Raw genomic sequence first — 55,858 nt, 5'->3', positions numbered from 1 at the left:
ATCGACACCCTGGAGCCGGCGAAGTGCGGCCCGCTCAGGGAGCGGGAGCAGCGGGCGAGCGCGGCGGTGGTCGGGGTCTCGGACGTCGGCTTCCTCGACCACGCGGACGGCGTCATCGAGTACGGTCCGGCACTGCGCCGGGACATCGCCGCCGCCATCCGCCGGCACCGGCCCGAGCTGGTGATCACCCTGAACCACCGGGACACCTGGGGCGGCACCTTCTGGAACACCCCGGACCACGTGGCCGTCGGGCGCGCGACGCTGGACGCCGCGGGTGACGCCGGCAACCGCTGGATCTTCCCGGAGCTGACCGAGCAGGGCCTCGAACCCTGGAACGGCGTCCGCTGGGTGGCGGTCGCCGGCTCCGGCAACCCCACGCACGCGGTGGACGCCACCGACGGACTGGAGCGGGCGGTGCGCTCCCTGCTGGAACACCGCACGTACATCGAGGCCCTGACCGACGAGGATCCTCAGACGTACGCCCGCGGACTGCTGACGGGGTTCGCCGAGGAGGCGGGGAAGCGGTTCGGGAACCGTCCCGCGGTCGCCTTCGAGCTGTTCCCCCGGTGACCCCGGTGACCCCGGTGGACGACGAGGAACGGCTGGCGCGGAGCTTCGAGGAGCACCGAGGCCACCTCGAGGCGGTCGCCTACCGCATGCTCGGTTCACTGGCCGAAGCGGAGGACGCGGTCCAGGAGGCCTGGCTGAGACTGGGCCGCACGGACACCGCAGGCATCGACAACCTCGGCGGCTGGCTGACCACCGTGACCGGCCGGATCTGCCTGGACATGCTGCGTTCGCGCACCGCGCGCCGCGAGCAGCCGATGGACGAGACGTTCGTCCCGGACCCGGTGATCCGGTCCGTCTCCCAGGTGGACCCGGAGCAGGAGGCGCTGCGCGCCGACTCGGTGGGCGTGGCGCTGCTGGTCGTCCTGGAGACGCTGGAGCCCGACGAGCGGCTGGCGTTCGTCCTGCACGACATGTTCGCCGTGCCGTTCGACGACATCGCCCCGGTCGTGGAGCGCGGCGCGGCCGCGACCCGGCAGCTCGCCAGCCGGGCCCGTCGCCGCGTGCGCGACACCACCCCTCCGTCCGAGCCCGACCTCGGCCGGCAGAAGCAGGTCCTCGACGCCTTCATGGCCGCCGCGCGCGGCGGTGACTTCGAGGCGCTGGTCGCCGTCCTCCACCCGGACGTGGTGCTGCGGGCCGACGCGGGCGCGCTGGTCCGCGGCGTGGCCGGCTCCAAGACGCTCCGTGGCGCGAAGCCGGTGGCCGAGTCGGCGATGATGTTCGCCCGCTACACCGCGGCGTCCCGCATGGTCCTGGTCAACGACGCCCTGGGCCTGCTCAGCGTGGTGGACGGCCGCGTCCGGTCGGTCATGTCCGTCACCATCACCGGCCACCGCATCACCGGCATGTACATCCTGGCCGACCCGGCCCGCCTCGCACACCTGGAGGCACCGGCCGACGAGAACTGACCCCCGCCGCCCACCCCCGTCGTCCGCGACCAGCCGTCCGCCGCCCCCAGGGCGGCACGGGCGGGCGCGACTGCACCCCGAGCACCGGGCCGCGCAACCCACCCCCGCCCCGCGCCGACGCGCCTCAGCAGGACTGGGGCCCCGCCTGTACAGCCGGCGTACACGAATGCCCCGCGCCCCGACGCTCCGGCCGCAGCCGCAACCCCTCCGGCATCAAGGTCAGCCGCTCGGTCACGCGCAACCGGTACCCCGGATCGGCCCGCAGCTCGTACCGCCGCAGCAGCAACCCCAGCACCAGCGTCGCCTCGTGCAGCGCGAACTGCCGCCCGATGCACGCCCGCGCCCCCGTCCCGAACGGCTTGAACGTGTGCGGAGGCCGAGACCGCACCGCCCCCGCGTCGAAGCGGTCCGGATCGAACCGCTCGGCGTCCGCGCCCCACACCTCGGGGTCCCGGTGCAGCATCGGGGTCAGCACCAGCGTCCACGCGCCGCGCCGCATCGGATGCTCCCCGGCCAGCACCGTGTCCGCACGCGCCTCCCGGGCGAAGGCCGGCGCCGTCGGCCACAGCCGCAGTGACTCGTCCAGCACCCGGCGCACGTACCGCAGCCTGGCGACCTGCTCGTAGCCGGGCGCCGCCGTGTCGCCCCAGACACGGTCCACCTCCGCGCGGGCCCGCGCCGCGACCTCGGGCTCACGGGACAGGTAGTGCAGGGCGAACGACAGCGCACCCGAGGTGGTCTCGTGACCGGCGACCAGGAAGGTGATGACCTGCCGGCGGACGTTCTCCGCCGACAACCGCTCCCCGGTCTCCGGATGCGCCGTCTCCAGCATCCGGTCCAGCAGGTCCCCGTCCCCACCGCCGTCCGCGCGCCGGACCCGCACCACCTCGTCGACGATGCGGTTGAGCCGGTCGATGTCGGCCGCGTTGCGCCGGCTCGCGCGGCGCAGCAGCAGCGGGGCCAGCGGCGCGGGCACGCTGTTGAGGCGCTGGGCGTAGGTCAGGGTGCCGACCATCGACGTGACGAACGGGTGCGGCCGGGCCCGCTCGAAGGACTCGAAGTCGTGCCCGAACCCGGTCCGCGCGATCGTCTCCAGCGTCAGCCTGGTCATGTCCCCGGGCACGTCCACCGCCCGGCCTCCGGCCGCCGCGCGGTCCCAGTGCTCCGTCAGCCGCTCCGCCACGGCCAGCATCATCGGGTGGTAGCCGGCCATGGCCTCACGGCTGAACCCGGGGGCCAGCACATCGTGTGCCAACTGCCAGTTGGGCTCGTGGTTGTACGCGGTGAACAGACCGTCGCCGGCCACCGGCCGCAGATTGGCGACACCCAGCCCGACGTGCTTGGCGAACCGCGACTCGTCGGCCAGGTCGGCCACCAGCCCCGCGCCCCACGTGAACACGAACTCCTTGCCGAAGGCGTTCCGCCGGAAGATCGGCCCCAGCCGGCGGGCGTACTTCAGCGAGTCCTGCAGCGGCGTGCGCCTGCTCGCCCCGACCACGTCGCCGGCCAGCGGCAGGCGGTACGGCGGGTGCGGAATGCGGTGCAGTGCGGGCCAGCCCTGCTCCGCGCTGCGGAAACCCTTGGGCAGTCCGGTCCGTGCCGTCGTCTCCGCCATGACGCGATCTCCTTCGACCCGGCGCGCGAGTGCGACGTGTTGTACGCGAGTTCAATAACGCGCCTCAGTCTGGTCCGGTTGTTGAACGGGCGTCAAGTACAGTGCGGGAATGGCCGTCAACCAGGGCGGGCGCACGCGCCGCCGGCTCAGCACCGAGGAGCGCAGGGAGCAGCTTCTGGCGGTCGGGGCGCGGCTGTTCTCCGAGAGCCCCTACGACGACGTGTGGATCGAGCAGGTCGCCGAGATCGCCGGGGTCTCGCGGGGACTGCTCTACCACTACTTCCCGGCCAAGCGGGACTTCTTCGCGGCGGTGGTGGAGCGCGAGAGCGAGCGGATGCTCCGGATGACGGCGGCGGTCCCCGGTGTCCCGGTGCGCGAACAGCTCACCGCGGGCCTCGACGCGTACCTGGAGTACGTCGAGGCCCACGCGCACGGATACCGCGCCTTCCACCGCGCCGACGCGGCGGGGGACCAGGCGGTGCGCCGCGTCTACCAGCGGGCGCTGGCCGCGCAGGAGCAGCAGATCCTGGACGCGCTCGCGGCGGACCCCGAGTTCGGCCCGGTGCTCGAGGCGCGGGCGGACACCCGGCTCGCGGTGCGCGGCTGGCTGGCCTTCACCACCGCGGTCTGTCTGGAGTGGCTGCGCGGCTCGGAGCCGGGGCGCGAGCAGGTGCGCGACCTGTGCGCACGCGCCCTGCTCGGCGTGCTCGCGCGCTGAGAGGATCCCGTGAAGATCACGCCGCCTGGTTGGCGCGCACCCCGATCTCCGATAAGTTAGGCAAGGCTTACCTAAGAGGAGGTTGGGATGGGTGTCGACACGCACGGCTGGACGGCCGCGCCCGGTGCGGCGGAGCGGGCCCGCTCGGTGCTCGCCGCGGCCTGGTCCTGCGCGGTGACCGCGGAGGGCACCCGGGAGGAGTTCGTGGGCGCGCACACGGTGACCGACGACGGCCGGGTCCTGCTGGACGTCCCCGAGGACAGCGTCCTGCTCGCCGCCGCGGTCTGCGCGCCCCGCGGGGAGCCGTCCGCCGTGCTGGAGTTCGCCGACGTCGCCCCCGTCCCCGTACGCAACCGGATCCGTGCCCGGCTGTGGCTGGCCGGCTGGTTCTCCGTCGAGGACGGCCGGCTCGCCTTCCGGCCCACCCGGGTGGTTCTCCGGCAGCCGTCCGGCGCGGTGGTCGTCGGCCTCGACGACTTCGCCACCGCGGCACCCGACCCGCTCGCCGCCGCCGAAGCGCGGCTGCTCACCCACCTCGCCGACTGCCATGCCGACGCCGTCGAACGGCTGACCCGCCTGGTCGACCACGCGGGCCTGCACGGCGCGGTCCGCGTCCAGCCGCTCGCCGTCGACCGGCACGGGCTGACCCTGCGCATCGAACGCGTCCGCGCGTGCGGCGACGTACGGCTGCCGTTCCACGCGCCCGCCGACGACGTCGCCGAACTCACCGAACGCATGCACGCACTGCTGTCCCAGGCCAGTGCCGCCTCCTGTCCCCGTGCGTCGCCGCGCCGGCCCACGGACGGCGGCCGGTGAGGCCGGCCCCGGCGTCCACCACCCGTCGCGCGGCACGCGGCCGGCTCACCGGTCACCGTCCTGAACCGGAGCGCCGCCGAGCGGTCTCACCCGAGGGGACGAGGGAGCCCGCCAGGGCTCGTGGCCGTCGTCGAGCCGCTCGCCGACCGGCGTCACCTCCTGGAGCGGCCCGGCCGCGGCCGGGCCCTCGGCGTGTGCGCGAGGCCGGGTACGTCACCGGGAACGACGGGAGGCACCACCGCGGTTCCACCGGAGCCGCTCCGGCACGGCCAGCCGTTCCCTCACCCGGGTGAGCCGGGGCAGCCGCTCGCGCTGTTCCTGCGAGTGCCGGTCCAGTTCCTCGAACAGCCGGCGTGTGCGGTGCTCGGTGTCCATCTCGTCGAGCATGCGGTTGACCTCGGTCAGCACGGCCCCCAGCAACTGCCACTGGCTCGCGTCGCGCCGGGCCTCCTCGAAGAGCAGCCGGGCCAGCTTGTCTCGGGTGGCCGACGCCTGCCGCAGCTGGGAGGCGAGCCGCTCCTCCGCCGACTCGGCGTCCGCGCTGACGCTCGTGGTCACCAGGACCGCGAAACTGACCACGGCGTCCGCGATCTCGGACAGCAACTGCTCGAAGACGGCTCCCGTCCCGGGTGCGAACAGCCGCTCGGGCTCGCGTTGCTTCGTCAGGTCGGTCAGCGTGCGGGCCAGCACCCGCAGGACCACGGTACAGATCTCCAGCGTGTCCAGGCCCGTGCGCAGCACGATCCGGTGCAGCAGGCCCTCACGCACCCGCGGATTGAGCCGCAGGCTGTCCTCCGCCTGCCTGAGGTCGGCGTCCACCTCGGAGATGTCGTGGTCCAGGCGGCGGGCCTCGTGCAGCCGGGCCGCCGCGCGCGCCGGGGGAGGGCGCCCCGCGGCCTCCTCACCGATCCGCAGCATGAGCTGCCGCACGCGCCGGGCCAGCTCCTCGATCGACTCGCCGGCCTCCTCCACCCACACCGGCGGGGCCAGCAGCAGGTTGAAGCCCATCCCGACGACCGCTCCGATCAGTGTTTCCACGATCCGGGCCCAGGCGGTGTCCCCGTGGGTGGTCACCCCCAGCACCAGCATCGCGCTGATCGCCACCTCGGGGACGAACTCGTCCACCCGTACCAGATGGCCGATGACCAGCGACGACAGGATGAGCAGGCCCAGGCTCCACCAGGTCAGCCCCACCAGCAGACTGAAGAGGATCGCCACGACGACCCCGGTCACCACGGAGTTCACCCGGCGCATCCCCGTGGTCAGCGTCGAGTACAGGGTGACCTGGACGACGAGGAGGGCGGTCAGCGGCGCGGTGAGCGGGGCGGCCTCCGGACTCAGCCGCAGCGCGATGACGTAGGCGACCGTAGCGGCGGCCGCCGAACGCACCGTCTGCACGGTCACCGGGTCCCGGCGCCGTTTGACGAAGCGAACGGCCGGCGCGGTCATCTCACGTACCACTTGCATCCTCGGACGGTTCCCCCTCCCCGGACGCGTCGAACGTGATCAGGAGTGACGGCAGTCACCCGGCCGAACAAGCGGGCGGGGCTACAGCTTGTCGAGGAAGGCGAACAGATGGCCCCGCGTGCGGTCGATCTGCTGCTCCAGGGTGAGGCTCTCCTCGAAGCGGGCCCCCGTCTCCGGGAGCTTGATGCCGCGCAGGTAGAGCGAACAGGCGAGGTCGGTGCACATGTAGGCGCCGACCGAATTGCCCTCGCGGCCGGCCGTGCCCGCCTTGCGCGCGGTCATCAGCGAGACACCGCCGCGCGGATGGGTCGTCAGGCACAGGGAGCACATGCTGCGGTGCAGGAACCCGCGCCGAGCGGGCTGGAACCGCATGGCCACCCCGACGAGACGGTCCTGGCGCTCGGTGACGAGATAGCTGCGGTCGGGTGCGCCCGGATCCCGCCAGCCCAGGAAGTCGAGGTCGTCCCACGGGCGTTCGTCCAGGTCCCGGGGCACGGCCAGCCGCTTGGCCTCACCCTTGGAGCAGTTGATGAACGACGTACGGATGTCCTGCTCGGTGAGCGCTCTCATGGGTCGTCTCCTGGCGTGTTCTGCGTGCGTTCCATGCATGCCGTTTCGAAACCTAGGGGGTCTAGGTTTCCGGCCCAGGGTAGGGAACGGGCGATCCGGGGGCCAGCGAATTTCCCGGCGAACCTGGCCCCGCCGGGTCCGTACGCTGTACCGCAGACGCCGAGGGGGAGGGGTGGACACGATGGGGGACGCCTGGGAGCGGGGCCGCCGGGTGCTCGCGGGAGCGGGCCTGCCGCCCGACGCACTGGCCCGCGTGCGGACGCTCACCGGGGGCACGTACAACACCGTCGAGGAACTCCTCCTCACCGACGGCAGCCGCTACGTGCTGAAGATCCCGCCCGCGCCCGCCGCCCCGGGCCTCCGGTACGAGAGGCGCCTGCTCGTCGCCGAGGCCGCGTTCTGCGCCGGAGCCGCCGAGGCCGGCGTGCCCGCGCCGCACGCCGTGTCCGTCGGCGAGGACGCCTTGCCGCCGCACCTGCTGATGACCGCCTGCCCGGGTTCGCCCTGGACGGAAGTGGCGCCGGCCGGTGCGGAACGGGCGGAACTGCGCCGTGAACTCGGCCGCCAGGTGGCCCGGCTGCACCGGGTGACCGGGCCGGGCCACGGCTATCCGTCCGGCGCCCTCGGACCGCTCGCCCCCGACTGGCCCACCGCGTTCACCGCGATGACCGACGCCGTGCTCGCCGACGCCCGTGACCACGGCGCCCCGCTGCCCCGCCCGGCCGACGAGGTGGCGGCGGTGATCCGCGGCGCGGCCGCAGCGCTGGACGAGGTCACCGTGCCGGTGCTCGTCCACTTCGATCTGTGGCCGGGCAACATCCTGGTGGAGCGCCCGGCGGCGGGACAGGCCCGGATCGGCGGCCTCATCGACGGGGAGCGCATGTTCTGGGGCGACCCGCTCGCCGACTTCGTCTCCCTGGCGCTGCTCGGCGACATCCGGGAGGACGAGGCGTTCCTCGCCGGTTACCGGGAGGCCGGGGGACACGTCGCGTTCGACGCGGCGGCCCGCGTGCGCCTCGCCCTCTACCGCGCGTACCTCTATCTGATCATGATCACGGAGACGATTCCGCGGGCGGCCGGGGAGGACCACGTGCGCTGGGTGATGGACACGGTCGCCCCCGAACTGACGGCCGCGCTGGGCGACATCGAGGAGCTCTGTTAGTTCACCACATTAAATAAGGGGGCGGGAAAGTCGCGCCGAGTCGCTCCCCGGCGGTATGTTGCAGGTCGGGCAGGGTCTCGGAAGGAGCCACATGGCGGGGCGGAACGGGCGCACGGTACGCGACCTCAGGCGGGCCAACCGCTCGGCCGTGCTGCAACGGCTGTACTTCGACGGCCCGCTGAGCCGCTTCGAGCTCGGCCCCGCGACGGGCCTCAGCTCCGGATCCGTGAGCAACGTCGTCGCCGACCTGGTCGCCGACGGCCTAGTGGAGGAAGCCGGCAGCGTCGACTCCGACGGCGGCCGTCCGCGCACCCTGCTGCGGGTCGCACCGGCCAGCGGCCACATGATCGGCGTCGACGTGGGGGAGACCCGGGTCCGCGTCGAACTGTTCGACCTGACCCTCACCGAGCTCGCCCGCGCGGAGCGCCCGCTGGAGCAGCAGCGCTACGACGTCGAGGTCATCGTCGACCACATCCGCTCCGGCATCGACGAGGTGCTCGCCGCCACCGGCCTCGCTCCCGAACGGCTCCTCGGCGTGGGCACGGGCGTCCCCGGCATCGTCGAGCGCACCCCCGACCGGGGTGCCGTCGTGCACGGGCAGACCATCGGCTGGGACGCGATCCCCCTCGAGTCCCTGCTCCGCTCCGGCTCCCCGCTGCCCGGGACCGTGCCGTACCTCATCGACAACGGCGCCAAGACCCTCGGCCAGGCCGAGATGTGGTTCGGCGCCGGACGCGGCGCCCGCAACGCCCTCGTGGTCCTCTTCGGCTCCGGTGTCGGCGCCTGCCTGGTCACCCCCGAGGCGGAACACGGCCGGGCGGTGGAGTGGGGGCATCTGACCGTACGGGTCCGGGGCCGCCGCTGCCGCTGCGGTGCGCTGGGCTGTCTGGAGGCGTACGCGGGCGCCGAGTCGCTGCTCGCCCGGTGGCACGAGGAGGGCGGCCGGGTGCCGCAGGGCACGGACGAGGAGACGGCACTGACGGCCATGCTCGCCGCCGCCTACCCGGCCGACGGCACCGCGCCCGACCCGGTCGCGCTCGCCGTGCTGGAGGAGACCGCCGAGTATCTGGGCGCGGGCCTGTCGGACCTGATCAACCTCTTCCAGCCGGAGCGCATCCTGATGGGCGGCTGGGCCGGCCTCCAGCTCGGCTCCCGCTTCCTTCCGGCCGTGCGCAAGCACGCCTTGTCGTACGCGCTGCGCCACCCGGCCGAGAAGGTGACGATCGAACTGGGCCGTCTCGGCCCCGACGCGGTCACGGTCGGCGCCGCGATCCTGCCGCTCGCCGACTTCTTCGCCCGCGGCGGCCGCCGCCCCGACCCTGACCCCGAATCCCCGCCGCCCGCCTGGCGCACCGCGCTCCGCGACCGCGCCCCGCGCTGACCCGCCCGCCGGGTCAGGCGGAGGGCTCGTCGGGGACGGGTTGTTCCGGGTTGCCGGACGCCGAGTGCGGGGCGCCCTGCCGGCCCGTGCCGGCCTCGTCCGGGTCCGGGACGTCGGACTCCGACCCACCGGACTGAGGACCCTCCGCTTCGTCGGCCTTCTTCTCGCTCTCCCGTTCCGCGGCGGCGGGCGCCACCTCCCAGGGGTCCTCACCGGGGCCGGCCTGCTGGTCGGGCAGGTCGCGGGGGACACCGGCGCCGTTCTCACCGGGTCCTTCGAGGCGATGGTCGGTCACAAGCCCTCTCCCTTCATCCGTGCGCGAGCCCTCGCGGGTACCTCCGCGCGGGCCCGCGAAACCCGGGGTCACCCCACCTTGCGGCCCCGCATCGGTTCCGTCTCCTCCCCCGCGCCCTGCTGCATGCCCAGCAGGAACTCCTCCAGCACCTGCGTGGCGGTGCGCACCGGCCGCCAGCCGAGTTCCACGCGCGCCCGCGTGCAGTCCATCAGGGGCAGCCGCAGCACGGCGTCGAACAGATGCGGCGAGGCCGGCAGCAGCCGCAGACCCCAGGCGGCGGCGACCGCCGAGCGGGCCGCGGTGCGCGGCAGCCGTACCCGGCGGGTCCCCAGCATCTCCCCGAGCAGGTCCGCGTCGACCGGCGGCTCGGCGGCGAGGTTGAAGGCGCCCCGGGCCTCGGCGGAGAGCACGGCCAGCCGGTAGGCGTGGGCCGCGTCGTCGGTGTGCAGCGCCTGCACCCGCAGTCCCGGGACGTCCGGGAGGAAGGGCAGCAGCTCGGGCCGCACCAGCGGCCCCGGCAGCAAGCGCCCGCCGAAGATGCGGCGCTGCTCGCTCCCCGACTCCCGCTTGAAGAGGAACGCGGGCCGCATCCGTACCACCCGTGTGTCCGGGTGATCCCGCTCGAACGTGTCCAGGGCCCGCTCCAGGTACGCCTTCTCCCGGCAGTACGCGGCGTCAGGCCAGCCGTGCGTCGGCCACGACTCGTCCACCGCGTGGTCCTTCGGCCCCGGCGAGTACGCCCCGACCGACGAGGCGTGCACCAGCGCGGGCACCCCCGCCTCGGCCGCCGCGTCGAACACCCGCATGCTGCCGAGCACATTGGTGCGCCAGGTGGTCGCCGGATCGTGCGTGGGCTGGAACGCCCAGGCGAGATGGACCACCGCGTCGGCGCCGGCGAACTCCTCGGCCAGGTCGAACCGGTCCGAGGCCACGTCCACCGCCGACCACTCGGTCTTCGGCGGCGACCACGCGGGGATCCGCCGGGCCAGGCCCCGTACGGACCCGACTTCCGGCTCCTGAGAGAGGACCCGCACCAGGCTGGTCCCGACGTTGCCGGTGGCGCCCGTGACGACGACCCTCATGCCCGTTGCACTGCTCACCTTCGGCTCCTCTTCGCCGTACGCTCCGCGGAGCGGCCGAGTACCCCTCAGGGCAAGGCGTGCACGCGTCAGGGAAGGCCGTGCACGCGCGTGAGGCGGACCGGCGGCTCGGGCCGCGCGGGGACGGGTGCAAGGAAAAGCCCCGACCGCGACGGGGGAATCACGGTCGGGGCGGACAGAGGGCGGGCGGGGACGGCGGTCGCCTCTCGGCGAAAGGCTCCACAGGGCTTCAGCCGAACGATCGTCCCTGTGGGCGAAAGGTGAGGCCCGGGGACACTGTCCCGTCCACACCCGCGATCGGTTCAACGGCCAACCACCCCCGGGTGTTCCGCGTCCGGCCGCCCACGGCCGTGAGGTGCGTCACCGGGCCGGCTTCCCCCCGTCGAGATCGGCCCAGAGATTCTCCGCCTGGAGGACCAGCGCACCGAGGACGGCCGTCGGAGCCGGGCCCTGCCCCGCCTGCTCCCGCAGCCCTTCCTGCAGCCTCTCGTGCAGCTCCCGCATCGCCGACTCCGTCCGCTCGTCCAGGAGGGTGTTCGCCTGCGCGCCGCCGCCCACGAGCCGGTCGGCCTCCGCCCGGCACCTGTCACCGATCAGCTCCAGCAACCGCGCGTATCGGCGCAGCACCGCGGCGTCCGGCGCGGCGGGCGTCCGCCGCTCGTCCGCGGCCACCGCCAGCGTGCGGGTCAGCGCCGTGACGTGCCCGGTGACGCGGCCGAACCGCTCGTCCTCCTCCTCCGGCGGCAGGGCCTCGGCCGGCACCCGGTGCAGGGCGCGCAGGGGCCCCGAGGTCAGCCGCAGGCTCTCCCTGCTCCAGCCGCGCGCCGAGCGCAGCGCCTCCAGACGGTCCTGGAGCCGCGCGGAGGCCCCGACCCAGCCGACGGCCGTCTCCCCGTCCCACTCTCCGTCGTGCAGGTCCCGGGCCACGGTGTGCAGCACGTCACCCGTCTCCCGGGCGAGGGCGGCCAGGTTCTCCCGTACGTCCCGCAGATGGATCGGGGGCAGGACGAGCGCGTTGACGGCGACGCCGACGACCGCGCCGAGCGCGGCCTGCCCCAGGCGGTGTCCCACGGCGGCCGCGCTCACCGTTCCCGTGGCGATGGTGAACACCGCCGTGGTGGCGGCGTAGATGCCCTGGTCGCCGAAGCGCGGCCAGTTCGACAGCAGCATCAGCACCGGCAGGGACAGGGCGAGGGCACCCGTGGTGTCGTCGGTGACCGCCTGCGCCCCCGACGCCACCAGGGCCCCCACGCAGATCGCGGCGAACTGCCGTGTCCCCTGGAGCAGCGAGCTGTACACGGTGGCCTGCACCAGGACGAGCGCCACCCACGGCGCCATCAGGGCCATGGGGTCGCCGAGCCAGACCTGCGCCAGCAGCCACGCCAGAACGGCCGCCGCGGCGGCCTTCAACGACTGGATGAGCAGATCCCGCTCCCGGCCGGGCCCCCGCCACGCGGCCCGCGCCGCCCGCCCCACGGACCGCGCGTCCCACCGCACGGCGTTGCGTACCCGCGCCACCGGGGCCGTCTGCCCGGCGGCGTCACCCTGCCCTGTCCGTTCCCGCACGTGTGCCATGCCCCGCGGGTATCCCGCAGGACCGGGACCTCATGCCAGCGGGCTGTCCGGCAGCGCCGCCAGGAGGCCGGCCGGGTCGTCGTAGACCGCGTCCGCGCCCGCCTCCACCAGGTCGGTGCGCGGGATGCCACCGCACAGCACCCCCACGCAGCGCACCCCCGCGCGGCTGCCCGCCCGCATGTCCCACACCGTGTCACCGACGAAAACGGCCCGCTCGGCCGGCACTCCGGCCAGTTCGAGGGCGTGCTCGACGGGCTCGGCCGCGGGCTTGCCCTCCGCGACGTCGTCGGCGCTCGCCGTGGCGGCGATCGCCTCGTCGGCGTCGAGCGCCCGGCGCAGCGCGCTCAGTTCTCCACCGCCCGCCGAGGTCGCCAGCACCACGGTCCAGCCGTCCCGGTGCAGCCGCTTCAGCAGCCGGCCGGCGTCCGGCAGCGCAGGCAGCCGGTCGAAGTACTGTCCGTACAGCGCCTTGTGCGCGGCACTCAGCTCCTCATCACGGCCGGTGTCGCGGTCCTCGCCCAGCAGATGCGCGACCAGAGCGGAGGAGGGCAGGCCCACCGCCCGGTGGACGGCGTGCATCGGCACCCGGTGACCCGCCTGCCGGAAGGCCTCCCACCAGGCCGTCACGTGCAGATGGTTGGTGTCGACCAGAGTGCCGTCGACATCGAACACGGCCGCCCGTTCCATGTGCGGTCCCTTCCTTCCTCGCGGGCCGGTACGGGTACCACCTCAGCCGCCCGCCACTCCGGAGGGCACCTTCCGCTCCCGGGTCCACGCCAGCAGCTCGTCCAGGCACCAGGTGGTGACCACCCGCCCGGGCGGCACCCCGCACTCCTGCGCCCTGGTGCACCCGAGGATCTGCCAGTCCAGCTGGCCCGGCGCGTGCGCGTCGGTGTCGACCGAGAAGAGCACACCCGCCGCCACCGCCCGGCGCAGCAGCCGGCGCGGCGGGTCGAGCCGCTCGGGCCTGCTGTTGATCTCCAGGGCGGTGCCGGTCTCCGCGCACGCCGCGAACACCTCGTCCGCGTCGAACCGCGACTCCGGCCGGCCGCGCCCGGTCAGCAGTCGCCCGGTGCAGTGCCCGAGGACGTCGGAGCGCGGGTCGCGCACCGCGGCCACCATGCGGCGGGTCATCGACCGGGCGTCCATCCGCAGCTTGGAGTGCACGGACACCACCACGACGTCCAGCCGCTCGAGGAGCTCCGGCTCCTGGTCGAGCGAGCCGTCCTCGAGGATGTCGCACTCGATGCCGGTCAGCAGCCGGAACGGCGCCCAGGTGTCGTTCAGCTCCGCGATCACGTCCAGTTGCGCGCGCAGCCGGTCGGCCGACAGCCCGCGCGCCACGGTCAGCCGCGGCGAGTGGTCGGTGAGGGCGGCCCACTCGTGCCCGAGCCCCGCGGCGGTGCGGCCCATCTCCTCGATCGGGCTGCCGCCGTCCGACCAGTCGGAGTGCAGATGGCAGTCCCCGCGCAGCAGCGCGCGCAGCTCCCGCCCCTCCCGGTCGGCGGGCTCCCCGGCGGCCTCGTCCTCCAGCCTGCGCAGATAGCCGGGGACGTCCCCGGCCAGCGCCTCCCGCGCCACCTGAGCGGTCTTCGGCCCGACCCCCTTGAGCCCCTCGAGCGTTCCCGCCGCCGCCCGCTCGCGCACCCCGTCCGCGCCGAGCTCCGACAGCGTCCGCGCCGCGGTGCGGAAGGCACGGACGCGGTACGTCGGTGCCAGGGACCGCTCCAGCAGAAAGGCGATCCTGTCCAACGCCTCGACGGGGTCCATCGCCACCTCCTCGCTCCAGGGTTCCCCAGGGCGCGTACGGCCGCACGGCGGAAGCAGGGGTTGGTTCCGTGCAGGCGGGGGTACTGCGATGCGGCGCACCCCCTCTGTCGACCAGGAGGCCTCCATGTCACTCCCCACCGCCCCGAGCACCGGGGCCGCCGTGATCACCGGCGCCGACTCCGGCATCGGCCGGGCCACCGCCGTACGCCTGGCCGCCGCGGGCATGGACGTGGGCATCACCTGGCACAGTGACCGCGAGGGCGCGGAGGAGACCGCCGAGGAGGTCCGGGCGCACGGGCGGCGGGCCGAGGTCGCGCCCATGGACCTCACCCGGCTGCCCGGGGCGGCGGACGCCGTCGACGAACTGTGCGGCCGGCTGGGCCGCGTCGACGTGCTGGTCAACAACGCCGGTACCGGCACGATGACGCCCTTCCTCGACCTGGACCTGTCCACGGTGCGCGAAGTGCTCGACGTGGATCTGGTCGGCCCGTTCCTGTGCGGGCAGAAGGCGGCGCGGCACATGATCCGGCAGGGCGACGGGGGCCGCATCGTCAACGTGACGTCCGTGCACGAGCACCAGCCCCGGGTGGGGGCCGCGCCGTACTGCGCCGCCAAGGGCGGTCTCGGGCTGCTCACCCAGGTGATGGCGCTGGAACTCGCCGAGCACGGCATCACCGTCAACGCGGTCGCTCCGGGCGAGATCGCCACTCCCATGACCGGTCAGGAGGACATCGACCCGCACACCGAGAGCCGTCCGGGCATCCCTCTCGGACGGCCGGGAGACGCGCGTGAGGTCGCCGCGGTCATCGCCTTCCTCGCCGGACCCGACGCCTCGTACGTCACCGGTGCCTCCTGGAGCGTGGACGGCGGAATGCTCCGTATGGGTCCGCAGGCCGGGTCGCACCTGACGGGCGACGACTGGCGCAGGCCCTGAACGACTCAGCGCCCGGACGCCGCGTTCGCACCGTTTGCGCTCTACCCTCGAGGCATGACCGAAAGCGCGAGCCCGTACATGTCGCACCCGCGGATCATGGTGCTCGGGGTACAGCCCGGGACTCCGCCGTTCCGCATCGTGGAGATCGACGGACAGGTGGTCGGCGAGGCGAAGTCCGTCACCGACGTGCTGCACGCCGCCGCCGCGTTCGGGATCACGGTCCACGACCTGGACGACCCGGACGTGGTCCGCTGGGTGGGCGGGGACAAGTTCACCTGGACCCTGCGCCAGGCCCCCCGCGCCCGCCAGAAGCAGGAGGAGCGGCCCTAGTCCGGCGCTCCCCCGTCTCCCGCGTTCCCCCGAGTGGCCAGGTGGTCGGGGGTTTCCCGGCTGCCCCTCGGACGGGCGACGGGAAACCCGTCGACCCCGGTGGTCCCGCGGGCCACAGGGACGTGCCGGGACGCCGGCTGCGGACGATGCTCACCGGGCACCGCGAGAGCGTGTTCTCGGTGGCGTTCGCCCCGGACGGGCGGACCGTGGCGTCGGCGGGCTCCGACGGCACCGTCCGCCCGTGAGCTCAGGCCTTCGCCTTCCGTGCGTGCACGGCCCGGCTGAGACGCCGGCCGATGAGCAGATAGCCGATCAGCGCCCCGCTGGTGTTCAGGATGACGTCGTCGATGTCGAAGGCGCGTCCGGTCACCAGGGCGCCCTGGGCGGACTCCACCAGCAGCATCACGACGGCCGTCAGCACCAGCACCCGAAGGAACCCGCGGGTGCGTGGCGCGACGACCGGCGCGAGCACGCCGAACGGCACGCCGAGCAGGATGTTGCCGCCGATCTGCCGCACGGCGTCGCGCAGCGCGGGCTGGTCGAGATAGGCCTGCAGGGAGCGCCCCGGACGCAGGTTCGTGTGGGTCAGTGCCTCCGAGGCGGGGGACGGCTGCAGGGTGAGCCGGGCCAGGACCACCGCGAAGACGACCATGAAGACGATGGCGCACAGCAGCACCAGCAGCCGCAGGGGCAGGGGGAGCGGACGTGGGGCGGCGCGGTCCATCGGGATGTCCTCCAGTCGTCAACTTCCGTGTGGGATACAGCGCTTACCCGTGGAGAGAGGGGTCAGTCACCGTAGGTGACCCGCACTTCCTTGAACCCCAGCGAGCGCAGCAGGCCTTCGAGCATCTCGGTGGTGTTGGACTCGGCCCGCGCGGTGAGACCGCTCTCCTTCGCCGCGTCGCCGATGTGCCGCACCGCGAGCTTCTGCACGGCCTGTTCGCTGTTGGGGTTGTCGGAGAAGAGGTCGCCCAGCCGGTCGAGCAGCCCGCGTTGCTTGGAGACGGCGTAGGAGCGCTCCGGATCCAGCGCCGGGGTGCCCAGGCGCGCGTGGGGCAGCCGCAGCGTGGCGGACGTGCGGTCGTCGTCGACCCGTACGTCGCCCTTGTCCAGCGCGCCGAGGTCGACATAGGCGTCCACGGTGCCGGCGCCCACGTACAGCGTCCGGCTGCCGCGGACCGCGTCGGGCAGGAACTTCGCGTCCTTCTCCAGGTCCACCACCACCTGGAAGTTGCCCGAGGCGGCCTCGTAGCGGCTGATGTCCTGGATGGACTCCAGGAGTGCGGGTCCGGAGCGGTCCCGGGTCTCCGTACCGAACAGGTCCTTCAGCCCGGGCAGCACGCTCAGCCGGAGCCCGGCGAACAGCACGGCCAGCAGCAGCACCACCGAGCCGACCACCTTCACCCACCCGGGTACGCGGCCGGTCGGTCCCTTCGCGGGAGTCGTCATGGCGACGGCCCTCCTTCCTTCCGTGCGAATGCCCCCCAGTTCCAAGAGCAGACAGGGAAGTTGACGAATGGAGGACCGCATCGGAAGCACTTCGGGGCGCACGGCGGGCGTCCGGTCACCGGGCCGCCGGCGGCAGCGGGCCGCTCAGACCGTGCCGGGGGCGGACTCGGGCTGTTCGAGGGCCGCGTCCAGGGTCGGCCACGGGGGCAGCAGCCGGGACAGGCCGGTGACGCGGAGCATCCGCAGCGTCAGGGCGTGGGTGCAGACGAGACGCAGGCTGCCGGGCCCGTCCGTGGTCCGGTGCCGGGCCCGGTACAGCAGGCGCAGCCCGGAGCAGTCGAAGAACTCGACACGGGTCAGGTCGATCACGACCCGCGCGTCCGGTTCGGCGGTCGCCATGTCCAGATGCGGGACGATCTCCGCGGCCGCGGCGATGTCGATCTCACCGCGGAACTCCAGCACCGTGTGTCCCCGGTCCTGGCGGACGCGCAGATGCCGGGTGAGCGGTGCAGGTTCGTACCGCACGACGCCATCGCCTCCAGCCTGCTCCGTGCAACGGGGAGAGGAGCGGTCCCAACACCGTTCCCCGCCCTGCAAGTTACCTTCGATCGAATGAATTTGAGCATGTTCGATTGACATATGTCTTCGAATTGCGACCGAGTTCTTTCGGGTGTCCTCGGCGCCCCTTCGGCGCCGCGGGACCGACTGAAACCGGCGAGCGGGGACAGGTGTCACCTACAGGGCGGGGCGGAGATGCCCCGCGCCGGACCCCGCGGAGGAGACATGACACTGGTGACGACGGGTGTGGTGGTGCTGGACTGTGCCGAGCCCGAGAAACTCGCCGAGTTCTACAAGGAGTTGCTGGCCGCCGAGGAGGCCGACGCCAACGCCAACCGGGTGGAGATCCGGGCCGCCGACGGCTTCCGCCTGGCCCTGCGCCGCGATGTCAACGCCACCGCGCCCAGCTGGCCCCGGCCGGAGAACTCACTCCAGGCGCACCTGGAGTTCGTGGTGGACGACCTCGACGAGGTGGAACGCCGGATCGTGAGCCTCGGGGGCCGCCCGCTCGACACGGGCGACCCCGCGGGGCCCGCCGAGGAGCGCGGTTACGCCGACCCGGCGGGCCATTCCTTCACCGTCCGCCGGGGCACCCCGACGGCGCCCAAACAGGGCTGACCGGCTGTCAGTCGCGGCCGCCCTTGTCCGGGACCGGCCAGGTGCCCGTGGAGCGTTCGATCGCCTTGGCGCCCGCACGGTCCACGGCACTGCGCACCACCGCGAAGATGGCGCCCTGGATGGCCGCGGCCAGCAGGATCTCGCCCCAGCCGCGGTCCCGGTCCAAAGCGTCCGGTGCGTTGTCCTCGTGCCGGACGATCTTCCAGGTCTTCTGGAAGGCCATCCCCGCCACGGTGCCGCTCGTCCAGCCCAGCGCGAAACCGATGGGCTTGTACGCGAGGGGCAGCTTCTTGCTCTTCTTCGCCACGTGGATCTCCTAGGTCGGCTCTGTCGTTTCGTCGGTCGATGGTTCGTGGGGCCGGGCGGCCGGGGACGTCAGGGGCGGCCCCGTGCCGGGACCTGTTCGCCGTCCCGCACCGGCCCCGGCGGGGTGCCGTCCCCGAACGGCCTGCCGCCCAGCTCCTCGCGGTGATGCGGCGCCGTCCAGCCGGACAGGTCGGGGCCGAGCGGCACGATCCCGGACGGGTTGATGCCGGTGTGCACCTGGTAGTAGTGCCGTTTGATGTGGTCGAAGTCCACGGTGTCGCCGAAGCCGGGCGTCTGGTACAGGTCACGGACGTACGCCCACAGCACCCGGTTCTCAGCCAGTTTCCACCGGTTGCACTTGAAGTGGCCGTGGTACACCGCGTCGAACCGCACCAGAGTGGTGAACAGCCGGATGTCCGCCTCGGTGATGGTGTCACCGACCAGGTACCGCTGCCCCGCCAGCCGCCCGGCCAGCAGCTCGAGGCGCCGGAACAGGGCCGTGCACGCCTCCTCGTACTCCTTCTGCCCGGTCGCGAAGCCCGCCCGGTAGACGCCGTTGTTGACGTCCCGGAAGACGTCGTCCATCACCGCGTCGATCTCGTCGCGCAGCGCCTTCGGGTAGAGGTCGGGCGCCCCCTCGCGGTGCAGTGCGGTCCACTCGGTGGCGAGATCGAGGGTGATCTGCTGGTAGTCGTTGGTGACCAGCTTCCCGTCGGCCGTGTCCACGATCGCCGGCACGCTCACCCCGCCGGGGTAGTCCGTCTCGCGCCGGTCGTACGCCTCGCTCAGGTACCGGATGCCGAGGACCGGGTCGCGGCCGTCCGGATCCAGGGTGAAGCGCCAGCTCCGGTCGTCCTGGACGGGGTCCGTCACGGCCAGGGACAGCGCGACCTCCAGGCCGAGCAGCCGCCGGGACACCAGGGCCCGGCTCGCCCACGGGCAGGCCCGGCTCACCACGAGCCGGTAGCGCCCGGCCGCCACCGGCCGGCCGTCCCTGCCGTCCGCGGTGATCCGGTCCGCGAAATGGGCCTTCGACCTCTTGAACGCCTTCCTGCCGTACGCACTGTTGCCGCCGCCCCCGTCGTCGCGGCCCATGATGTCCTCCTTGTCGCCGTCGGGACGTCCCTGACCGCGTTCCCCGTTTTCCGCCGACGGCACGGTATGGCCTGGGCCGACCGGGGCAATCGGCCGAGGGTGACTACTCGATCGGATCGCAGAACCCGGATCACCGTGCTGGTGGCGCTCGCAGCCAATCTGGTGATCGCCGCCGCCAAGGCGATCGGAGGGCTCGCCGCAACGTCGCCGGCGCTGCTGTCGGAAGCGGCGCACTCGGTCGCCGACAGCCTGAACGAGGTGTTCCTGCTGGCCGCGCTGCGGCGCAGCCGGCGCCCGGCCGACCGCCGTCACCCGTTCGGCTACGGCAAGGAGCGCTTCTTCTGGTCGCTGCTCGCGGCCGTCGGAATCTTCGTCATGGGCGGCTGCTTCTCCTTCTACCAGGGCGTCGAGGCGCTCAGGAACGAGAGCGAGGAGCATCTGAGCGGCTATGTCGCCGGACTGGTCGTGCTCGGTGTCGCCCTGCTCGCCGAAGGCGGCTCGCTGCTGCGGGCCCTGTACCAGGTGCGCAGGCAGGGCGGCGGACTGAACGACCCCGCGCTGCGCACGGTGATCGCCGAGGACGGCACCGCGGTGGTCGGCGTCACCCTGGCCATGGCCGGCATGGCGCTGCACATGATCACCGGGCAGGTGGTGTGGGAGGCGTCCGCGTCGCTCGCCATCGGGGTGCTGCTGGTCTACGTCGCCTACCGGCTCGGGCGCGACGCCCGTGACCAGCTGATCGGCGAGGCCGCCGACCCGGAGGCGAGCGGGCGCATCAGGGAACTGCTGCGGGCACAGCCCGAGATCGACAGCGTGGAGGCTCTCCTCACCATGAAGACCGGCCTGGACACCATGCTGGTGGCCGCCCGCGTCGATCTGATGCCGGGACTGGACAGCGAGCAGGTGGAGGAGGTCGCCGTGCGCATCAAGCGGTCCATCGCCCACACGTTCCCCGAGGCGGACCAGATCTTCCTCGACGTCACCGAGCGGGGCTCCCCGGAGGCGCGGGAGGCATGGGAGAGCCCCGCCGCGACGGGGGAACGCGGCGGGGCCTGAGGCACGACTGCCCGGCGGCCGGCGCTTCATGCGCACCGGGACGGAGAGACCCGTCCCGGCCCGCCGGACCCGCACCCGTCAGTCCCGCTCGTGCCGTTCCAGCACGAAGACGGGGATCTCACGGTCCGTCTTCTTCTGGTAGTCGGCGTACGGCGGATAGGCCGCGACGGCGCGCTTCCACCAGTCGGCCTTCTCCTCCCCGGTGACCTCACGGGCCGTCATGTCCCACTTCTGAGGCCCGTCCTGGACCTCGACATGCGGATCGGCCTTGAGGTTGTGGTACCAGACCGGGTGCCTGGGCGCGCCGCCCAGCGAGGCCACGGCCGCGTAGCGCCCCTCGTGCTCGACCCGCATCACCGGTGTCTTGCGCAGTTTGCCGCTCTTCGCGCCCCGGCTGGTCAGCAGGATGACGGGCATCCCCGTGTTCTGCAGCGTCGTCCCGCGCGTGCCGCCGGAGCTCTCGTACAGCTCCACCTGTTCGCGCACCCACTTCGTCGGGCTGGGTTCGTACTCGCCTTGGAGAGGCATGGCATCCGTCCCATCGTTCTGTCGTACTGCGGCCGAGTCGATCATCCGGACGACACCGCCGCACGCGGAGTTCAGCCGAACCGGGCCCGGGCGTCAGCCGGCGGCCACCGCCATCCGCAGCGCGAGCGCCGTCATCACCGCGCTCGCCACCAGTGCGGTCGCCAGACGGCCCCGGCGGCCGGTCAGGGCCCGGCCGCCGCCCCCGGCCAGCAGCACCTGCCGGCTCGCTGAGGCCGCGAAGGCCGCCGCCACGAACACGGCCCGCTCCGGGAACCCGGCCGCGTCCCCGCTCCGGGAGCCGGGCACGAGCGCCGCGAAGTAGATCACGGTCGTGGGGTTGAGCAGGGTGATGCCCAGCAGCGCCGGACAGGCCCGGGCGGGGCCGGCGGCGCGGCCCCGGTGCGGGTGGCGAGCCGGTGGCCCCGGTACTGCCGCACGGCGGTGGCCGCCGCCCCAGGCCGCCGGCGCCGGCAGCACCAGCACACAGACCCGGCGCAGCGGTCCGAGCGCCGGCCGCAGGACCGCCGCGAGGGCAGAGCCGCCCAGCGTGGCGGCGAGGGCGTACACCCGTCGGCCGTGGCGATGCCCAGGGCCGCGCAGACCCCGGTGCGCGGGGAGGTACGGGCGGTGAGGGAGACGAGGTACGCGCCGACGGCACCCACTTGGGACGGCGATTCCGTAGCCGGCGAGCAGCCCCGCGAGAAGCGCCGCCGTCACGGGCGCGGCGGTGTCGGCCCCTCCCACGGGCCGGACTGCCGCTGTCGGCCCGCGGCACGTGCGGTGGCGGGCGGCGGCAGCGGGAGTGAACGGGAGCTCATGGCAGGGTTCTGGAGTTCCTCCCCGGGGAGGGGCAATCGGTCTTCCCGGCGGTGACTAGGGTTTCCGGATGACCGAGAAGCCCTTCCTCTACGTCGTGGTCTGCGCCGCGGGTGTCGCCGCGGACGTCAGCAAGCTGATCACCTGCGCGCAGGAGCGGGACTGGGAGGTCGGGGTCGTCGCGACACCGGCCGCCATGAACGGCTTCTTCGACGCCGCCGCCGTCGAGGCACAGACCGGCCGCCCCATCAGGTCCGCCTGGCGCACCCCGGGCGAGCCGCGTCCCTTCCCCGCCCCGGACGCCGTGGTGGTCGCGCCCGCCACCTTCAACACCGTCAACAAGTGGGCCGCCGGTATCGCGGACACGCTCGCCCTCGGCACCCTGTGCGAGGCCGCCGGTCTCGGCGTACCGATCGCCGTCCTGCCGTGCGTGGCCGGCGCGCTGGCCGCCCACCCCGCCTACCGGGACAGTCTCACCCGGCTGCGCGGCATGGGCGTGCGCTTCGGTGATCCGTACGCGGGAGAAGCCGAACCGGTCGGCGGCCGGCCGGAGTTCGGCTGGGAGCGGGCGCTGGACCTGTTGCGGCGGGACTGAGGCGCCCGCTTGGGGCGCGCGGCGGGCAACCACCGCTGACCCCGCGGGTCAGGGCCCGCTGCCGGGCCGCAGCACCGTGAGGAACACCGAGGAGGAGGTGCCGGACACCGGGACCGCGCCGGCCCGCCACGGCACCCGCAACGCATCCCGTTCGTCCGGTGGAGTGACGAGGAGGGCCGCCGGGGTCGCCGCGCGTGCGCCGCTGACCCCGGGGCTCGCGTACCGCAGCCCCGACCAGGCGCTGCCGCCGGGCGCCAGCGTCACGGTCGCCGCGTCGCCGGGGGCGCGCTTCGGGTCGCGGCCCAGCTGCTCGCCGGCGGCGTCCACGAAGGCGGCGCCCGGATACCCGTGGAGGGTGCAGGTACGCGAGGAGACGTTCGTCAGCACGATGGGGAGGTTGCGCTGTCCCGCGCCCGGGTCCATGCGGCCGACGGCGGCGCTCAGCCCGGCGGTGCGGCACCGGGGAGCGGGACGACCGGTGTGCCCGGTCTCCGTCCGGGTCCCGGGGCCGGGTGAAGCGGCGGACTCGCTCGGAACCGCGCTCCGCGGGGAGTCCGCGGACGTCGGGACGGCGGACGCCGAGGACCGGTCGGAAGCTGCCGGAGGACCGCCCCCGGTCCCGCAGGAGACCGGCGCGGCGAGCACGACGAGCGCACCCGCCGTCCACGCGGCCACGCGCCGCGACCTGTCCGCCATGGGCCACCCGCCTCACGTCCCGGTCTCACATCTCGTCCACCAGGGCCAGTTCCGACCAGATGGTCTTGCCCTCGGCCGTGTGCCTGCTGCCCCAGCGCTGGGTGAGCTGGGCGACCAGCAGCAGGCCGCGCCCGCCCTCGTCCCAGGTCTTGGCCCGGCGCAGGTGCGGGGCGGTGTGGCTGGTGTCCGACACCTCGCAGATCAGCGTCGAGGCGTCGTGGATCAGCCGCAGCCGGATGGGCGGGGCGCCGTACCGGATGGCGTTGGTGACCAGCTCGCTCACCACGAGTTCCGCGGTGAACGAGGCCTCGGTCAGCGCCCAGGTGCCCAGCTGGTCGACGACCTGCTTGCGGATCGGGGCCACCAGCGCCGGGTCGGCGGGAATGTCCCAGGTGGCGACCTGCGCGGCCGGCAGCCCATGGGTACGGGCCAGCAGCAGGGCCACGTCGTCGGTCGCGCCGCCCGGTGAGAGCACGGTCTGCAGAACGCGGTCGCAGGTCTCGTCGAGCGGGCCGGCGGCATGGGACAGCGCCTCGCGCAGCAGCGCGTGCCCGACCTCGGAGTCCCGACCGCGGGACTCCACCAGCCCGTCGGTGTAGAACGCCAGCACCGCTTCGTCGGGCAGCTCCAGCTCCGCCGACTCGAACGGAAGCCCGCCCATGCCCAGCGGCGGGCCCGACGGCAGGTCCAGGTGCCGGGCCGCACCGCCCGGCGGGATCACGACCGGCGCGGGATGCCCCGCCCGGGCCAGGGTGCAGCGCCGCGACACCGGGTCGTACACCGCGTACAGGCAGGTCGCGCCGACCTCCCCGTGACCGGGGTCGCCGCCCGACTCCTGCGACAGGTGGTGGACCAGGTCGTCGAGGTGGGTGAGGAGTTCGTCGGGCGCCAGGTCGATGTCGGCGAGGGTGCGTACCGCGGTGCGCAGCCGGCCCATGGTCGCGGACGCCTGGATGCCGTGCCCCACCACGTCCCCGACCACCATGGCCACCCGCATCCCGGACAGCGGGATGACGTCGAACCAGTCGCCGCCCACACCGGAGCGCGCGGCCGGCAGATAACGGGTCGCCGCCTCCACGGCGGCCGTGCGCGGCAGGGTGCGGGGGAGCAGGCTGCGCTGGAGGGCGAGGGTGGTCTCGCGCTCGCGGGAGTAGCGGCGGGCGTTGTCGATGCAGACGGCGGCGCGCGCGGTGACCTCCTCGGCCAGCAGCACGTCGTCGTGGGTGAACGCCTCGGGGTGGCGGAAGCGTGAGAAGGCGGCGACGCCGAGCGTGGTGCCACGGGCCTGGAGCGGGACGGACAGGATCGCGTGCACGCCGTGCTCGAGGATCTGCCGGGTCCGCGCGTCGTCCACGGCGAGCCACGGGTCGAGTTCGCCGGAGGACACCGAGGCCATGATGCTGTGGCCCGCGATCAGTGAGTCGGCATGGGGTGCGGCGGCCGGGTAGACGACGACCTCGCCCAGTGCGGCGGACGCCTCGGGGTTGCCCGGTGTGCGGGACTGGTGGGCGACCCGGCGCAGCGAGACCGGCGCGGTCAGCGGGTGGACGGGCTCACCTCCGGGCTCGTCGGGCTCCAGCAGGTCCACGCTGACGAAGTCGGCCAGCGCGGGGACGCAGACCTCCGCCAGCTCCTGCGCCGTCCGGGTGACGTCGAGGGTGGTGCCGATGCGCATGCTGGCCTCGTTCACCAGTTGCAGCCGCTCCCGCGCCCGGTACTGCTCGGTGAAGTCGTGGACCGTCACGCACACGCCCCGCACCCGGCGGGTCCGGTCGGTGAGCGGTGCGAGCCGGGCCAGCCAGGCGTGCGCACGGCTCTCGCCGGTGGCCTTCATGTACGTCTGCATCTCGTACGGCCGGCCGGTGCGCAGCACCTGGCGCAGGTGCCGCTCGAGTTCGGCGTGCTGCGGCCGGCTGCCGACGTCGGTGGGCCTGAGCCCGCGCAGATGGGCGGCCGGCAGCCCGAGGAGGTAGGCCATGGCGTCGTTGACCCCGTGCAGCCGCAGCGCCTCGTCGAAGACCATCGCCGCGCAGGGCGACTGGAAGACGGCCGCCCTGACCAGCGGATCGTCGGGCAGTTCTTGGTCCGAGGTCTCCATCGGGGTGACGGCGAGCCACTCACCGGGGCCGTTGCCGGAGGGCTGTCTGTGATGGGCGAGCATCCACACGGTGACCGTCTCGCCGTCGCGGCGCCGCAGTACCAGGGTGCCGCTCCAGCGGGTGGCCGGAAGCCGGGGCGGGACCGCCGAGTCGGCCAGCAGGTCGGCGGCCGGGCGGCCGACGACCTCCTCGGCCGGGTAGCCCAGCAGCCGGCGCGCGCCCTCGCTCCACCGCGCGAGCGTGCCGTCGGCGGCGATGACGGCCCGGGCCGTCACGGCATCGTCGAACGGGTCGTCCGGCCTCATCGTCGCCACTCCATCGCGCACACTCACCGTGAACCGGTGCCTCGCCAGGGTCCCAGCCTAGTGTGTCGGAGCCCGCCGCGAACGCGAAGGCTCCGCCCTGCCGTGGACCGGGCAAACCGTCGCCAGTCCTGTCCCCACCGTTGACGGACCGTCACACCTGCCACAACCATGGTCCGCGTACGGAGATGGGAGCGCTCCCATCTGCCCGCACCTCCCCAGAGGAGCCCATACGTGAACAGACGCCGCACCGCTCTGCTGTCCCTGACAGGCCTGCTGGCGACCGCCCTCACCGCGCTGCCCGCCGCCCCGGCCGGCGCCGACGAGGTCGAGCAGGTCCGCAACGGAACCTTCGACAACGGCACCGACCCCTGGTGGGCCTCCGCCGACGTCACCGCGGGCCCGTCCGAGGGACGCCTGTGCGCCGACGTCCCCGGCGGCACCACCAACCGCTGGGACGCGGCCGTCGGCCAGAACGACATCACCCTGGTCAAGGGGGAGTCGTACCGCTTCTCGTTCAGCGCGACCGGCTCGCCCGCGGGCCACGTCGTGCGCGCGGTCGTCGGCCTGCAGGTGGCGCCGTACGACACCTACTACGAGGTGTCCCCGCAGCTCAGCGTCTCGGGCGACACCTACTCGTACACCTTCACCTCGCCCGTCGACACCGCACAGGGACAGGTCGGCTTCCAGCTCGGCGGCAGCGCGGACCCCTGGCGGTTCTGCGTGGACGACGTGTCCCTGCTGGGCGGGGTCGCCCCCGAGCCGTACGAACCCGACACCGGCCCCCGCGTCCGGGTCAACCAGGTCGCCTACCTGCCCGCGGGCCCCAAGAACGCCACCCTGGTCACCGACGCCACCGGGCGGCTGCCCTGGCAGCTGAAGGACGACCGGGGCCGTGTGGTGCGGCGGGGCTGGACCGTGCCGCGCGGTACCGACGGCTCCTCCGGCCAGAACGTCCACTCCGTCGACTTCGGCGCCCACCGGGTGCGCGGGACCGGCTACACCCTGGTCGTGGACGGTGAGACCAGCCGGCCCTTCGACATCGACGCGAGCGCGTACGAGCGGCTGCGGCTCGACTCGGCGAAGTACTACTACACCCAGCGCAGCGGCACCGCGATCCGCGACGACCTGCGCCCCGGCTACGGCCGTCCGGCCGGACACGTGGACGTGGCCCCCAACCAGGGCGACGGCGCGGTGCCCTGTCAGCCGGGCGTGTGCGACTACACCCTCGACGTCACCGGCGGCTGGTACGACGCCGGCGACCACGGCAAGTACGTCGTCAACGGCGGCATCAGCACCTGGGAGGTGCTCAGCACCTACGAACGCGCCCGGCACGCCCGCACCGGTGAGGCGGACAAGCTCGGCGACGGGACGCTGAACATCCCGGAGAGCGGCAACAAGGTTCCGGACATCCTCGACGAGGCCCGCTGGGAACTGGAGTTCCTGCTGAAGATGCAGGTCCCCGACGGTGAACCGCTGGCCGGCATGGCGCACCACAAGATCCACGACGAGCAGTGGACCGGGCTGCCCCTGCTGCCCAGTGACGACCCGCAGAAGCGGGAACTGCACCCGCCGACCACCGCCGCCACCCTGAACCTCGCGGCCACGGCCGCCCAGGCGGCACGGCTGTACCGCCCCTACGACAAGGAGTTCGCGGCGACGGCCCTGGCGGCCGCGCGCAAGGCCTGGACGGCGGCCCTCGCCCACCCGGCCCTCCTCGCCGACCCCGACGACGGCACCGGCGGCGGCGCCTACCCGGACGACACCGTGTCCGACGAGTTCTACTGGGCGGCCGCCGAGCTCTACATCACCACGGGGGAGCGGCAGTTCGAGGAGTACGTGCTGAGCTCGCCGGTGCACACCGCCGACATCTTCGGCCCGCTCGGCTTCGACTGGTCGCGCACCGCCGCGGCGGGCCGGCTGGACCTCGCGACCGTGCCGAACCGGCTGCCCGGCCGTGACAAGGTCCGCCGCTCCGTCGTCAAGGGCGCCGACGGCTACCTGGCCACGCTGAAGGCCCACCCGTACGGCATGCCGTACGCACCGGCCGGCCACGTCTACGACTGGGGCTCCAGCCACCAGGTCCTCAACAACGCGGTGGTCCTCGCCACCGCCTACGACCTCACCGGCGCCTCGAAGTACCGGGACGGCGCGCTGCAGAGCATGGACTACATCCTGGGGCGCAACGCCCTGAACATCTCGTACGTCACCGGCTACGGAGAGGTCAACGCGCACAACCAGCACAGCCGCTGGTACGCCCGCCAGCTCGATGCGAACCTGCCGAACCCGCCCGCCGGCACGCTCTCCGGCGGACCCAACTCCAGCATCCAGGACCCCTTCGCGCAGTCGAAACTCCAGGGCTGCGTCGGTCAGTTCTGCTTCATCGACGACATCCAGTCCTGGTCGACCAACGAGCACACCATCAACTGGAACGCCGCGCTCACCCGGATGGCCTCCTTCGTGGCCGATCAGGGCTGAGGCCCCTCCCCGCGGGCCGGCGGCCACCCGGTCGCCGGCCCGCGCCCACCCGTACCGCCTGTGACCCGCGTCTCGGCGGGACGGTGGTGCCCGCGTCCCTCCAGGTACCCCGTCGTGCACGGCTTGAGCTGGGCATATTTACGAGTCAGTACCCGCGCGGTACCGTGAACTCATGCCAGCTCTCAACGTGGAGTTCAGCGACCGCGAGCTCGAGGACCTGCGGCAGATCGCCAAGGAGCGCGGTACGTCCATGAAGGCGCTCGTGCGGGAGGCCGCCGCGGCGGACATAGCCCGCCACCGCGCCCTGCAGGAGGGCGCGGAGGCCTTCCGCCGGTTCTTCGCCTCCCACAAGGACGAGTTCGCCGCCGCCTTCCCGGACGACGAACCTCCCGCCAAGGGCGCGGGGCGGGCCGCCTGACCCATGGCACCCGTGCTGCACATCGACGTGCCCTGGCTGCTCCAGCGGCACGAGGAGGTCCTTCCGGACCAGCCCACTGTCAACGACTTCTCCGCCCTCGTCGCGGCCGTCGCACGGCACCGCGTCGACCCGCCCCGGCTGGGCGTGAACTCCGACGCGGCCTGGCGGGCGGCCGCCCTGCTGCACACCCTGGCCGTCCTCCGGCCGCTGCCCTCGGCCAACGCACGCTTCGCCTGCGCCACGGCCGTGGCCTACATGTTCGTCAGCGGGGCCGGGATCGACCCGCCCTACGGCGCCCTGGTCGATCTCGCGCGCGATCTCATCTCCGGCGAGGCCGATGTCTACGCCGCGGCCGACCGGCTGCGCTCCTGGCAGATCTGAGCCCGCGCCGAGCGGCACGAGGAAGGCGGAGCCCTCTCGGGGCCGCCGGCCGAGGGCGGGAGGATCGGGGCCGGCGGCCGTGCGCGCAGGAGAGCCGCCGTCCCTGCGCGTGACCTCCGAGAAGGGTCGTGACCAGTTGACTGCGCTCCGGCGTGCGCCGGGAGCGTGCGCGGGGCGTCGGCGCGAGCGCCGGGTTCACACGGGGTGCGGACCGTGCCGGGCGGACACCTGGGCGGGGGAGGGGGCGGGCGCCGGGCGTCCCCTGCGCCGCCCCGGATACGAACGGTGGGAAAACCCTGGCCGGAAAGCCGGAGCGAGGATCGCCGGCCGCCTTGCCTTTCTGACTTTCTGTCAACGCGCGGATGTTGCCCGACCGCCTTGTTGGCCGACTGCGGGTTGTGCGAGAGTGAGCCACCCGTGCGGGGGTAAAGGCCGGGGACGCACGCGAGTTGATGAACCGGATCCGATTCGCCACAGGTGAATTCGCGCCCCCCGCGCCACGCCAAAGAGGTATGCACCAGTCGGGCTCCCTTTTCGGCGTCGGAAACGCTCGAATGTCACATGCGCTGTGGGAAGGAACCATCTCAGTGCACACCCCCCACCCCCCTCGACCTCCCTATCCCCCGCCGGGCGGGGATCCCGGGGAATCCGACGAGGCCCTCGCCGCCCGGCTGCGGGGCCGTCCGGAGGGCGAGGCCGCCTCTTCCGTCGCGCTGCTGACGGCGCGGCACTGGCAGTCGATGCACGACTACGCGGCGGTCTGCCTCGCCTCGTCGGGGCAGACCGCCGCGATGGTCTCCGCGGCCGCCCTGCACCGGGTCCTGGACCGGATCGCCACGGGCGAACCGGCCGTCGCCCTCCGGCCGGTTCTGCTGGTGGGGGTGCGGGACACGGTCCGGGAGTGGGCCGCCGACGATCGAATAGCGGGAGTTCTGCCGGCGCTGCAGAAACCGGCCGGCGGTCGCGGCATGCGTGCGGCGACGACCATGACTCCGGAAAACCGCGCACTCGCTCAGCGGGCATTCCGCTCCCTGCCCGCACTCGCGCGCTGTTTGCTGTGGCACGTCGAGGTCGAGGCGGAGCCGATTTCCGTACCGGCCGGTCTGCTGGGCATGGATCCCGACATCGCGTCGGGCGCACTCGAACAGGCGCGGGACAAATTCCGTCAAGGTTGTGTCCACGCGCATCAGGAACTGGCACCGACGAAGGACTGCCGCTTCTACAACCGTCTCCTCGACGTCCCCATCCGCCGGGGCGGGGCCCTGCTGCCGGACGTCCGGCAGCATCTCGCGGAGTGCCGCTACTGCCGGAACGCCGCGGAACAACTGAGCCACTTCGAAGGCGGACTGGGCACGCTGATCGCCGAGGCGGTGCTCGGGTGGGGGGCCCGGCGCTACCTCGACTCGCGCCCGGGGCGTGCGACGGCCGGACCGCGCGGCGGACGAGCGGCCCGCCGGCGCCGGGGCGGGGACGGCCGCTCCGGCAGCGGCCGGCACCGGCTGCTGTCCCGGATCCCCGTGCCGGACCGCCTCGCGGGCCTCGCGCTCCCGGACCCGGTGCGCTCCACGAGGACCCTGCTCACGGGCCTCGGCGCGGTGTCCGCCGGGGTGCTGGTGAGCGTGCTCATCGCCGGGTCCTCCACTCCGGACGGGGGCGCGGCCGACCCGACGGGCTCCCACGGCGCGGCGGGCGGCCGTGCCGCCGTACCGTCCGCGTCCCCGCCCGGTGCCGCCGGACTCCCCACCGCACCGGGCCGCACACGGCTGCGCAATGTCGCCTCGGGCCTGTGCCTCGACACCCGTGGCGAGCCCCAGGACGGTTCCGGGGCACGGCTTGCGGAGTGCTCCTCGGAGTGGACCCAGCAGTGGACCTACGAGGACGACGGGCTGCTGCGCAACGTGGCCGACCCCGGCCTCTGTCTGGACTCGCACAAGGACGCCGGTGTCGTCGTCCTCGGAACCTGCGCCGACACCGGGGACCGGCGTCGCGACGACGTGCGCTACGACCTCACGTTCCAGGGCGAGTTGCTGCCCCGCTGGGACGGACAACTGGCCCTGACCCCCGCGACCCTTGACGCGAACGCCGACATCGTCGTCAAGGTACGCGACCGGACGGTGAACCAGCGCTGGGCGGCCGAGGCCGTACGGACGGCCACGGACTCCCTCTCCATCACCGGTACGGACACCCCACCGGCCCGGCCGGCGGAGCTGGCCGAACCACTGGCGTGAGCACGCGCGGCCGGGCCGGGCCTCTCGGGAGCCCGCCCCGGCCGCGCGGCACGCGGCACGGAGCCGGCGGCCGGCACGCCACGGAGCCGCCGGTGGACGTACCCCGCCGACGTCAGACGGGGATGTCCGTGAGGTCGCCGGGGCCGATCGTGGACGGTGTGGCGTGGCCCGACAGGGCGAGAGTGAGGTCGAGTTCGGCGAGCAGGCAACGGATCACGTGTTCCACCCCCGCCTGGCCGTCGAGTCCGAGCCCGTAGACGTACGGGCGCCCCAGCAGCACCGCCCGTGCGCCGAGGGCGAGTGCCTTGAAGACGTCGTCCCCCGTGCGGACGCCGCTGTCGAACAGCACGGTGAGCCGGTCGCCGACGGCCTCCGCCACGCCGGGCAGCGCGTCCGCCGCCGCGATCGCCCCGGCCACCTGACGGCCGCCGTGGTTGGACACCACCACGCCGTCCATCCCGGCGTCCGCGGCGAGCCGGGCGTCGTCGGGGTGGAGCACCCCCTTGAGCACGATCGGGCCGTCCCAGTTCTCCCGCAGGAACGCCAGGTCCGGCCAGGACTTGGCGGGGTCGGCGAACATGCCGACGAAGTGCATCACCGCCGCGTTCGGGTCCTCGTGCACCGGTTTGGCCAGTCCCGCCAGGAACGCCGGGTCCGAGAAGTAGTTGGCGGTGCCCACCCCGTGCAGGAACGGCAGATAGGCCCGGTCGAGGTCGCGCGGGCGCCAGGACAGCAGGGGAGTGTCCAGCGTGACGACGAGAGCCGTGAATCCGGCGGTCCTCGCCCGGCCCAGGAAGCTCCGGGCCACCTCCACGTCCTTCGGCCAGTACAGCTGGAACCAGCGCTCCGCCCCGCCCATCGCCTCCGCGACCTCCTCCATCGGAGTGCTGGACGCGGAGGACAGCACGAACGGCACACCCTGCGCGGCGGCCGCCCGGGCGGCGGCGGACTCGGCGTCCGGATGCATGATCGACAGCACGCCGACCGGTGCCAGCGCCAGCGGTGCCGGCAGCGCACGGCCCAGCACCTCCACCGACAGATCGCGTTCGTGAACGTCCCGCAGCATGCGCGGCACGATCCGGCGCCGCTCGAACGCGGCCCGGTTGGCGCGGGCGGTGCTGCCGTTGCCCGCGTTGCCGGCGACGTACCCGACCGGACCGGGGCCGAGTCGCTGCTCGGTCAGCTCCTCCAGCCGGGTCAGATCGGTCGGCAGCCGGGGCACGGCACCCGTCATCCCGTGCAGGTAGATCTCGTACTGGAAGTCGGCCCAGTGCTTCGCCATCCGTCCCGCCCTGTCTCCTCGAGCCGTGTCGTCCCGACGCATACTGGCCGGTATGCGCGGGGCGCGTCCAGCGCGGGACGACCGGGAGTGCGGCGATCCGCCCCTGGACCGCCGCCTCCCGCCCGGCCGGGCTCGGCGTCCTGGGCCGGCTTCGGGCCGGGAACGCGTCCGATCGCCGTGATCTCCCCACGGTCGACCGCGAGCTCGTCATGACCAATGCGCGGGCGTTCCATGAACACAAGGGGTCGTGGAACGGTCTCACGACGGCAGATTCGGAATGTTTCAGGCCGATTAAACAGCAGCGGGTATTCGGCCATCCGGCCTCTTCGCATATGCGACGACCGCCCGGCTACCGGGTCGCGCCCTCGCCACTCTGTCACTTCGCGCCACTGATTCAACACGCAATGTTACTGAAACGCGCATGGTCGATGTGAGTTTCCGCCGTGGACTCGGCAGACTCCGGCACGCCGGTTCGGCATCACCGAGCACGGGCCGGCAACCCGTCGAACGAAGCGGAAGGATGCACACAATGCGGAACACCGCGCGCTGGGCCACCACCCTCGGCCTTACGGCCGCAGCCGTCTGCGCACCCCTGTCCGGGGCGGCACTGGCTGCTCCGGGAGATGCCCCGTCCGCGCTCTACGCCCCCTCGGCCCTGGTGCTCACCGTGGGCCACGGCGACAGCGTCGCGACCGTCACGCCGGAACGCGCGGTCACCCTGACCTGTGCCCCCGGCCCCTCGGGCACCCACCCGGCCGCCGCGTCGGCCTGCGCGGACCTGGACGGTGTCGGCGGCGACCTCGACGCCCTGACGATGCGGGAAGGCGTCTTCTGCACCAAGCAGTACGACCCGGTGCTCGTCACCGTCGACGGGGTGTGGCAGGGACAGCGCGTCTCCTACGAACGGATCTTCTCCAACGCGTGCGTGATGAGCGCTCACGGTTCGAGCCTCTTCGCGTTCTGAGACCGGGATCGCACGGTTCCCGTGACCGCGCGGCGGCCCGCAGACTTGGGGAGTGCGAGCCCCCTCGCGGAACGTGCGATCCCTGCAAGGAGGCCGACGGGCGGAGTGGGGCCGCCCGCCGGCCTCCGGGCTTTTCAGGGGCCGGGCGTCCTCACGCCCGGCCCCGGTGACTGGTGTCGCACCACGGATAGCGCCGGCTGCGGCGACAGGTGCACAGGGCCACGCGGAAGCGGTCGGAGGACACCACCGTGCCGTCCTCCAGCTCCACCTCCACCGGCCCTTCCAGCAGCAGCGGCCCCTTGCGCCGCACGGTGACGCGTCGCGGGGCGTCAGACGGGGAGTTCGGCACGGACCACCACCAGCTCTTCCTCGTTCTCCGCCGCGGGCAGAAGCCCCCGCTCCCGCAGCCACTCCTCCCGGTCCCGCAGCACCGGACCGAACGCGATGCGCCGGCGCCGGGTCACCGCGGCCTTCATCCCGGCCGTCCGCAGCCCGCCGAGCGTCTGCTCGGGACCGCTGAGCGCGGACTGCACGAGCAGCACCACACCGCCGGGCCGCAGCAGCGCCGGGGCCTCCCGGCAGATCCGGTCCAGGACGAGCCGCCCGTCGTCGCCCGCGTCCCAGGCCCGGGCCGCGCCACGCGGCTGACCACGCCGGTCGGGGGCCGGGACGTACGGGGGATTGGCGAGAATCAGGTCGAAGGACCGGCCCCGCACCGGGGCGAACAGGTTTCCCTGCCGGACCCGGACGGGCACGCCGGCCCGCAACGCGTTCAGCCGTGTCGTGCACACCGCGCGCCACGACACGTCGACCGCGGTCACGCGGCTGCCGCGCCGCGCGGCGGCCACGGCCAGCGCGCCGGATCCGGTTCCCACGTCGAGCACGTCGGCGCCCGGCGGGACGGGCTCCTCGAACAGGGCGCCGGCCAGCAGTTCGGTGTCCTCTTGCGGCGCGTACACGCCCGGCGGTACGAGTGATTTCACAGACCGCCGAGTACCCCTGTGCTCAGGAGGTATGGGTGAACTCTTGAGACAGGGGAGCGCGCAGGCACGAACGGCCCGCCCGCCAGTCGGCGAGCAGCCGGTCGCCGAGCAGGTCCTCGGTGAACACCGTGGCGTCGACGCCGAAGGCGATGTCACCCTCGAGGTGCGGCTCGTCCTCCAGCAGACCGCCGATGACGTCGTGGCGCACCACCTGCTCGTGCACCGCGTCCGCCTCCACGTGCTCGTCGTAGAAGTGCTCGGCCGCGGGCCCCGCGCCCGTACGGCGCATCGCCTCCGCGAGCCGCCGGGAACCGGGCGAGGAGGTGATCTCGACCGTCGCGAAGTGGCCCACCAGAGCTCCCCTGAGGGAGCGGTGCAGACCGAAGAGCGACATGAGATTCACGGTGACGAGGACTTCGGCGCGGGCGGCGTCGAGATAGCGGCCGTACGTGGTGTCCAGGCCCAGGTCGGTCATCAGTTCGGCGAACAGGTGGGCGTGCACCCGGTCGGCCCGGCCGCCGCCGTACTCGTCGAACTCCACCGCCGCCATCGCCGCCTTGGCCCGTCCCCGCAGCCGCGGCAGCACCCAGGCGTGCGGGTCGGCCTCCTTCAGGTGGTAGAGGGACCGCAGGGCGGCGTACTCGCGCAGCTGCCACAGCTCGCCCTTGTCACGGAGGAAGTGACTGACACCCGTGCCGTCCACCGGTTCCACCAGGATCCCGGCGAGCGCGTCCCCGACGCTTTCGTGGCGCCGGGCGTCCGCGCGGAGCGCGGTGAGGAAACGCCCCTCCAGGGCGGCGCGGGTGCCCAGCAGCCCGGGATCCCATTCGAGGTCGGGGGACACGCCCGCGAACCCGCGGTAGTGCAGTTCGTAGCAGAGGTACAGGGCGAGCTGGAGGTCGTCGCCGTACACCGGGGCGGCCGCGACGTCCCGCGCGGCGGGCAGCGGGCCGTCGCCCCGCAGATGGTTCTCCACGGCCAGGCTGAGGGGGCCGCGCGGTTCGGGCAGCAGGGGTTCCGATCGGGGGTGCTCCATGCGCCCCGGGTACCCGGACGGCGCACGGACACCCCCGATGGCGTGGCACCGGGCCGCCGGCGGGGTACTCCATGACCCCATGAAGGCATTAGTGATCAACTGCACCCTCAAGAAGTCACCCGAGCCCTCCAACACCGAGGCACTGTTCCGGACCGTCACCGAGGAGCTGGAGAAGGAGGGCGTGGAGGTCGAGGTCGTCCGCGCGGTCGACCTCGACATCGCTCCGGGCGTGGTCAGCGAGGCCGTGCACGAGGGCGACGACTGGCCGGACGTGCACGCGAGGCTCCTGGAGAGCGAGATCCTCGTCATCGCCACGCCGACCTGGCTCGGCCAGCCGTCGTCGGTCAGCAAGCGGGTCCTGGAGCGGATGGACGCGATGCTGTCCGAGACGGACGACGAGGGCCGCCCGGTCGCCTGCAACCGGGTCGCCGGCGTGGTCGTCACCGGCAACGAGGACGGCGCGCACCACGTCATCAGCGAGATCACCGGCGGCCTGCAGGACATCGGCTACACCATCCCCGGCCAGGCGTGGACCTACTGGAACCAGGGGCCCGGCCCCGGACCGAGCTTCCTCGAGGGCGGGAGCGGCCACGACTGGTCCCGCAAGACGGGCCGTGCCATGGCCGCCAACCTGCTGGGAGTGGCCCGGGCCCTCGAGGCCAGGCCGCTCGGCCCGCCGCCCCCGTAGGGGGCCGGGCTCACGTCCCGCCCTCGGACTCCTCCTGTGCCTGTGCGGTGCCACCGCCCCCTCCGCGGCGCCGGCGGCTCGCGGGAGTCCTGTGGGCGGCGTGCGGCCTCGCTCGGCCCTCCTCGAAGGCCGTCCCGGGCTTCTTCCGGTCGTCCCGCCGGGACACGGGGTCCTGCTGCCGTGCGCTCCCGGTCAGCCGCGCGCGCCGGCGACGCGCAGGGGTACGGGGTCGGTGGCGGCCGTCTCCTTCTCATTGAGGCGGGTGATCTCCGCCCACCAGGACGGGCCCTCCTCGATGTGGCGCAACAGCACCCCCTCGCGCAGTGCCCACGGGCAGATCGTCACGGTCCGCAGCCCGGTCAGCTTCATCGTCGTGTGGGCCACGACAGCGCCCGCCAGGCTCTGCACCGAGCGCGGCGCGGAGATGCCGGGCAGCCGGGCGCGCTCGGACGCGGGCAGGGCGGCCAGCCGGTCGATCGCCACGCGCAGGTCGGCGCTGGACAGCTCGCGTTCCACGAACGGTCCGTGCCGTCCGGGAGCCGCGCCGCACAGCCGCCCCAGCTGCTGGAAGGTGCGGGAGGTGGCGACCGCGGTGCGCGGTCCCTCCCAGCGGATCCGGGCCGCCGCGTCCCGCAGCTGGTGGCGCACGCGTCGGCGCAGCGCCCGCACCCGCTCCGGTGACGGAGGGTCCTCGTCCTCGAAGTACTCGTGCGTCAGCCGGGCCGCGCCCAGCGGCAGCGAGGCCGCGAAGTCGGGCAGCCTGCCGCGCCCGAAGGCGATTTCCACCGACCCCCCGCCGATGTCCAGCAGCGCCAGCGGCCCGCAGCGCCAGCCCATCCAGCGGCGCGCCGCGAGGAACGTGAGCTCCGCCTCGACCTCGCCCGGCAGGGTGCACAGGCCGACGCCCGTCCGCTCCCGGACCGTGCGCAGCACCTCCTGCCGGTTCGGGGCCCCGCGCACCACGGCCGTCGCGAAGGCCACCGGCCCCGACGCGCCCCAGCGCGTGGCGGTCCTGTCCGCCGCGGCCACCGCCTCCACCAGGTCCTCCACGGCCCGCTCCGGGACCGGCCCGCCCGGCGTGACCTGTTCGGACAGCCTGAGCCGCCACTTGGAGGTGTGAACCGGCAGCGGCGCACCGCCCTCCGTGTCCGACACGACGAGTCTGACGGTCTTCGATCCGACATCCACCACGCTGGTCCGCATGGAACGTGGGTACCCAATTACCGCGCTGACCAACGGACCGGCCGCCCCGGGCGGCGAAGACGCGCCACCGGCGCGGCCGGACGGGTGGGCGTGCCGCGCGTGGCCGGCGGGACCGTACGCGGGTGCCCGGGCGCGGACGCCCGACACCTCACGCGAGCTGCCGCCGCACGAGCTCGTGCAGCCGCCCCCCGGTGTCCGCGAGCAGCTGGGCGGGCGGGCCCTGCTGGACCACCTTGCCACCCTGCATCACGACCACCCGGTCCGCGTCCAGAACCGTCGACAGCCGGTGGGCGATGACGACGCGGGTCGCCTCCAGCGCCTTGGTGCTCTCGATCACCGTGCGCTGCGTCTCGTTGTCCAGGGCGCTGGTCGCCTCGTCGAAGAACAGGATCCGCGGCCGGCGGATCAGCGCCTGGGCGATCATCAGCCGCTGCCGCTGGCCGCCGGAGACCGCACCACTGCCGGACACGAGGGTGTGCAGCCCCATCGGCATCCGCCGGATGTCCTCGGCCAGCCCCGCCATCTCCGCCGCCGCCATCGCCTCCTCCGGTGTGTACGGCTCCGTCCCGCTGATGACGTCCAGGACGGACCCGGTGAACGGCTGCGCGTGCTGGAGCACCACACCGCACTGCCGGCGCACCGCCGACTGGTCGAGCGCGGCCAGGTCCTGGCCGTCGTACAGCACACTGCCCGACACCGGCCGGTCGAAGCCGATCAGCAGCCGCAGCAGCGTGGACTTGCCGCAGCCGCTCGGGCCCACCACCGCCACGAACTCGCCCGGCCGCACCTCGAAGGACACGTCGTCCAGGACCAGCGGCCCGTCGTCGGAGTAGCGGAAGGACAGCCGCCGCGCCTCGATCGCCCCGGACAGCGGGCCCGGCCGGGTGCTCGCCGCGCGCACCTCCGGGGTGGCGTCCAGCACCGGCCTGATCTGCTCGAACAGCGGCAGCGCCGCCACCGCCGAGACGAACGCGCCGGTCAGCTGGGTGACCGAGGTCAGCACCATCGTCACCGACGTGTTGAAGGTGAGGAACTCCGCCGCCGTCATCGAGCCGCGCGCCGGTCCCGCCAGCAGCATGAACATCGCCAGCGTGCACAGCGGCAGATAGACCGCGCCCAGGACCGCCGTCAGGTTCTTGATCCGGCCGGCCTTCTGCTGGAGCTCACGGCTGCGGGCGAACTCCGACGCCCAGGCGGCGTACGCGTAGTTCTCCGCCGCCGCCACCCGCAGCTTCGGCAGCCCGCGCAACGTCTGGAAGGCCTGGTTGTTCAGCTTGTTGGTGAGCACCACCAGGCGCCGCTGCCAGCGCACCTGCCACAGCCCGAGCCCCAGGAACACGCCCGCGACGACGACCAGCATCCCGATCGCGGCCAGCGCCATCGGCACACTGAACCACAGCAGCAGCCCCAGGTTCACCGCCCCCACGGTGACCGACTGGGCCACCGTGGGGCCCACCCCGGCCAGCAGCCGGCGGATCGCGCTGATGCCCATGGCCGCGCTCGCCAGCTCACCGGTGGAGCGCTCGGTGAAGAACCGGGTCGGCAGCCGCAGCAGCCTGTCCCACACGGCCGGCTGGAGCGTGGCCTCCACCCGGCCCTCGAGACGCAGCAGGGTGAGGTTCTGCAGCAGCATGAAGGCGGCCGCCACCACACTGGCGAGGATCACCGCGAGACACACCTGCGCGATCAGTCCGGTCTGCGCCTTCGGCACGAACTCGCCCAGGACCTTGCCGGTCGCGAGGGGCACCAGGGCGCCGATGGCCACCGTCACCAGACCGCTCAGCAGCAGACCGGTCAGATCACCCCGCGTCCCGGTCATGCAGAACCGCATCAGCCGCAGCGGGCTCAGGCGCCGCTCGGGCAGGGGGCGGTAGAACATCACCGCTCGGGGCTCGAACTCCTCGGCGTTCGCCTTCTCGACCGGCGTCTCCCTGCCGGTCGCGGGATGCACCGCCACGTAACCGCCGCGCCGCCACAGCAGCGCCACGGGCGCACCCGACAGGGCCCGGTGACCCACCAGCGGACCGACGTCGTCCCGCCACCAGCGGCCGGCCAGCCGTACGACACGGGTGCGCACCCGGGACGCCAGGGCGATCCGCTCGACCGGATCGAGCCGGTCCCCGCCGGTACCGGACTGCGCGGGCGCGGCGAGCGTGATCCCGGCCGCCCGCGCCACCAGCTCGCAGGCCGCGTACGTGGCGTCCGCGTCGGCCGCCGTCGTGCGCCGCCCCGACCGCTTGCCGAGGGCGGCGAGCAGGGTCAGGTCGGCCTGGGCGCGGACCGCCTCACCGGCCCTGATGCCCTCGGCGGTCCGCGTCTCGTGGGTCTGCTCCCGTTGCTCGATCCACCGGTCCAGCGTGGTCATCAGCCGGTACTGCTGGTCGACCATGCTCTGCCACAGCGCCGGATCCACCAGCAGGTCGGCCGCCGCCTCCGCTCCGTGGAGCGAGCCGTACTGCACGCTGCCCGGTGGGACCTGCATCCAGAACACGTCGTCGTCCGTGGGGGCCGCGGCCCCCTCCGCGGCCATCGGCGCCTGGAACAGGACGGCCAGGCTCCGTCCCACGCCGAGCGCGAGGGCGTACTCCAGCGGGCTCGTCGTCGGCGGTACGTACCGGGGGTTGCCGTACTCGTGGTACGACCAGGTCTGGGTGCTCGTCGGCTGGTACAGCTCGCGCAGCCCGATGCGGCGCACCACGCAGTCCCGCAGCGGTCGCGCCACCAGCGTGTGCGCCGGACCGGCCACCGGGCCCAGCACCAGCGAACCCGCCTCCAGCCGGCCCAGGTGGTGCCAGTGGCCCTGCTGCCCGGCGTCCACCGCGAACAGGTCCACGGCACCGGACGCGATGAGCCACAGCACCTGCGGCCCCTCGAGGTCCAGCCGGCCGAACCCGGAGCAGTCGACCGGTGTGCCCAGTGACCCGAGCGCGCCCAGGACGAGGTCGCCGCCCCGCCCCTCGTGCACGGCCGTCATCTCATCGCTCCCTGACCAGCGCCGCGTAGGCGCCGCCGCGCGCCACCAGTTCCTCGTGCCGTCCGCGCTCCACGACGGTGCCGTGGTCCAGGACGACGATCTCGTCGCTGTCGCGCACCGTGCTCAGCCGGTGGGCGATCACCACGCACGCGCAGCCGCGCCGGCGCAGGTTGTCCATCACCACCAGCTCGGTCTCGGCGTCCAGCGCGCTGGTCACCTCGTCCAGCACGAGGATGCTCGGCCTGCGCACCAGCGCCCGCGCGATCTCCAGGCGCTGGCGCTGCCCGCCGGAGAAGTTCCGGCCGTCCTGCTCGACCGGGCTGTGGATGCCGCCCGGCCGGCGCACGATCACGTCGTACAGCGCCGCGTCCCTGAGCGCCTCCACCACGGCCTCGTCCGGGATCGACGGGTCCCACAGCGCCACGTTGTCGCGGACGGTGCCCTCGAACAGGAACACGTCCTGGTCGACGAAGGAGACGGAGGCGGCCAGCGCCCCGCGCGGGATGTCCTCGATGCGCCGGCCGTCGATCCGGATCACGCCGTCCCACGGCGCGTACAGGCCCGAGATCAGCCGTGACACCGTGGACTTCCCGCTGCCGGAGCCGCCCACCAGCGCCACCTGCTGTCCGGGGCCCACGGTCAGGTCGAACCCGGTCAGCAGTGGCTTGTCCAGCGGGTTGTAGCCGAACGTGAGGTTCTGCAGCTCGACATGGCCGCGCAGGCGGCGGGTCGACTCGCCGGCTCCGGGACGGCCGTACAGCGGGTCCGCCCGGAAGTTCTCCACGTCCTTCAGCCGGGCCACGTCCGCCGCGAAGTCCTGGATCCGTCCCGCGACGCCGTTGAGCCGGGTCAGCGGAGCGGTGAACCGGGTGACCAGCGCCTGGAAGGCCACCAGCAGACCGACCGAGATGTGGCCCTCGACCGCCCGCATGCCGCCGATCCACAGGATCAGCGCGCTGTTCAGCGTGGCGAGCGTCGGCGCGACGATGCCGAGCCAGGCGCTCGGCACCCCGAGGCGCTGCTGCTCCTCCAGGGTGGTGGCGTGCTGCCCGGCCCACTTGCGGAAGTAGCCGTCCTCCCCGCCGGTCGCCTTCATCGTCTCGATCAGCTGCAGACCCGTGTACGCCGTGTTCGTGAGCCGCGCGGTGTCCGCCCGCAGCTTCGCCGTACGGGTCGCGCGCAGCCGGATGACGACCCGCATCGCCACGATGTTCAGCAGCGCCACCCCGATGCCCACGAAGGTGAGCTGGGGGTCGTAGGTGTACAGCAGCACCGCGTACAGCACGACCACCACCGCGTCCACGCCCGCCGCCGACAGATCGCGGGCCAGCGTCTCGGCCACCGCGTCGTTGGACTGCAGCCGCTGCACCAGGTCGGCCGGGCTGCGCTGGGCGAAGAACGTCACCGGCAGCCGCAGCAGATGGCGCAGGAAGCGGGCACTGGACAGCGTCGACGAGATGAGCCGGCCGCGCAGCAGGTTTCCCTGCTGGAGCCAGGTCAGCACCAGCGTGAGCAGCACGCACGCGCCCATCGACGTGAACAGCACGTCCAGCGTCGAGGTCCGGCCGCCGATCAGGAACTCGTCGATGAAGGAACGGCTGAGTCCGGGCACCGCCGCGCCCACCGCCACCAGCAGCAGACTCGACAGCACCACCGCGGGCATGGTGCCCGCCGTGCCGCGCAGCCGGGCCGGCATCGCCCCGAGCACGCCCGGCTTGCGGCCGCCCCGGCTGAAGTCGTCACCGGGTTCCATCACCAGTACGACACCGGTGAAGCTGCCGTCGAACTCCTCCAGGGGGACGAACCGACGGCCCTTGCCGGGGTCGTTGACGTACACGCCGCGGCGGCCGAACCTGCGGCCCATGCCGTCGTAGACGACGTAGTGGTTGAACTCCCAGAACAGGATGGCCGGCGCCGTCACCTCGGCGAGGGCGGCCAGGTCCATCTGCATGCCCTTGGCGGTCAGCCCGTAACCGCGGGCGGCCTTCAGCAGGTTGCTGGCGCGCGAGCCGTCCCGCGAGACACCGCAGGCGATCCGCAGCTCCTCCAGCGGGACGTGGCGGCCGTAGTGGCCGAGCACCATCGCGAGGGAGGCGGCGCCGCACTCCACGGCCTCCATCTGCAGCACGGTGGGCGTACGGACGGTCTTCGCCCGGGACGCGGGCACCTTGCGCCCGGGCGGGGCGGCCCGGCGTCTGCCGCGGGTCTCCTGGGCGGTGGTCACGGCAGCAGCCAGTCGACGGGGCGCCGGTCGGCCAGCCGCACCGAACCCGTGGCCAGGGTCATCGAGGTCAGTTCGAACGGCGGGCCCTCCGCGGAGGACCACGCGTAGCCGCTCCTCGTGGCGGCCGACTTCTCCAGTTCGACCGTGACCGCCACCGGCCTGCCCTCCTTGGTGAACTGCTCGCCGAGCCGCCTGTCCCCGAGGAACGCGGCGATGCGCTGGGCGGACTGGGCGGTGCGGTCCACCGACCGCACCGTGCCGTGCAGCACGCCGTACTCCTGGCTCGGCACCGACTGCACGGTCAGGTCGACGGAGGCGCGCGCGGGAATGCCGGCGGCACTCTCGGCGGGGACGTACACCGTCGCGTACAGGGGGGCGTCCTCGCGGGCGACCTTCTCCACGGCGGCGACGTCCGCGCCGGTGGCGATGATCTGCCCGGTGCTGGCGGCGAGCGCGGTGATCCGGCCCGCGTCGAGGGTGCGGACGAGCGTGTCGCCCCGCTCGGTGCGCACCTTCAGGACGGGGGAACCGGCGGGCAGCCGCTGGCCCTCCTCCGCCAGGACGGCGGTGACCTGGCCGGCGACGGGGCTCTGCAGGACGTAACTGCCCTGCCCGTACGTGAGGACGGCGGGCGCGCCGACCGTGGAGGTGACCGACCCGGTCAGCGCCCACACCGAGGCCGCCGCCATCGCGACCACGGTCACGGACAGCACCAGCCAGCCCTGCGGGCGGGCGAAGCGCACCGGGAGGTCGAGCTCCTCCGGTGACTGGAGCCTGGCGAGGGCCTGTTGGCGGAACTGCACGGGTTGTGCCTCACCTGGATGAACTGTGCGATGTGACGGGGGACCGCGGCGGCGCCACGGAGTCCCGGAGCCGGGGCGGCTCCGGAACTCCGTGGCGCGAGGGCGCGATCAGAGACCGGCGACCAGGTTCGTGACCGGGGCGGTGTTCAGGCCGGTGGCACCCTCGACGGTGCCGACGACGGTGTCGACCAGGCCGGAGACGGGGGCGATGCTGTCCACCGCGCCCGTGAGGGTGTTCACGGCGTTCACGGACAGGCCGCCGGAGACGCTGTCGAGGTCGGCGTCGGAGATCTCGACGGTCTCGACCTGGGGGGTGGAGTTCATGATGGAACTTCCCTTCGTATGGAATGTCACAAGGGGGAGCGGCCCCCTCCGGGGACAGATGAAGGCCGCGACCGCGGGCGCCGAACGCCCGTCGCCGGGAGCCCGGAACGGCCTTGCGGTGCGATGGATCAAAGCACGCCGGTGGCACGGGCTTCCAATCAACCAAACCTCTCACCAGGCAACTTGCGCCGCTCGGGCACCCAAGCGTGCAGACGGGGGCACCAGTCGGCGGCGAGTCCTTCACATGCCCCACCGCATCGACCCATCCGGCCACTTGCGTCCCGGTGGCCGGAATCCGGCACACCGGCCCCAAAGACGTGACGCGGGCGGCCGGAGGGTGGAGGCACACCGACTCCGGTGACCGGCTTGGGCATTCGCTGTGCAGATTCCCTGAAGCCGGGATTCCGCTTCACGGTCGCCACGCCCCGCGCACGGCCGGTCGCGGTACGCGAGGGCGGGGCGGGATTGAACGCGCCCGGTGCCACGCGCGTACCAACAGCCATCCAGGCGCCCCGAAAGCCGCCGAACGGCGGCACGACTCCCGTCCCCCCAGGAGGTCGAGTAGTTTGAGTCACAAGCGAATTCCGAAGCGCAAGGCCGCGATAGCGGTGGGCGGTGTGGTGGCGCTCGGAGCCGCCGCGATCCTGCTCCCGAACGCCAACGCGTCGCAGGACGGCGCGTCGGACGACGCCGCGGCGGCGCCGAAGACCCTCAAGGCGGGCGACGCCTCGGATCTCGCCTCGCAGCTCGCCGGGCTCCTCGGTGACGCGTTCGCCGGCTCCTACTACGACGGCGGGAACAAGCAGCTCGTCGTCAACGTCGTACCGGGCGACAACAACAACGTGATCGTGCAGGCCAAGAAGGCGGGCGCGGCCGTCCGCGAGGTCGACAACAGCATGACCGAACTGGAGGCGGGGGCGCGGACGCTGAAGGCGGAGGCGACCATCCCGGGCACCTCGTGGGCCGTGGACCCGCGCACCAACAAGATCCTCGTCACCGCGGACAGCACGGTGACCGGCGACAAGTGGGACCGGCTGGAGTCCACCGTGCGGAGCCTCGGCTCCGGCATGGCGACCATCAAGAAGTCGGCGGGCACCTTCAAGACGTTCGTGTCCGGCGGCGACGCCATCTTCTCCGGCGGTGCCCGGTGCTCGCTCGGCTTCAACGTCACCGCGGGCGACGGCAGTCCGGCGTTCCTGACGGCCGGTCACTGTGCGGCCGGGGGCGACCAGTGGTCCGACGCGCAGGGCGGACAGCCGATCGCCACGGTCGACCAGGCGGTCTTCCCGGGTGAGGGCGACTTCGCACTCGTCACGTACGACGACCCCGCCACCCAGGCGCCGAGCGAGGTCGACCTCGGCGACCAGACGCTTCCGATCGTCCAGGCCGCCGAGGCCACCGTCGGGCAGGAGGTGTTCCGGATGGGCAGCACCACCGGGCTCGCCGACGGCCAGGTGCTCGGTCTGAACGCCACGGTGAACTACCCGGAGGGCACGGTCACCGGTCTCATCCAGACCGACGTCTGCGCGGAACCCGGCGACAGCGGCGGCTCGATGTTCACCCAGGACGGCCTCGCCATCGGCCTGACCTCGGGCGGCAGCGGCGACTGCACGTCCGGCGGCGAGACGTTCTTCCAGCCGGTCACCACCGCCCTGGCGGCGGTCGGCGCGACCCTCGGCGCGGGAGAGGGCGCGGGCGGCGGCGACGAGGCGGGCGGCGGGGAGGCCGGCGCGGGCGAGGCGGCCGGCGGCCAGGAGGCCGGTGGTGAGCAGGCCGGTGGTCAGGACGTCGGCGGTGAGCAGGCCGGTGCCGGCGAGGAGGCCGGCGCGGGAGCCGGTGACGGAGCAGGCCAGGGCGCCGAGGACGGCTCCGGCCTGACGCAGACCCACTGACACCCCGCCTCCGGGGCACCGCAGGTCCGGCCCCGCCACCCCGTGGTGGCGGGGCCGGGCCCCTGCCGGGCCCCGCGCCCCGTCAGCCGTCGGCCGGCAGCGCCCGGATCAGCAGCACCGCGATGTCGTCCAGGCGGCCCTCCGCGTCCGCGCCGGGCCGGACCAGCGCGTCGGCGAGGTCGTCCAGCGGCAGGTCACCCAGCTCGGTGAGGCGCCGGCACAGATCGGCGAGGGCGTCCTCGAAGTCCGTACCGGGTGACTCCACCAGGCCGTCGGTGTAGAGCACGAGCAGCGAACCGGGGGAGAGGTCCACCTCCGTCGACGGATAGGCCGCCGAACCGTCGATCCCCAGCAGCGGACCACCGGCCAGGTCCAGCACCCGCACCCGCCCGTCCGGCCTGCGCAGCAGCGGCGGCGGATGACCCGCGCGGGACATCACGGCCCGCCCGTGCGCGGGATCCAGCCGCATGTACAGACAGCTCGCGAACAGCTCCGAACCCAGGTCCAGCAACAACCGGTTGGTGCTGCGCATGACCTCCTCGGGGGCCTGCCCGACGGCCGTGTACGCGCGAACGGCGGTGCGGACCTGCCCCATCAGCCCGGCCGCCGTCACGTTGTGCCCCTGCACATCCCCGATCACCGCCGCCGCCATGCCCTGCGTCGGCACCAGGTCGTAGAAATCGCCCCCGATCTCCATGCCCTGAGTGGCCGGCAGATACCGTGCGGCCGCCTCGATCCCGGCCAGCGACGGCAGCGTGTGCGGCAGCAGCGCCTCCTGCAGCCCGTGTGCCAGCCGGTGCTTCGCGTCGTAGAGCACGGCCCGCTCCAGCGCCTGGGCGATCAGCCCCGCCAGACTGGTCAGCACCGCCCGCTCCTCGGTGGCGAAATGGTGCGCCGCCGCGTACGACAGCACGCACGTCCCCACCGGGCGGCCCGAGGCGATCAGCGGCAGGTACGCCCATGCCGAGAACTCGGACGGATTCGTCAGCAGCGCCGGGTACAGGCGTTCTGCGTCCGCCCGGTTCTCGAAAAAGGCGGGCACACCCGTGCGCAGCACCTGGCTGCCGGGAGTCGGCTCCGACAGCGGCATCCCGTCGTACCGCTCCACGACCCGCGGATCCCGGTACCCGCGGTGTCCCAGCACACGCAGCCGGCCCGCGCGGGAGCCGAGGACCACCAGCCCCTGGCTGCCCACCGCCGGCGCGACCTCGTCCGCGACCAGCTGCACCACGTCCTGCACCCCGACCGTCTCGGTCAGCGCGCCGGCCAGGCCCAGCACCTGGGTGATGGTGACCAGCCGCGCGGTCGCCCGCCCGGGCCGCGGCGCCGTGCGGTTCATCTCCGTCACCGCCCGCGCCCGGCTGATACGGACGCTGAGCCCGGTCGTGCTCGGATACAGCCGGAAGGACAGCCACTCGTTGGGCGGCCGCAGCGCGACGAACGAGGTGACGTGCTGGCTGAACAGGGCGGCCCGGTAGCGGTCCTCGTAGACGGGGTCGTTCAGCCACGGCACCGACGCCCACAGATGGGCGCCGAGCAGCCGGTTGGCCGGGACGCCGAGCAGGTCCGAGGCGGCGGCGTTGACGAAGCCGACCCGCCCGTGCACGTCGAGCGAGCACAGACCGTACGGCAGCCGGGACACCATCCGTGCCGCCTCCACCGAGCCGAGCGTGCCGGCCATGCCGCCCACCAGCGGCGCCGCCAGCAGATCCGGCTCGGGCGCCAGCGGCAGGCTCTGCTCGGCGGCCCGCTCCAGCCGCACCGCCAGCCGGTCGCAGGCGGCGGTCAGATGATCGCGCTCCCAGTCGGACAGGTCCGGTGGGTGTGTGCCGGGCAGGTCACGAAGACCGCGCCGTACGCCCTGGTCGCGGTCGCCACCGGCAGCGCCGCCAGGGAGAAGGGATAGGGCAGCACCATGGCGATCCGGGGATAGTGCCGCGCCATCTCCTCCTCGCCGCCCACCCAGACCAGCCGTCGTTCGCGCGCCGCGTCGGACACCGGGATGGGCGCGCTCAGCGCCAGCCGTTCCCACGGGGCCGCGAAGGCGCGCGGCAGCCCCGCCATCACCGCCATCTCCAGCACCGGCTGGTCCGGCGAGAGCAGGTACACCGCCCCGGAATGGGCGTGCACCTCGTCCATCATCGAGGCCAGCGACAGTGACAGCAGCGGGCGGCCGACCGGTGCCCGCCCACTCGCCGGCGCCTGCGCGGAGGACTGTCCCTCGGACACGCCGACCACCTCCTCGCACGGCCGCGCCACCGGCCACGGGACCCAATCTCCTCCCTGCGGGGCCGTCGCGCACGACGAACGGCGGGGAGAAGGGGCCGGACACCCGGGGAGCGAGCGGACCCCGGGGGGACCGCTCCCGCGACGTACCGGTCCGGTTGCCCCGCGCCCGGCGCCACAGGTTCCCCGCCGAGGACCCGGCGAAGCGGAGGGAACCCGTCCTGCAGCCGAACGCTCGCAGGGGCTGCGCGGATGTCCCATTAGCGCTGTAATGGCCAACGTGGTCGGTGAGGGCGCTGCGGGACGCAGCACGAGAACGCTGCGTGCGGAGGGCGCCCTGACGGCGATCGCGGTCGACCGGGACTCACCCGAACGGGTGCGCCGCATCCTGGAGCAGGCCCTCGTCTTCGCCGGTGCCTCCTTCGCCGCCGTGTACACGCCCAGCGCGGACGGAGAGCGGCTCTATCTGGCGGAGTCCGCCGGGGTGCCGAGGACTCTGTGCGGGGTGCGCGACAGCTACCCCGTCGCGGGACACGCCCCGGTGGCCGAGGCGCACCGCGGGCGGCCGGTGTGGCTGGGTCCGGAGGAGCTGGCCGCACAGGCCCAGTCGCGGCGCGTGCCCCGCCGCGCCTTCCACCTGGCGGCCCTGCCCGTGAGCCACGGCGGCGGCTGCCTGCTCACGGTGAGCGAGCGCCCCGGCGGGTTCGACGCCGACGACCGCGTCTGCCTCGGCCTCGTCGCCGACGCCGTCGCCTTCCCCGCGCCGCCCGCGGCCGCCGACGGCGCGGAGCTGCCGCCGGGTGGTTTCAGCCTCGCCATGGACACCGGCCGGGTCCGGGTCGACGAGGCCGTCCTGGAGCTGTTCGGCCTGGACCCGGACGACTTCGACGGGCGGGTGGAGACCCTGCTGGGCCTGACCGTGCCGGAGGACCTGCCCTCGCTGATGTCCGTCGTCGAGGCCGACCACATGACGATCGGCGAGCGGGAACTGGAGTTCCGGGTGCTCCAGCCCGCGGGCCCGCCCAAGTGGCTCCGGCTGCGCGGCCGGCTGGCGCCCGGCGGCGAGGGGCGCCCGGCCCGTCTGGTGGGTTCCGTCGCCGATGTCTCCACGCTGCGCTCCGACATCACGGACGTGGCCCGTGTCCAGCGCCTCGCAGCCGCACTGGCCACCGCCGTCACCATCCGCGACGTCGGCAGGGCCGTGGTCGCCGCGCTTCGCAGGCCGCTGCGTGCCGACCGGATCGCGGTCGCCGAGCTGGAGAACGACCGGCTCGTCGTGACCGTCCTCGACCCGCCCGAACCCGAGGCCTGGCCGGAGCTGTGGCGCGCGGAGTGGCGCACCGAGTGGCCCGACGCGCCGGTGCGCACCATGCCGACCCTCGCCGCCGCGCTGCGCGAGGGCCGCGCCGGCATCTGGCCCGCCGGTTCCCCGCTGGAAGTCGCCCTGGCCGAGGTCGGGCCCGGCGGCCTGGCTGTGCTGCCGCTGCCCGCGGGCAACCGCATGGCAGGCGCCTGCCTCATCGGCTGGGACGCCCCCCATGATTTCGGCGCCGACGAACGCGCCCTGCTCACCGCCGCCGCCGGCCTCGCCGGACAGGCCCTCATGCGGGCCCGTGCCTTCGACGCCGAGCACGAACTGGTCGGCATGCTCCAGCGCCAGCTCCTGCCGCGCCGCCTGCCCCGGCTTCCGGGCGCGGTCGCCGTCGCCCGCTATCTGCCCAGCACGGCCGGACTGGAGCTGGGCGGCGACTGGTACGACGTGATCCCGCTGCCGGACAACCACGTCGCCCTCGTCATCGGCGACGTCCAGGGCCACAGCGCCGGCGCCGCCACCCTCATGGGCCAGATGCGCACCGCCCTGCGCGCCTACGCCGTCGAGGGACACCCCCCGGACGTGGTGGTCTCCCACGCCAACCGGCTGCTCATGGACATGGAGACCGACCTCTTCGCCACCTGCTGCTACGTCGACGTCGACATGGAGGAGGGCTTCGCCTGGTGCGTCCGCGCGGGACATCTGCCACCGGTGCTGCGTCACCCGGACGGACGTACGGACATCGCCGAGGCAGAGGGCGGACCACCGCTCGGGGTGGTGCGGCAGAGCGACTTCCCCATGAGCCCGCTGCGGCTCCAGCCCGGCACGATGGTCGCCCTCACCACGGACGGCCTGGTCGAGTCGCCCGAGACCGACATCGACGAGGGCATGGAGCGCTTCGCCCGGCAGCTGTCGGTCTCCGACCCCGCGCACCTGGGGCAGGTCGCGGACGCCCTGCTCGGCAAGGCCCCGCGCAGCGACGACGTCGCCCTGCTGCTGATGCGCTACGACGGCATGGCCCTGCGCCCGCTGCGCGAGAGCTGGACGGTGTGGCGGGTGCCCCAGGCGGTGGGCCACGCCCGCCGCTTCACCCGGCGCACCCTGCGCTCCTGGGGCGTGAGCGAGGACATCGACGCCCCCCTGCTCGCGGTCTCCGAACTGGTCACCAACGCCCTGGTGCACACCGACGGACAGGTCCGCCTCGACCTCACCCTGGTCAACGACCGGCTGCGCCTCGCGGTCGCCGACGCCTCGCCCCGCACCCCCGTGAAGCCCACCAGCATCGGCTGGGAGGCCACCGGCGGCCGGGGCATCCTGCTCGTCGAGGCGGTCTCGGCGACCTGGGGCACGCTCCCGGTCAGCGGGGGCAAGCAGGTGTGGGCGGAGTTCGTCGTACGGTGACGACGGGAACGGCGGCGAGGGCGGGGGCAGCACCGCCCGGGGCCGCTCTCAGAGCCGCTTCAGCAGCTCCTCGGCGAGCGGAGCGGACGACGCCGGGTTCTGACCGGTGACCAGGGTGCGGTCGACCACCACGTTCGGTGCCCACGGCTCGCCCGCCCGCACCCGCACACCGGCCTCGGTGAGCCGGTCCTCGAGCAGCCACCGCACCTTGTCGCCGAGGCCGCCCTGCGCCTCCTCGGCGTTGGTGAACGCGGCCACCTCGTAACCGGCGAAGGCGTTGCCGCCGTCCTCCCGCACGGCGGCGAGCAGCGCGGCCGGACCGTGGCAGACGACGGCGAGCGGCTTGCCCGAGTCCAGCGCCTCGACGAGCAGCCGGCCGGAGCCGGGATGGACGGCGAGGTCCTCCATGGGGCCGTGGCCACCGGGGTAGAAGACGGCCGCGTACTCGTCCAGCCGGACGTCCTCCAGCCGGACCGGCCGCCGGAGCTCGGTGAAGGACTCCAGCGCCTTCGCGATCCGGTCGGCGTTCTCCCGGCCGCCGTTCATCTCGGGTGTGAGGGAGCCCCGGTCGACGGGAGGCACGACGCCGCCGGGAGTGGCGACGACGACCTCGTGGCCCGCGGAGCGCAGCGCCTCGTACGGCGCCACGGCCTCCTCGGCCCAGAAGCCGGTGGGATGCGCGCTCCCGTCGGCCAGGGTCAGACGATCGGCCCCGGTGACGACGAACAGAATCTTCGACATGTGCTCACTTCCCGATATGTGCGCGGTTGCTTGCGACACCTCGACGGTAGAGGGCCCGCACCCCGCGATTCCAATGCCCTCCCGCATGCCCGCCATAGGGAAACCTATGGATACCGCCGCGTAGTCTCGTCACCGTGAGGCACAGTGAGACCGACCGCCCGAACGGGAGCGCCGCCGCCGCGTCCGACCTGAACCTGCTGCGCACCTTCCTCGCGGTGTACCGCTCCGGCTCCTTCACGGCCGCCGCCCGGCTCCTGGGCCTGTCCCAGCCCACCGTCACCACCCAGATCCGCTCGCTGGAACGGCAGACCGGCCGCGAACTGTTCGAACGGCGGCCCCGTGGTGTCGCGCCGACCGCCGTGGCCGACGAACTGGCCGCCCGGATCGCCGCTCCGCTCGACGCCCTCGCCGAGGCCACCGGGCACGGCCCGCCCTCCCGGGCCCGCCCCGCGCCCGTCCACCTCGCCGGACCCGCCGAACTGCTCTCCACACGGGCCCTGCCCGCACTCGCCCCCCTGGTGGCAGAGGGAGTGCGGCTGCGCGTCACCACGGGCCTGAGCGACCGGCTGCTCGACGAACTGCGCTCCGGGCGACACGACCTGGCGATCGCCACGAGCCGCCCGCGCGGCCGCACCCTGACCGCGGTGCCGCTGGCCGACGAGGAGTTCGTCCTGGTGGCCGCGCCCGCCCTGGCCGGCGGACTGCGCGCACGTCTCGCCGCCGAAGGCCCCGGCGCGCTGCACGGCGTACCGCTGCTCGCCTACGCCGAGGACCTGCCCATCGTCCGCCGCTACTGGCGGCACGTCTTCGGCCGGCGTCTGAACTGCCACGCCGCCGTCTCGGTCCCGGACCTGCGGGCCGTGCTGGCCCTGGTGGTGGCCGGGGCCGGCTACAGCGTGCTGCCCCGCTATCTGTGCGCGGACGAACTGGCCTCCGGCGCCGTGGCCCTGCTCGACGAGCCCGTGGACGCGCCCATCAACACGGGCTTCCTGGTGCAGCGGCCCGGCACCTCCGACAACCCCCACGTGGTGCTCGTCCGCGACCGTCTCCTCCGGGCCGCACGCGCCTGGTGACCGCGTGGCTCCGCCCGGGTACCCGGGCACCGGCCGGGGACAGGACGGACCGCGACATCATGACCGCCGCGCCGGTGACCGTCGGGCCGCAGACCTCCGTCGCACAGGTCGCCCGCGCCATGCGCGACCGCGGCCTCGGGGCCGCCCTGGTGACCGACGGTGACCGACTGTGCGGCCTGGTCACCGACCGTGACCTGGCGGTGCGGCCGGTCTCCCGGGGCGTGGACACCGAGGAGACCACCGTGGCCGGCGCGTGCGGCGACGACCTGGTGACCATGGCACCGGACGACGACCTGGACCACGTGGTGCGGCTGGCCGTGGAGCGCGACCCGGAGCCGGCCCTCGGTGTTTGTGCAACGCGGCACCGGGGACCCGTCGGTCAGTGGCTGCAGAAGGAAGATGATGCGTCGTGATGTCGGAGATCAGTGACAAACCCCGGACCCGCCGGCCGGAGACCGGCTGGGCGCGAGCCCGGCGGCTGCGCGGCAAGGACCCCCTGCGGACCTGCCTGCCCGCCGTGGACCGCGGCAGCACCTCCACCGTCCCGGGGACGGGGACGGAGGAGAACATAGTGAGGGGCGTGGACTGACAGGTGCCCGGGCGCACCGGTCGAGCCGCTGCCGGCGTCGTGGCGCCCGGGTCCGTCGCCGTGCGGCTGCTCCTGATGTCGGACACCCACCTGCCGAAACGCGCCAAGCGGCTCCCCGCGCCGCTGCTGGAGGAGGTCCCCCGTGCGGACGTCGTGCTGCACGCGGGGGACTGGGTCGACACCGACACCCTGGATCTGCTGGAGAGCCGCAGCCGCAGGCTGATCGCCGTGTACGGCAACAACGACGGGCCGGGACTCCGCGCCCGGCTGCCCGAGTTCGCGCAAGCGGACATCGGAGGCCTGCGCTTCGGTGTCGTCCACGAGACGGGACCCGCACAAGGGCGCGAGACACGCTGCGCCGCCCGCTTCCCGGACGTCGACGTGCTGGTCTTCGGACACAGCCACATCCCGTGGGACACCACCGCGCCCACGGGACTCCGTCTGCTCAATCCGGGCTCCCCGACGGACCGCCGTCGTCAGCCCCACTGCACCTACATGACCGTCACGGTCTCCGGGGGGTCGATCACCGAGGTGGATCTCCACCGGCTGCCACCGCGCTGACGGCCGGGCCGCTCCGTGCCGACGGAAGCGGCCCGGGCGCTGCGAGTGGATGCGCTTTCACGGACCTCCTTCCCACGATCGGAGGTGATACCGGGCGCGTACCCGGCTCCGCCGTACTCACACACCATCCGTTCCCGGATTCTCCGGAAGCGGTGGATGGACCGCTCCCCGCGTGCCGGTCAGGGGCGCGCCCGTGCCGCCCCAGCGCAGCGCGACGATCTCCGCGGCCACGGACACGGCCACCTCCTCGGGCGTACGGGCGCCGAGGTCGAGCCCGACAGGTGAGCGCAGCCGGGACAGCTCACGCCCGGTGAGCCCGGCGCCGGCCAGTCGCTCCGCGCGCTCGGCGTGGGTGCGGCGGCTGCCCATCGCCCCGATGTACGCGGCCGGCCGGCGCAGCGCCTCAAGGAGCAGCGGAACGTCGAACTTCGGATCGTGGGTGAGCACGCAGACCACCGTGCGCTCGTCGGTCCCGGTGTCGCGCAGATACCGGTGCGGCCACTCCACGACCACCTCGACGCCGTCCGGGAAGCGCCGGGGCGTGGCGAAGACCGGGCGGGCGTCGCACACGGTGACGCGGTAGCCGAGGAAGGCGCCGATGCGGGCCACGGCTGCCGCGTAGTCGATCGCGCCGAAGACCAGCATGCGCGGCGGCGGCGCGAAGGACTGCAGGAACACGCTCACCGCGTCCGCGCGGCGCTCCCCCTGGGGGCCGTAGTGGCGCCGCCCGGTGGCGCCGAGGGCGAGTCCGCCCCGTGCGTCGGCGGTGACGGCCGCGTCCAGCCCGGTCGTCCCCAGGGTGCCCGTGACCCGGTCCGGCCGGACGGCGAGGGTGGCGCCGCACGGCGCGGGACCGCCGGTCACCGTCGCCATCGTCACCGGCTCGCCGGCGGCGGCCGACTCCGCGACGGCACCGAACGCCGGGTCCGCTCCGCGCGTCACGGGACGCACCAGTACGGTGATCTCGCCGCCGCAGGTCAGCCCCACCGCGAAGGCGTCCTCGTCGCTGTAGCCGAAGGTCCGCGTGCGGACCGCGCCGTCCGTGACGGCCTCCCGCGCCAGCTCGAACACCGCGCCCTCGACACAGCCCCCGGACACACTGCCCACCACCTCGTCGCCGGGGCCGACGGCCATCGCGGCCCCGGGACCGCGGGGTGCGCTGCGGCTCACCCCGACGACGGTGGCCAGGCCGAACGGCTGCCCGGCCGCGTACCAGCGGCCGAGCACCGGGAGAATGTCACGCACGGTCCGCTCCTTCCACCTGGTGACTTCCCCGCGCCGCGCCCGGTGAACGCGCCGGGGCACGGTGCCCCGGCGCCCCCGCATGGACCACGACCCGCTGAACCGGAAGGACTGCCTCCGCGCCCGTGCGCTCAGTCGGCCGACGGACCGGACCAGCCGGCCTCCACCCGGCCGAGGCGCACCCGCTGGGGGTGATCCCCGACGGGTACGGAGACGGACTTCTCGCCGGTCGCGAAGTCGATGGCGGTGACCCGGTCGGCGCCGCTCTCGGAGACCACGCACGACTTCCCGTCACCGCTGACCGTCGCCCAGTACGGCTTGGACACGGTGACGAGCGGCCCCTGCCGCAGGGTCGCGCGGTCGACGACCGTCGCGTAGTCGTCCATGGTGCCCGCGACGCACAGCTTGGTGCCGTCCGGCTTCATGGTGATGCCGTGGTGACGGGAGTCGTTGACCCATGTGGTGCGGTCGGTGCTGGTGGCCGGGTTCTTCGGCAGGGTCTTGGTGCGGGTGATGCGGTTGGTGGCGACGTCGTACTCGAGGAAGCCGTTGAAGAAGGAGACCTGGAAGTACAGCTTCGACTCGTCCGGGGAGAACGCGGCCGGGCGGACCGCGTCCGAGTGGTCCTTCAGACCGGCGGCGTCGAGCCGCTCGCGCATGTCGATGACCTCGACCTGTTCGAAGGTGGTCGCGTCGACGACCGTGATGCGGCGGTCGCCCTTCGTCCAGTCCAGCCAGGTCGCGTCGAGGGCGGTGTTCACCTCGCCGATGGACATGTTCCAGATGTGCCTGCCGTCGGCGCTGAAGATGTTCTCGTGCGGCTTGTCGCCCGTGGCGAACGAGCCGAGTTCCTCGCCGGTCCCGATGTCCAGGACGTGCACCGTGTTGGAGGTCGAGGCCGAGACGGCGACACGCTTGCCGTCGGGGGAGACGGCCATGTGGTCGGAGCGGTAACCGGACACGGGGAAGCGCCAGTTGACCTCTCCGGTGGCGAGGTCGAGGGAGACCACGTCGGCGAAGCTCGGCCGCGACACCACCACCGAGGTGCCGTCCGGGGTGGAGTACATGTCGTCGACGAACTGGTCGTGGCCCTCGCCGACGCTGTTGCGGATGGCCATGAAGTAGATCCAGTGGATCGGGTCGGCGTTGATCTCGGCCATCCGCGCCTCCTTGTCGGGGACGACGTCGATCCGGCCGATCCTCGAGAAGTCACCGGTGGACTCGAGGACATCGGCGGTGCCGTCCCAGTTGTTGCCCACGAACAGCACCTCGCGCAGGCCTGTGGAGGAGCCCGGGGCGGGGCCGGCGGCGTTCGCGGCGGCGGGGGTGGTGGCGGTCAGTGCGAGGGCGGCGGCGAGGACGCACAGGTTCCTGGTTCTGCGGAGCGGCATGACGCTCTCTCCTCTGCGGGTGGGGGACGGGCGGTGCGCCCGTGAGTGGGACATGCCAAACAGGGGAACGGAAATCTGAACACGGGTACTTTCAGAATCAACTTACTGAAAAGTA

General features: G+C 73.5%; 52 protein-coding genes and 2 pseudogenes (1 of these 54 only partly in view). 24 read left to right on the top strand and 30 right to left on the bottom strand.

Features of this window, described 5'->3' with window-relative positions; translation table 11 throughout:
* Together F1615_RS12795 and F1615_RS12790 are read left to right on the top strand one after the other, a co-directional pair.
* Positions 1 to 570, top strand: partial view of a PIG-L deacetylase family protein gene (locus tag F1615_RS12795; RefSeq protein WP_149549064.1) — the 3' portion only. Its footprint begins 174 nt before the window's first position; only the last 570 of its 744 coding nucleotides appear in the window; its start codon lies off the left edge, out of view; its stop codon occupies positions 568 to 570.
* Between the two features lie 5 nt (positions 571 to 575).
* Complete coding sequence (locus tag F1615_RS12790; RefSeq protein ID WP_244328722.1) at positions 576 to 1,478, top strand: sigma-70 family RNA polymerase sigma factor; 903 nt, start codon at positions 576 to 578, stop codon at positions 1,476 to 1,478.
* Between the two features lie 124 nt (positions 1,479 to 1,602).
* Here F1615_RS12790 and F1615_RS12785 read toward each other — a convergent pair whose 3' ends face one another.
* On the bottom strand, positions 1,603 to 3,093 hold the full coding sequence (locus F1615_RS12785) for a cytochrome P450 (protein ID WP_149549063.1): 1,491 nt from the start codon (positions 3,091 to 3,093) through the stop codon (positions 1,603 to 1,605).
* Between the two features lie 109 nt (positions 3,094 to 3,202).
* On the opposite strand from F1615_RS12785, the gene F1615_RS12780 reads away from it, so the two are divergent.
* On the top strand, positions 3,203 to 3,811 hold the full coding sequence (locus tag F1615_RS12780; RefSeq protein ID WP_149549062.1) for a TetR/AcrR family transcriptional regulator: 609 nt from the start codon (positions 3,203 to 3,205) through the stop codon (positions 3,809 to 3,811).
* A gap of 87 nt (positions 3,812 to 3,898) precedes the next feature.
* A complete protein-coding gene (locus tag F1615_RS12775; RefSeq protein WP_149549061.1) occupies positions 3,899 to 4,627 on the top strand; it encodes a DUF2470 domain-containing protein in 729 nt (242 codons plus the stop codon).
* 213 nt (positions 4,628 to 4,840) lie between these two features.
* Here F1615_RS12775 and F1615_RS12770 read toward each other — a convergent pair whose 3' ends face one another.
* Together F1615_RS12770 and F1615_RS12765 are read right to left on the bottom strand one after the other, a co-directional pair.
* Positions 4,841 to 6,094: an FUSC family protein gene (locus F1615_RS12770; protein WP_149549060.1), complete on the bottom strand. Its 1,254-nt coding sequence runs from the start codon at positions 6,092 to 6,094 to the stop codon at positions 4,841 to 4,843.
* A gap of 81 nt (positions 6,095 to 6,175) precedes the next feature.
* The gene (locus F1615_RS12765; protein WP_149549059.1) at positions 6,176 to 6,664 is read right to left on the bottom strand and encodes an FBP domain-containing protein; all 489 of its coding nucleotides are present in this window, start codon (positions 6,662 to 6,664) and stop codon (positions 6,176 to 6,178) included.
* Positions 6,665 to 6,845: 181 nt separating this feature from the next.
* Between F1615_RS12765 and F1615_RS12760 the strand changes: the two genes are divergently transcribed.
* Positions 6,846 to 7,826, top strand: a complete 981-nt coding sequence (locus F1615_RS12760; protein WP_149549255.1) for a phosphotransferase family protein — start codon at positions 6,846 to 6,848, stop codon at positions 7,824 to 7,826.
* 91 nt (positions 7,827 to 7,917) lie between these two features.
* A complete protein-coding gene (locus tag F1615_RS12755; RefSeq protein WP_149549058.1) occupies positions 7,918 to 9,207 on the top strand; it encodes an ROK family transcriptional regulator in 1,290 nt (429 codons plus the stop codon).
* Between the two features lie 13 nt (positions 9,208 to 9,220).
* Here the strand turns inward: F1615_RS12755 and F1615_RS12750 are convergent, their stop codons facing one another.
* The 5 genes from F1615_RS12750 to F1615_RS12730 form a co-directional block, all read right to left on the bottom strand.
* Complete coding sequence (locus tag F1615_RS12750) at positions 9,221 to 9,502, bottom strand: hypothetical protein (RefSeq protein ID WP_149549057.1); 282 nt, start codon at positions 9,500 to 9,502, stop codon at positions 9,221 to 9,223.
* Positions 9,503 to 9,570: 68 nt separating this feature from the next.
* A complete protein-coding gene (locus tag F1615_RS12745; RefSeq protein ID WP_149549056.1) occupies positions 9,571 to 10,602 on the bottom strand; it encodes an SDR family oxidoreductase in 1,032 nt (343 codons plus the stop codon).
* A 360-nt stretch (positions 10,603 to 10,962) separates the two neighbouring features.
* Positions 10,963 to 12,177, bottom strand: a complete 1,215-nt coding sequence (locus F1615_RS12740) for an aromatic acid exporter family protein (RefSeq protein ID WP_149549055.1) — start codon at positions 12,175 to 12,177, stop codon at positions 10,963 to 10,965.
* Between the two features lie 30 nt (positions 12,178 to 12,207).
* Positions 12,208 to 12,864, bottom strand: coding sequence for an HAD family hydrolase (locus tag F1615_RS12735; protein WP_149549054.1), 657 nt, complete (start codon positions 12,862 to 12,864; stop codon positions 12,208 to 12,210).
* Positions 12,865 to 12,906: 42 nt separating this feature from the next.
* Complete coding sequence (locus F1615_RS12730) at positions 12,907 to 13,947, bottom strand: PHP domain-containing protein (RefSeq protein ID WP_149549053.1); 1,041 nt, start codon at positions 13,945 to 13,947, stop codon at positions 12,907 to 12,909.
* Positions 13,948 to 14,071: 124 nt separating this feature from the next.
* On the opposite strand from F1615_RS12730, the gene F1615_RS12725 reads away from it, so the two are divergent.
* From F1615_RS12725 to F1615_RS12715, 3 genes are all read left to right on the top strand, one after another.
* Positions 14,072 to 14,881, top strand: a complete 810-nt coding sequence (locus tag F1615_RS12725) for an SDR family oxidoreductase (RefSeq protein WP_149549052.1) — start codon at positions 14,072 to 14,074, stop codon at positions 14,879 to 14,881.
* Between the two features lie 54 nt (positions 14,882 to 14,935).
* The gene (locus F1615_RS12720; RefSeq protein WP_149549051.1) at positions 14,936 to 15,211 is read left to right on the top strand and encodes a hypothetical protein; all 276 of its coding nucleotides are present in this window, start codon (positions 14,936 to 14,938) and stop codon (positions 15,209 to 15,211) included.
* 122 nt (positions 15,212 to 15,333) lie between these two features.
* A complete protein-coding gene (locus F1615_RS12715; protein WP_341873435.1) occupies positions 15,334 to 15,456 on the top strand; it encodes a WD40 repeat domain-containing protein in 123 nt (40 codons plus the stop codon).
* 2 nt (positions 15,457 to 15,458) lie between these two features.
* Here the strand turns inward: F1615_RS12715 and F1615_RS12710 are convergent, their stop codons facing one another.
* The 3 genes from F1615_RS12710 to F1615_RS12700 form a co-directional block, all read right to left on the bottom strand.
* The gene (locus tag F1615_RS12710; RefSeq protein WP_149549050.1) at positions 15,459 to 15,935 is read right to left on the bottom strand and encodes a VanZ family protein; all 477 of its coding nucleotides are present in this window, start codon (positions 15,933 to 15,935) and stop codon (positions 15,459 to 15,461) included.
* A 62-nt stretch (positions 15,936 to 15,997) separates the two neighbouring features.
* Positions 15,998 to 16,660 carry a DUF4230 domain-containing protein gene (locus tag F1615_RS12705; protein WP_149549049.1) on the bottom strand — a complete coding sequence of 221 codons (663 nt, stop codon included), beginning with the start codon at positions 16,658 to 16,660 and terminating at the stop codon, positions 15,998 to 16,000.
* Positions 16,661 to 16,804: 144 nt separating this feature from the next.
* A complete protein-coding gene (locus tag F1615_RS12700) occupies positions 16,805 to 17,185 on the bottom strand; it encodes an anti-sigma factor antagonist (protein WP_244328707.1) in 381 nt (126 codons plus the stop codon).
* Positions 17,186 to 17,443: 258 nt separating this feature from the next.
* Between F1615_RS12700 and F1615_RS12695 the strand changes: the two genes are divergently transcribed.
* On the top strand, positions 17,444 to 17,836 hold the full coding sequence (locus F1615_RS12695; RefSeq protein ID WP_037928232.1) for a VOC family protein: 393 nt from the start codon (positions 17,444 to 17,446) through the stop codon (positions 17,834 to 17,836).
* A gap of 7 nt (positions 17,837 to 17,843) precedes the next feature.
* On the opposite strand, the gene F1615_RS12690 is transcribed toward F1615_RS12695, so the two are convergent.
* Both F1615_RS12690 and F1615_RS12685 read right to left on the bottom strand, forming a co-directional pair.
* Positions 17,844 to 18,143 carry a DUF4235 domain-containing protein gene (locus F1615_RS12690; protein WP_149549047.1) on the bottom strand — a complete coding sequence of 100 codons (300 nt, stop codon included), beginning with the start codon at positions 18,141 to 18,143 and terminating at the stop codon, positions 17,844 to 17,846.
* 68 nt (positions 18,144 to 18,211) lie between these two features.
* On the bottom strand, positions 18,212 to 19,237 hold the full coding sequence (locus F1615_RS12685; RefSeq protein ID WP_149549046.1) for a glutathione S-transferase family protein: 1,026 nt from the start codon (positions 19,235 to 19,237) through the stop codon (positions 18,212 to 18,214).
* Positions 19,238 to 19,303: 66 nt separating this feature from the next.
* Here F1615_RS12685 and F1615_RS12680 point away from each other — a divergent pair, with 66 nt between their 5' ends.
* The gene (locus F1615_RS12680; protein ID WP_149549045.1) at positions 19,304 to 20,293 is read left to right on the top strand and encodes a cation diffusion facilitator family transporter; all 990 of its coding nucleotides are present in this window, start codon (positions 19,304 to 19,306) and stop codon (positions 20,291 to 20,293) included.
* 78 nt (positions 20,294 to 20,371) lie between these two features.
* Here the strand turns inward: F1615_RS12680 and F1615_RS12675 are convergent, their stop codons facing one another.
* Positions 20,372 to 20,821, bottom strand: coding sequence for a nitroreductase family deazaflavin-dependent oxidoreductase (locus F1615_RS12675; RefSeq protein ID WP_149549044.1), 450 nt, complete (start codon positions 20,819 to 20,821; stop codon positions 20,372 to 20,374).
* A gap of 93 nt (positions 20,822 to 20,914) precedes the next feature.
* A pseudogene (locus F1615_RS12670) lies at positions 20,915 to 21,538 on the bottom strand (LysE family transporter).
* 169 nt (positions 21,539 to 21,707) lie between these two features.
* On the opposite strand from F1615_RS12670, the gene F1615_RS12665 reads away from it, so the two are divergent.
* Entirely contained in the window at positions 21,708 to 22,232 is a 525-nt protein-coding gene (locus tag F1615_RS12665) for a flavoprotein (RefSeq protein WP_149549043.1), read from the top strand.
* Positions 22,233 to 22,280: 48 nt separating this feature from the next.
* Here F1615_RS12665 and F1615_RS12660 read toward each other — a convergent pair whose 3' ends face one another.
* Both F1615_RS12660 and F1615_RS12655 read right to left on the bottom strand, forming a co-directional pair.
* The gene (locus tag F1615_RS12660) at positions 22,281 to 22,928 is read right to left on the bottom strand and encodes a DUF4232 domain-containing protein (RefSeq protein ID WP_149549042.1); all 648 of its coding nucleotides are present in this window, start codon (positions 22,926 to 22,928) and stop codon (positions 22,281 to 22,283) included.
* Positions 22,929 to 22,953: 25 nt separating this feature from the next.
* Entirely contained in the window at positions 22,954 to 25,332 is a 2,379-nt protein-coding gene (locus F1615_RS12655) for a SpoIIE family protein phosphatase (RefSeq protein ID WP_149549041.1), read from the bottom strand.
* Positions 25,333 to 25,563: 231 nt separating this feature from the next.
* On the opposite strand from F1615_RS12655, the gene F1615_RS12650 reads away from it, so the two are divergent.
* The 4 genes from F1615_RS12650 to F1615_RS12635 all read left to right on the top strand — a co-directional run bounded on the left by F1615_RS12650 (position 25,564) and on the right by F1615_RS12635 (position 30,834).
* Positions 25,564 to 27,807: a glycoside hydrolase family 9 protein gene (locus tag F1615_RS12650; protein WP_149549040.1), complete on the top strand. Its 2,244-nt coding sequence runs from the start codon at positions 25,564 to 25,566 to the stop codon at positions 27,805 to 27,807.
* 172 nt (positions 27,808 to 27,979) lie between these two features.
* Positions 27,980 to 28,225 (top strand): hypothetical protein, encoded by a 246-nt coding sequence (locus F1615_RS12645; RefSeq protein ID WP_149549039.1) that lies wholly within the window; start codon positions 27,980 to 27,982, stop codon positions 28,223 to 28,225.
* A 3-nt stretch (positions 28,226 to 28,228) separates the two neighbouring features.
* Complete coding sequence (locus F1615_RS12640) at positions 28,229 to 28,606, top strand: toxin Doc (RefSeq protein WP_149549038.1); 378 nt, start codon at positions 28,229 to 28,231, stop codon at positions 28,604 to 28,606.
* A 587-nt stretch (positions 28,607 to 29,193) separates the two neighbouring features.
* A complete protein-coding gene (locus F1615_RS12635; RefSeq protein WP_149549037.1) occupies positions 29,194 to 30,834 on the top strand; it encodes an RICIN domain-containing protein in 1,641 nt (546 codons plus the stop codon).
* 112 nt (positions 30,835 to 30,946) lie between these two features.
* Here F1615_RS12635 and F1615_RS12630 read toward each other — a convergent pair whose 3' ends face one another.
* Positions 30,947 to 32,116 (bottom strand): lactate 2-monooxygenase, encoded by a 1,170-nt coding sequence (locus F1615_RS12630; RefSeq protein WP_149549036.1) that lies wholly within the window; start codon positions 32,114 to 32,116, stop codon positions 30,947 to 30,949.
* Positions 32,117 to 32,645: 529 nt separating this feature from the next.
* Between F1615_RS12630 and F1615_RS12625 the strand changes: the two genes are divergently transcribed.
* Positions 32,646 to 33,080, top strand: a complete 435-nt coding sequence (locus F1615_RS12625) for a subtilase-type protease inhibitor (RefSeq protein WP_149549035.1) — start codon at positions 32,646 to 32,648, stop codon at positions 33,078 to 33,080.
* 151 nt (positions 33,081 to 33,231) lie between these two features.
* On the opposite strand, the gene F1615_RS12620 is transcribed toward F1615_RS12625, so the two are convergent.
* From F1615_RS12620 to F1615_RS12610, 3 genes are read right to left on the bottom strand one after another with little or no spacing between them, the layout of a single operon-like run.
* Positions 33,232 to 33,429 (bottom strand): CDGSH iron-sulfur domain-containing protein, encoded by a 198-nt coding sequence (locus tag F1615_RS12620; RefSeq protein WP_149549034.1) that lies wholly within the window; start codon positions 33,427 to 33,429, stop codon positions 33,232 to 33,234.
* Positions 33,410 to 34,039, bottom strand: a complete 630-nt coding sequence (locus F1615_RS12615; RefSeq protein WP_208818298.1) for a HemK2/MTQ2 family protein methyltransferase — start codon at positions 34,037 to 34,039, stop codon at positions 33,410 to 33,412. The genes F1615_RS12620 and F1615_RS12615 overlap by 20 nt, the downstream gene beginning before the upstream one ends.
* A gap of 46 nt (positions 34,040 to 34,085) precedes the next feature.
* On the bottom strand, positions 34,086 to 35,099 hold the full coding sequence (locus F1615_RS12610) for an iron-containing redox enzyme family protein (protein WP_149549033.1): 1,014 nt from the start codon (positions 35,097 to 35,099) through the stop codon (positions 34,086 to 34,088).
* Positions 35,100 to 35,178: 79 nt separating this feature from the next.
* On the opposite strand from F1615_RS12610, the gene F1615_RS12605 reads away from it, so the two are divergent.
* On the top strand, positions 35,179 to 35,787 hold the full coding sequence (locus tag F1615_RS12605) for a flavodoxin family protein (RefSeq protein WP_149549032.1): 609 nt from the start codon (positions 35,179 to 35,181) through the stop codon (positions 35,785 to 35,787).
* A gap of 192 nt (positions 35,788 to 35,979) precedes the next feature.
* Here F1615_RS12605 and F1615_RS12600 read toward each other — a convergent pair whose 3' ends face one another.
* From F1615_RS12600 to F1615_RS12580, 5 genes are all read right to left on the bottom strand, one after another.
* Positions 35,980 to 36,990, bottom strand: coding sequence for a Ppx/GppA family phosphatase (locus F1615_RS12600; RefSeq protein WP_149549031.1), 1,011 nt, complete (start codon positions 36,988 to 36,990; stop codon positions 35,980 to 35,982).
* Positions 36,991 to 37,138: 148 nt separating this feature from the next.
* Positions 37,139 to 39,964 carry an NHLP bacteriocin export ABC transporter permease/ATPase subunit gene (locus F1615_RS12595; RefSeq protein WP_149549030.1) on the bottom strand — a complete coding sequence of 942 codons (2,826 nt, stop codon included), beginning with the start codon at positions 39,962 to 39,964 and terminating at the stop codon, positions 37,139 to 37,141.
* A gap of 1 nt (position 39,965) precedes the next feature.
* Positions 39,966 to 42,188 carry an NHLP family bacteriocin export ABC transporter peptidase/permease/ATPase subunit gene (locus F1615_RS12590; RefSeq protein ID WP_149549029.1) on the bottom strand — a complete coding sequence of 741 codons (2,223 nt, stop codon included), beginning with the start codon at positions 42,186 to 42,188 and terminating at the stop codon, positions 39,966 to 39,968.
* Entirely contained in the window at positions 42,185 to 42,991 is an 807-nt protein-coding gene (locus F1615_RS12585) for an HlyD family efflux transporter periplasmic adaptor subunit (protein WP_149549028.1), read from the bottom strand. The genes F1615_RS12590 and F1615_RS12585 overlap by 4 nt, the downstream gene beginning before the upstream one ends.
* Before the next feature lie 108 nt (positions 42,992 to 43,099).
* On the bottom strand, positions 43,100 to 43,315 hold the full coding sequence (locus F1615_RS12580; protein ID WP_149549027.1) for a type A2 lantipeptide: 216 nt from the start codon (positions 43,313 to 43,315) through the stop codon (positions 43,100 to 43,102).
* Positions 43,316 to 43,881: 566 nt separating this feature from the next.
* Here F1615_RS12580 and F1615_RS12575 point away from each other — a divergent pair.
* Positions 43,882 to 45,207: a S1 family peptidase gene (locus tag F1615_RS12575; RefSeq protein ID WP_149549026.1), complete on the top strand. Its 1,326-nt coding sequence runs from the start codon at positions 43,882 to 43,884 to the stop codon at positions 45,205 to 45,207.
* A gap of 82 nt (positions 45,208 to 45,289) precedes the next feature.
* Here the strand turns inward: F1615_RS12575 and F1615_RS12570 are convergent.
* Positions 45,290 to 47,445, bottom strand: a pseudogene (locus tag F1615_RS12570) (SpoIIE family protein phosphatase).
* A 259-nt stretch (positions 47,446 to 47,704) separates the two neighbouring features.
* On the opposite strand from F1615_RS12570, the gene F1615_RS12565 reads away from it, so the two are divergent.
* Positions 47,705 to 50,146 carry a SpoIIE family protein phosphatase gene (locus F1615_RS12565; protein ID WP_149549025.1) on the top strand — a complete coding sequence of 814 codons (2,442 nt, stop codon included), beginning with the start codon at positions 47,705 to 47,707 and terminating at the stop codon, positions 50,144 to 50,146.
* A gap of 48 nt (positions 50,147 to 50,194) precedes the next feature.
* Here the strand turns inward: F1615_RS12565 and F1615_RS12560 are convergent, their stop codons facing one another.
* On the bottom strand, positions 50,195 to 50,887 hold the full coding sequence (locus F1615_RS12560) for a type 1 glutamine amidotransferase domain-containing protein (RefSeq protein ID WP_149549024.1): 693 nt from the start codon (positions 50,885 to 50,887) through the stop codon (positions 50,195 to 50,197).
* Between the two features lie 134 nt (positions 50,888 to 51,021).
* On the opposite strand from F1615_RS12560, the gene F1615_RS12555 reads away from it, so the two are divergent.
* The 4 genes from F1615_RS12555 to F1615_RS12540 are packed head-to-tail and all read left to right on the top strand — an operon-like array spanning position 51,022 to position 53,110.
* Positions 51,022 to 51,960 (top strand): LysR family transcriptional regulator, encoded by a 939-nt coding sequence (locus tag F1615_RS12555; protein WP_149549023.1) that lies wholly within the window; start codon positions 51,022 to 51,024, stop codon positions 51,958 to 51,960.
* Positions 51,961 to 52,019: 59 nt separating this feature from the next.
* Positions 52,020 to 52,373 (top strand): CBS domain-containing protein, encoded by a 354-nt coding sequence (locus tag F1615_RS12550; protein WP_149549022.1) that lies wholly within the window; start codon positions 52,020 to 52,022, stop codon positions 52,371 to 52,373.
* A complete protein-coding gene (locus F1615_RS12545; protein WP_388234500.1) occupies positions 52,373 to 52,549 on the top strand; it encodes a hypothetical protein in 177 nt (58 codons plus the stop codon). Before F1615_RS12550 ends, F1615_RS12545 begins: the two co-directional genes overlap by 1 nt.
* A gap of 60 nt (positions 52,550 to 52,609) precedes the next feature.
* The gene (locus tag F1615_RS12540; RefSeq protein ID WP_149549252.1) at positions 52,610 to 53,110 is read left to right on the top strand and encodes a metallophosphoesterase family protein; all 501 of its coding nucleotides are present in this window, start codon (positions 52,610 to 52,612) and stop codon (positions 53,108 to 53,110) included.
* A gap of 117 nt (positions 53,111 to 53,227) precedes the next feature.
* On the opposite strand, the gene F1615_RS12535 is transcribed toward F1615_RS12540, so the two are convergent.
* Positions 53,228 to 54,355, bottom strand: a complete 1,128-nt coding sequence (locus F1615_RS12535; protein ID WP_208818297.1) for an XdhC family protein — start codon at positions 54,353 to 54,355, stop codon at positions 53,228 to 53,230.
* A 128-nt stretch (positions 54,356 to 54,483) separates the two neighbouring features.
* Positions 54,484 to 55,743 carry a YncE family protein gene (locus F1615_RS12530; protein ID WP_149549019.1) on the bottom strand — a complete coding sequence of 420 codons (1,260 nt, stop codon included), beginning with the start codon at positions 55,741 to 55,743 and terminating at the stop codon, positions 54,484 to 54,486.
* Positions 55,744 to 55,858: the final 115 nt, after the last annotated feature.

The sequence above is a fragment of the Streptomyces marokkonensis genome, from assembly GCF_008312835.1.
GTDB lineage: Bacteria > Actinomycetota > Actinomycetes > Streptomycetales > Streptomycetaceae > Streptomyces > Streptomyces marokkonensis_A.
The sequence above is the reverse complement of the archived record's forward strand: the minus strand, read 5'-3'. Positions and strand labels throughout refer to the sequence as shown.

Excerpts from the sequence above, each read along its gene's own strand:
- F1615_RS12785 (WP_149549063.1), bottom strand. The coding sequence starts at position 3,093 with ATGGCGGAGACGACGGCACGGACCGGACTGCCCAAGGGTTTCCGCAGC.
- F1615_RS12780 (WP_149549062.1), top strand. The coding sequence starts at position 3,203 with ATGGCCGTCAACCAGGGCGGGCGCACGCGCCGCCGGCTCAGCACCGAG.
- F1615_RS12775 (WP_149549061.1), top strand. The coding sequence starts at position 3,899 with ATGGGTGTCGACACGCACGGCTGGACGGCCGCGCCCGGTGCGGCGGAG.
- F1615_RS12770 (WP_149549060.1), bottom strand. The coding sequence starts at position 6,094 with ATGCAAGTGGTACGTGAGATGACCGCGCCGGCCGTTCGCTTCGTCAAA.
- F1615_RS12765 (WP_149549059.1), bottom strand. The coding sequence starts at position 6,664 with ATGAGAGCGCTCACCGAGCAGGACATCCGTACGTCGTTCATCAACTGC.
- F1615_RS12760 (WP_149549255.1), top strand. The coding sequence starts at position 6,846 with ATGGGGGACGCCTGGGAGCGGGGCCGCCGGGTGCTCGCGGGAGCGGGC.
- F1615_RS12755 (WP_149549058.1), top strand. The coding sequence starts at position 7,918 with ATGGCGGGGCGGAACGGGCGCACGGTACGCGACCTCAGGCGGGCCAAC.
- F1615_RS12740 (WP_149549055.1), bottom strand. The coding sequence starts at position 12,177 with ATGGCACACGTGCGGGAACGGACAGGGCAGGGTGACGCCGCCGGGCAG.
- F1615_RS12735 (WP_149549054.1), bottom strand. The coding sequence starts at position 12,864 with ATGGAACGGGCGGCCGTGTTCGATGTCGACGGCACTCTGGTCGACACC.
- F1615_RS12730 (WP_149549053.1), bottom strand. The coding sequence starts at position 13,947 with ATGGACCCCGTCGAGGCGTTGGACAGGATCGCCTTTCTGCTGGAGCGG.
- F1615_RS12725 (WP_149549052.1), top strand. The coding sequence starts at position 14,072 with ATGTCACTCCCCACCGCCCCGAGCACCGGGGCCGCCGTGATCACCGGC.
- F1615_RS12720 (WP_149549051.1), top strand. The coding sequence starts at position 14,936 with ATGACCGAAAGCGCGAGCCCGTACATGTCGCACCCGCGGATCATGGTG.
- F1615_RS12710 (WP_149549050.1), bottom strand. The coding sequence starts at position 15,935 with ATGGACCGCGCCGCCCCACGTCCGCTCCCCCTGCCCCTGCGGCTGCTG.
- F1615_RS12705 (WP_149549049.1), bottom strand. The coding sequence starts at position 16,660 with ATGACGACTCCCGCGAAGGGACCGACCGGCCGCGTACCCGGGTGGGTG.
- F1615_RS12695 (WP_037928232.1), top strand. The coding sequence starts at position 17,444 with ATGACACTGGTGACGACGGGTGTGGTGGTGCTGGACTGTGCCGAGCCC.
- F1615_RS12685 (WP_149549046.1), bottom strand. The coding sequence starts at position 19,237 with ATGGGCCGCGACGACGGGGGCGGCGGCAACAGTGCGTACGGCAGGAAG.
- F1615_RS12680 (WP_149549045.1), top strand. The coding sequence starts at position 19,304 with ATGGCCTGGGCCGACCGGGGCAATCGGCCGAGGGTGACTACTCGATCG.
- F1615_RS12675 (WP_149549044.1), bottom strand. The coding sequence starts at position 20,821 with ATGCCTCTCCAAGGCGAGTACGAACCCAGCCCGACGAAGTGGGTGCGC.
- F1615_RS12665 (WP_149549043.1), top strand. The coding sequence starts at position 21,708 with ATGACCGAGAAGCCCTTCCTCTACGTCGTGGTCTGCGCCGCGGGTGTC.
- F1615_RS12660 (WP_149549042.1), bottom strand. The coding sequence starts at position 22,928 with ATGGCGGACAGGTCGCGGCGCGTGGCCGCGTGGACGGCGGGTGCGCTC.
- F1615_RS12655 (WP_149549041.1), bottom strand. The coding sequence starts at position 25,332 with ATGAGGCCGGACGACCCGTTCGACGATGCCGTGACGGCCCGGGCCGTC.
- F1615_RS12645 (WP_149549039.1), top strand. The coding sequence starts at position 27,980 with ATGCCAGCTCTCAACGTGGAGTTCAGCGACCGCGAGCTCGAGGACCTG.
- F1615_RS12640 (WP_149549038.1), top strand. The coding sequence starts at position 28,229 with ATGGCACCCGTGCTGCACATCGACGTGCCCTGGCTGCTCCAGCGGCAC.
- F1615_RS12630 (WP_149549036.1), bottom strand. The coding sequence starts at position 32,116 with ATGGCGAAGCACTGGGCCGACTTCCAGTACGAGATCTACCTGCACGGG.
- F1615_RS12625 (WP_149549035.1), top strand. The coding sequence starts at position 32,646 with ATGCGGAACACCGCGCGCTGGGCCACCACCCTCGGCCTTACGGCCGCA.
- F1615_RS12610 (WP_149549033.1), bottom strand. The coding sequence starts at position 35,099 with ATGGAGCACCCCCGATCGGAACCCCTGCTGCCCGAACCGCGCGGCCCC.
- F1615_RS12605 (WP_149549032.1), top strand. The coding sequence starts at position 35,179 with ATGAAGGCATTAGTGATCAACTGCACCCTCAAGAAGTCACCCGAGCCC.
- F1615_RS12600 (WP_149549031.1), bottom strand. The coding sequence starts at position 36,990 with ATGCGGACCAGCGTGGTGGATGTCGGATCGAAGACCGTCAGACTCGTC.
- F1615_RS12595 (WP_149549030.1), bottom strand. The coding sequence starts at position 39,964 with ATGACGGCCGTGCACGAGGGGCGGGGCGGCGACCTCGTCCTGGGCGCG.
- F1615_RS12580 (WP_149549027.1), bottom strand. The coding sequence starts at position 43,315 with ATGAACTCCACCCCCCAGGTCGAGACCGTCGAGATCTCCGACGCCGAC.
- F1615_RS12565 (WP_149549025.1), top strand. The coding sequence starts at position 47,705 with ATGGCCAACGTGGTCGGTGAGGGCGCTGCGGGACGCAGCACGAGAACG.
- F1615_RS12560 (WP_149549024.1), bottom strand. The coding sequence starts at position 50,887 with ATGTCGAAGATTCTGTTCGTCGTCACCGGGGCCGATCGTCTGACCCTG.
- F1615_RS12550 (WP_149549022.1), top strand. The coding sequence starts at position 52,020 with ATGACCGCCGCGCCGGTGACCGTCGGGCCGCAGACCTCCGTCGCACAG.
- F1615_RS12545 (WP_388234500.1), top strand. The coding sequence starts at position 52,373 with ATGTCGGAGATCAGTGACAAACCCCGGACCCGCCGGCCGGAGACCGGC.
- F1615_RS12530 (WP_149549019.1), bottom strand. The coding sequence starts at position 55,743 with ATGCCGCTCCGCAGAACCAGGAACCTGTGCGTCCTCGCCGCCGCCCTC.